General features: G+C 37.9%; 45 protein-coding genes (1 of these 45 running past the window's edge). 40 read left to right on the top strand and 5 right to left on the bottom strand.

All coding sequences use genetic code 11. The annotated features are described in order from the left end of the window. Nucleotides 1–754: 754 nt before the first annotated feature. On the bottom strand, nt 755–2,029 hold the full coding sequence (locus tag WKF66_RS19410) for an acyltransferase family protein (RefSeq protein WP_489676151.1): 1,275 nt from the start codon (nt 2,027–2,029) through the stop codon (nt 755–757). A gap of 585 nt (nt 2,030–2,614) precedes the next feature. Here WKF66_RS19410 and WKF66_RS19405 point away from each other — a divergent pair. The 38 genes from WKF66_RS19405 (at nt 2,615) to WKF66_RS19220 (ending at nt 44,027) form a co-directional block, all read left to right on the top strand. Further along, the gene (locus WKF66_RS19405) at nt 2,615–3,577 is read left to right on the top strand and encodes a hypothetical protein (RefSeq protein ID WP_489676150.1); all 963 of its coding nucleotides are present in this window, start codon (nt 2,615–2,617) and stop codon (nt 3,575–3,577) included. Between the two features lie 340 nt (nt 3,578–3,917). Beyond that, nucleotides 3,918–4,151, top strand: coding sequence for a hypothetical protein (locus WKF66_RS19400; protein ID WP_489676149.1), 234 nt, complete (start codon nt 3,918–3,920; stop codon nt 4,149–4,151). A 251-nt stretch (nt 4,152–4,402) separates the two neighbouring features. Next, nucleotides 4,403–5,701 (top strand): MATE family efflux transporter, encoded by a 1,299-nt coding sequence (locus tag WKF66_RS19395; protein ID WP_489676148.1) that lies wholly within the window; start codon nt 4,403–4,405, stop codon nt 5,699–5,701. 52 nt (nt 5,702–5,753) lie between these two features. After that, entirely contained in the window at nt 5,754–6,656 is a 903-nt protein-coding gene (locus tag WKF66_RS19390; RefSeq protein ID WP_489676147.1) for a hypothetical protein, read from the top strand. A 3-nt stretch (nt 6,657–6,659) separates the two neighbouring features. Further along, complete coding sequence (locus WKF66_RS19385) at nt 6,660–7,196, top strand: acyltransferase (protein ID WP_489676146.1); 537 nt, start codon at nt 6,660–6,662, stop codon at nt 7,194–7,196. Nucleotides 7,197–7,250: 54 nt separating this feature from the next. Further along, a complete protein-coding gene (locus tag WKF66_RS19380; RefSeq protein ID WP_489676145.1) occupies nt 7,251–7,784 on the top strand; it encodes an acyltransferase in 534 nt (177 codons plus the stop codon). Nucleotides 7,785–7,793: 9 nt separating this feature from the next. Continuing rightward, nucleotides 7,794–8,717 (top strand): glycosyltransferase family 2 protein, encoded by a 924-nt coding sequence (locus tag WKF66_RS19375; RefSeq protein WP_489676144.1) that lies wholly within the window; start codon nt 7,794–7,796, stop codon nt 8,715–8,717. An 8-nt stretch (nt 8,718–8,725) separates the two neighbouring features. Further along, the gene (locus WKF66_RS19370) at nt 8,726–9,838 is read left to right on the top strand and encodes a glycosyltransferase (RefSeq protein ID WP_489676143.1); all 1,113 of its coding nucleotides are present in this window, start codon (nt 8,726–8,728) and stop codon (nt 9,836–9,838) included. A gap of 2 nt (nt 9,839–9,840) precedes the next feature. Further along, on the top strand, nt 9,841–10,431 hold the full coding sequence (locus WKF66_RS19365) for a DUF4254 domain-containing protein (protein WP_489676142.1): 591 nt from the start codon (nt 9,841–9,843) through the stop codon (nt 10,429–10,431). A gap of 12 nt (nt 10,432–10,443) precedes the next feature. Next, on the top strand, nt 10,444–11,469 hold the full coding sequence (locus WKF66_RS19360) for a hypothetical protein (RefSeq protein WP_489676141.1): 1,026 nt from the start codon (nt 10,444–10,446) through the stop codon (nt 11,467–11,469). After that, nucleotides 11,462–12,613: an acyltransferase family protein gene (locus WKF66_RS19355; RefSeq protein WP_489676140.1), complete on the top strand. Its 1,152-nt coding sequence runs from the start codon at nt 11,462–11,464 to the stop codon at nt 12,611–12,613. The genes WKF66_RS19360 and WKF66_RS19355 overlap by 8 nt, the downstream gene beginning before the upstream one ends. Before the next feature lie 3 nt (nt 12,614–12,616). Beyond that, entirely contained in the window at nt 12,617–13,630 is a 1,014-nt protein-coding gene (locus WKF66_RS19350; protein ID WP_489676139.1) for a glycosyltransferase family 2 protein, read from the top strand. Beyond that, complete coding sequence (locus WKF66_RS19345) at nt 13,627–14,877, top strand: glycosyltransferase family 4 protein (RefSeq protein ID WP_489676138.1); 1,251 nt, start codon at nt 13,627–13,629, stop codon at nt 14,875–14,877. The genes WKF66_RS19350 and WKF66_RS19345 overlap by 4 nt, the downstream gene beginning before the upstream one ends. Then, nucleotides 14,874–16,247: a hypothetical protein gene (locus WKF66_RS19340; protein ID WP_489676137.1), complete on the top strand. Its 1,374-nt coding sequence runs from the start codon at nt 14,874–14,876 to the stop codon at nt 16,245–16,247. The genes WKF66_RS19345 and WKF66_RS19340 overlap by 4 nt, the downstream gene beginning before the upstream one ends. After that, a complete protein-coding gene (locus WKF66_RS19335; protein ID WP_489676136.1) occupies nt 16,244–17,410 on the top strand; it encodes a glycosyltransferase in 1,167 nt (388 codons plus the stop codon). The genes WKF66_RS19340 and WKF66_RS19335 overlap by 4 nt, the downstream gene beginning before the upstream one ends. Next, complete coding sequence (locus tag WKF66_RS19330; RefSeq protein ID WP_489676135.1) at nt 17,407–18,192, top strand: glycosyltransferase family 2 protein; 786 nt, start codon at nt 17,407–17,409, stop codon at nt 18,190–18,192. Before WKF66_RS19335 ends, WKF66_RS19330 begins: the two co-directional genes overlap by 4 nt. 2 nt (nt 18,193–18,194) lie before the next feature. Then, nucleotides 18,195–18,761: a WcaF family extracellular polysaccharide biosynthesis acetyltransferase gene (locus tag WKF66_RS19325; protein ID WP_489676134.1), complete on the top strand. Its 567-nt coding sequence runs from the start codon at nt 18,195–18,197 to the stop codon at nt 18,759–18,761. A 37-nt stretch (nt 18,762–18,798) separates the two neighbouring features. After that, nucleotides 18,799–19,689: a glycosyltransferase family 8 protein gene (locus WKF66_RS19320; RefSeq protein WP_489676133.1), complete on the top strand. Its 891-nt coding sequence runs from the start codon at nt 18,799–18,801 to the stop codon at nt 19,687–19,689. 57 nt (nt 19,690–19,746) lie between these two features. Then, entirely contained in the window at nt 19,747–20,619 is an 873-nt protein-coding gene (locus WKF66_RS19315) for a hypothetical protein (protein WP_489676132.1), read from the top strand. An 801-nt stretch (nt 20,620–21,420) separates the two neighbouring features. After that, complete coding sequence (locus WKF66_RS19310; protein ID WP_489676131.1) at nt 21,421–22,122, top strand: hypothetical protein; 702 nt, start codon at nt 21,421–21,423, stop codon at nt 22,120–22,122. A 5-nt stretch (nt 22,123–22,127) separates the two neighbouring features. After that, nucleotides 22,128–23,747, top strand: coding sequence for a hypothetical protein (locus WKF66_RS19305; protein WP_489676130.1), 1,620 nt, complete (start codon nt 22,128–22,130; stop codon nt 23,745–23,747). Nucleotides 23,748–24,423: 676 nt separating this feature from the next. Next, on the top strand, nt 24,424–25,182 hold the full coding sequence (locus WKF66_RS19300; RefSeq protein WP_489676129.1) for a tyrosine-protein phosphatase: 759 nt from the start codon (nt 24,424–24,426) through the stop codon (nt 25,180–25,182). Nucleotides 25,183–25,536: 354 nt separating this feature from the next. Continuing rightward, nucleotides 25,537–26,343, top strand: a complete 807-nt coding sequence (locus tag WKF66_RS19295; RefSeq protein WP_489676128.1) for a polysaccharide biosynthesis/export family protein — start codon at nt 25,537–25,539, stop codon at nt 26,341–26,343. A gap of 2 nt (nt 26,344–26,345) precedes the next feature. Beyond that, nucleotides 26,346–28,760 (top strand): GumC family protein, encoded by a 2,415-nt coding sequence (locus WKF66_RS19290; protein ID WP_489676127.1) that lies wholly within the window; start codon nt 26,346–26,348, stop codon nt 28,758–28,760. 47 nt (nt 28,761–28,807) lie between these two features. Next, on the top strand, nt 28,808–30,349 hold the full coding sequence (locus tag WKF66_RS19285; protein ID WP_489676126.1) for a lipopolysaccharide biosynthesis protein: 1,542 nt from the start codon (nt 28,808–28,810) through the stop codon (nt 30,347–30,349). A 226-nt stretch (nt 30,350–30,575) separates the two neighbouring features. Beyond that, nucleotides 30,576–31,586, top strand: a complete 1,011-nt coding sequence (locus WKF66_RS19280) for a hypothetical protein (protein WP_489676125.1) — start codon at nt 30,576–30,578, stop codon at nt 31,584–31,586. Continuing rightward, nucleotides 31,583–32,566 carry a hypothetical protein gene (locus WKF66_RS19275; RefSeq protein ID WP_489676124.1) on the top strand — a complete coding sequence of 328 codons (984 nt, stop codon included), beginning with the start codon at nt 31,583–31,585 and terminating at the stop codon, nt 32,564–32,566. The genes WKF66_RS19280 and WKF66_RS19275 overlap by 4 nt, the downstream gene beginning before the upstream one ends. After that, nucleotides 32,560–33,168 (top strand): acyltransferase, encoded by a 609-nt coding sequence (locus WKF66_RS19270; protein WP_489676123.1) that lies wholly within the window; start codon nt 32,560–32,562, stop codon nt 33,166–33,168. The genes WKF66_RS19275 and WKF66_RS19270 overlap by 7 nt, the downstream gene beginning before the upstream one ends. A 165-nt stretch (nt 33,169–33,333) precedes the next feature. Then, the gene (locus WKF66_RS19265) at nt 33,334–34,515 is read left to right on the top strand and encodes a glycosyltransferase (protein WP_489676122.1); all 1,182 of its coding nucleotides are present in this window, start codon (nt 33,334–33,336) and stop codon (nt 34,513–34,515) included. A gap of 433 nt (nt 34,516–34,948) precedes the next feature. Beyond that, the gene (locus tag WKF66_RS19260; RefSeq protein WP_489676121.1) at nt 34,949–36,196 is read left to right on the top strand and encodes a hypothetical protein; all 1,248 of its coding nucleotides are present in this window, start codon (nt 34,949–34,951) and stop codon (nt 36,194–36,196) included. 1 nt (nt 36,197) lies between these two features. After that, nucleotides 36,198–37,472, top strand: coding sequence for a glycosyltransferase family 4 protein (locus WKF66_RS19255; protein WP_489676120.1), 1,275 nt, complete (start codon nt 36,198–36,200; stop codon nt 37,470–37,472). Then, a complete protein-coding gene (locus tag WKF66_RS19250; RefSeq protein ID WP_489676119.1) occupies nt 37,441–38,055 on the top strand; it encodes an acyltransferase in 615 nt (204 codons plus the stop codon). The genes WKF66_RS19255 and WKF66_RS19250 overlap by 32 nt, the downstream gene beginning before the upstream one ends. Nucleotides 38,056–38,102: 47 nt before the next feature. Further along, nucleotides 38,103–38,930: a glycosyltransferase family 2 protein gene (locus WKF66_RS19245; protein WP_489676118.1), complete on the top strand. Its 828-nt coding sequence runs from the start codon at nt 38,103–38,105 to the stop codon at nt 38,928–38,930. Nucleotides 38,931–39,166: 236 nt separating this feature from the next. After that, nucleotides 39,167–39,796, top strand: coding sequence for a hypothetical protein (locus WKF66_RS19240; protein ID WP_489676117.1), 630 nt, complete (start codon nt 39,167–39,169; stop codon nt 39,794–39,796). A gap of 12 nt (nt 39,797–39,808) precedes the next feature. Beyond that, nucleotides 39,809–41,029 carry a glycosyltransferase family 4 protein gene (locus WKF66_RS19235; protein ID WP_489676116.1) on the top strand — a complete coding sequence of 407 codons (1,221 nt, stop codon included), beginning with the start codon at nt 39,809–39,811 and terminating at the stop codon, nt 41,027–41,029. A gap of 270 nt (nt 41,030–41,299) precedes the next feature. Further along, on the top strand, nt 41,300–42,352 hold the full coding sequence (locus WKF66_RS19230) for a glycosyltransferase (protein WP_489676115.1): 1,053 nt from the start codon (nt 41,300–41,302) through the stop codon (nt 42,350–42,352). A 287-nt stretch (nt 42,353–42,639) separates the two neighbouring features. Further along, complete coding sequence (locus tag WKF66_RS19225; protein WP_489676114.1) at nt 42,640–43,485, top strand: sugar transferase; 846 nt, start codon at nt 42,640–42,642, stop codon at nt 43,483–43,485. Next, the gene (locus WKF66_RS19220; RefSeq protein ID WP_489676113.1) at nt 43,482–44,027 is read left to right on the top strand and encodes a CatB-related O-acetyltransferase; all 546 of its coding nucleotides are present in this window, start codon (nt 43,482–43,484) and stop codon (nt 44,025–44,027) included. The genes WKF66_RS19225 and WKF66_RS19220 overlap by 4 nt, the downstream gene beginning before the upstream one ends. Nucleotides 44,028–44,055: 28 nt before the next feature. On the opposite strand, the gene WKF66_RS19215 is transcribed toward WKF66_RS19220, so the two are convergent. Further along, on the bottom strand, nt 44,056–45,594 hold the full coding sequence (locus WKF66_RS19215) for a capsule assembly Wzi family protein (RefSeq protein WP_489676112.1): 1,539 nt from the start codon (nt 45,592–45,594) through the stop codon (nt 44,056–44,058). 152 nt (nt 45,595–45,746) lie between these two features. Between WKF66_RS19215 and WKF66_RS19210 the strand changes: the two genes are divergently transcribed. Then, complete coding sequence (locus WKF66_RS19210; protein WP_489676111.1) at nt 45,747–46,760, top strand: acyltransferase family protein; 1,014 nt, start codon at nt 45,747–45,749, stop codon at nt 46,758–46,760. Between the two features lie 67 nt (nt 46,761–46,827). On the opposite strand, the gene fcl is transcribed toward WKF66_RS19210, so the two are convergent. The 3 genes from fcl to gmd are packed head-to-tail and all read right to left on the bottom strand — an operon-like array spanning nt 46,828 to nt 49,636. Further along, nucleotides 46,828–47,760, bottom strand: a complete 933-nt coding sequence (fcl, locus tag WKF66_RS19205; RefSeq protein WP_489676110.1) for a GDP-L-fucose synthase — start codon at nt 47,758–47,760, stop codon at nt 46,828–46,830. A gap of 9 nt (nt 47,761–47,769) precedes the next feature. Continuing rightward, on the bottom strand, nt 47,770–48,516 hold the full coding sequence (locus WKF66_RS19200; protein WP_489676109.1) for a WecB/TagA/CpsF family glycosyltransferase: 747 nt from the start codon (nt 48,514–48,516) through the stop codon (nt 47,770–47,772). 7 nt (nt 48,517–48,523) lie between these two features. Continuing rightward, the gene (gene gmd / locus WKF66_RS19195; RefSeq protein WP_489676108.1) at nt 48,524–49,636 is read right to left on the bottom strand and encodes a GDP-mannose 4,6-dehydratase; all 1,113 of its coding nucleotides are present in this window, start codon (nt 49,634–49,636) and stop codon (nt 48,524–48,526) included. Nucleotides 49,637–49,882: 246 nt separating this feature from the next. On the opposite strand from gmd, the gene WKF66_RS19190 reads away from it, so the two are divergent. After that, nucleotides 49,883–51,115: the 5' portion of a nucleotide sugar dehydrogenase gene (locus WKF66_RS19190; RefSeq protein WP_489676107.1), read on the top strand. Its footprint extends 165 nt past the window's final position; the window shows 1,233 of its 1,398 coding nt (coding positions 1–1,233); its start codon is at nt 49,883–49,885; the stop codon falls past the right edge of the window.

Here is a 51,115-nt window from a genome sequence, read left to right as displayed (position 1 = left end):
ATCAAAATACCCTTCAGATTTCTCTGAAGGGTATTCTTGTTTATAAGCAGTTTTCGTCCCGCAATTAGTGCTTTTGAATTTATAAGGTATTAATCACAATTTTAAAACCTCCGTCATGCTGCGATTCTAGTTTTCTAAAAAACTCAAAGAGGTGGTAATGACAACGTTCATTATCACATAGCTTATACTGATTTAAGATAGCTATTTTAACGCCCTATGCAGTTCCAGAGCAATATTGTGTAGGTTTTTCTTTTTGTTGGAGTAATATCGCCTCATACTTAGCTACTCCTTCTTGCACAAATGCTCTACCTTTCACTATCAGTCTCCAGGAAGCCTGATATTCATCTCAATTAGTGCCTTCTATATGTGATTAACATGCATTGCTGCACTGCGGATATGATGCTCTCGCTGGCGTTGATAGCTTCTTAATTGTTCATCATTCTCTCGGCTACAAAACAACGGCTTAATAACCCATAGCTATGAAGCTGTTGGATCCATTGGCAATCTTTCACGTCTGTTTTCCGTCCAGGAACCTGACGGGTCTGACGGCCCTCAACCAGCCAGAGATCAAAGCCATCGTCAATTTAGAATATCATACAAAACAATCCCATAAGGTCCAATGGACTCCATAACGACACTGGTCATCCCATTATGCTATACATATTGTCATTGGTGAATTAATTCAGCACCTCGGCATAAAGATGCCATCAGTCGAGGTGCCGGCATCCGCCGACAAGACTTGCTTGTCAGATATTTACGCTGCCGTATCACTTGTTGCATGCTTAACGATTACCTTCCCACTTCCTTTTTTACCAGCATTTAGGAACGGCCGCTCAAAGAATATGAAAAAGATATAAGATATGACTAATGAAGAAATTATACCTATGGCCGCCAATATACACGCTGATGTAAAACGATCAGTATGAAGTGGTATTACTATAAATTTGGATACCACCTGCAATACTACTGGATGTATTAGATACAAACTGTATGAAAATTTACCAATGAATGCTAGCGGTTTCCAGTTGAGTGTTGCTAGAAGAGCTGATTCTTTCTTTTCTTCGGTCGCCGAAAGAGTCACTACAAATAGGAATAGCGAACAAAGAATCCCTATTCCTATGTCTTTAAGATGTGAATAGACAACACCATACTCCAACCATCCCGGACTTTCTAATTTTGATAAAAAACCTCCGGATCCAAGCATTACTCCGGATAAAATCACGCATGGTACTAGTATAGCTAAAGGCTTATTCTTATAAAGTGACCTAAAACTCCCCTGGCTTTTACCAGCTTTAACAGACAAGTCTGCGGCCAGCATCCCCAAACTGAATAATATAATATAAGGACTTATTCCAGCTTGTCCGGTATTGATGTCTTGGGACCAAAATGCTTTGAGAATACCTAGCACCAAAAGTCCTATGATAGAAATTAATATAGAGAAAGAAATAGCAGTTAACGCGCCTTTCTTAAACCATAGTGATAATATAATTGGAAAAAACAAATAAATACGAAATTCGACACAGATTGACCAAAATACATGACTGATACTATACGCGGTCGATAGAAAGAAATCGCTGACAAGTAACAGATGTGTTATTATATCAAAAGTGTCAACTGGAATACTTATATCCCAATGCGTTTGTGTTTTATCCCCAATCAAGGTTGAGATCAATAGCATAGACAATAAAATTGCTGCGTAGTAAGTGGGTATAATTCTAATAATCCTACGTTTAAAAAATACCATAGCCCCACCTTTTAGCTTATAGTCAGTTTTTAAAACTGATAACATCAAGCTAAAACCAGACAGCACAATGAATAGGTCAACAGCAAAATGCCCACGTCTAAAGAATTCGAAAGCGACAAGTTTTAAGCCCTCAAAACGAAACTCAGCTTGACCTGCCGGGTCTTTAGGAACATATTCATAATAGTTAATTGCCGCGTGATGTATGACAACGAATAGCGCTGCTAGAGCTCTCAAGCTGTCTAGAAATCGTAAGCGGTGGAAAGCATTAGTTGTAACTAGAGGCATTGATTAGAAGTTGTATATTAATAGCTAAAGTAGCTTTTTTTCATTATAATCGTTAGAACAGACAATTATTATCTGTTTTAATATTATTAAGATAAAATTAATTCTGATCGCATTCATGAAGGGTTAATCTTTGGTACTAATTAAAGGTATGTTCGCCAGTTTGATATCAGGTGTGCAAAAAAATGGTTGTTTTGCATTTTAAGAATTAAATCGTATGTCAGTTTTACTCGCCCTAATAGGAGGCTATTGGATATTGATATCTCAATAACAACTAGCAGTTTTAAAATGAAATATCTTACTCTACAAAATTGGATACAAGCGCTCGGATTAATTACTTATTGCTAATGTTTTTATATTTTTGAGACGAATGCATGTAGAGCGATTTTTTCACTAACAAGCAGCGGGGGCTGGGTTGTCAATCCAGTAGTAGTCCTAATTGTTACAACGTGCTAGTGATCATTATTGGATTGTTGATGTTGGATCTGTCCTCTATTGAAGGAATTCTACTTGTGAATATCTTTATTGGTGGATCAGTAATTATCCTGCTTACTGTCTTTTTTGTTTAGAAATTAATTAAATTGAGCAATGAATTATAGTAATATGAGGTCGGCTATATGTACCCTTTTCGAGGGAAGTTACCATTTGGGTGTAGCTACATTAATTAATTCAGTGTCAAAGCGAGGCTTTCAGGGGAGCGTATTCGTGGGATATAAGGGCCAGTTACCATTATGGGCCAACCCCGCCACAAATGATTCGTCTTTAAGCTGGGAAGGTGCCAAAACACTTATTTTAAACCCCGGGTTAAAGATCCATTTTTTGCCGGTGACTGTAACTTATCAACTGGCTAACTATAAGCCCGATTTCATGCTTCAGTTATTTGAAATTTCTCCTGATATTGAAAGAATTGCTTACTTCGACCCCGATATTGTTGTTAAATGCGGCTGGGACTTTTTTGAGACCTGGATGTCTCATGGCGTAGCAATGGTTCATGAAATCATCAGTAGTGATATGCCTGCGAATCATCCAGTCAGAAGAGAATGGGAGAAAGTGATTGAACTGTGTGGTAGAACAGTTACACATGACATTCGTTCCTATATAAATTCCGGTTTTTTTGGCGTATCAAGGGAATACATGGATTTTTTAAAATTATTCAGGGATATCATAAATGTGGCAAGGTCTAATTATCATTTTGATGATTCGACATTCCAACATACCCTGGATAGGTCAGATATTTTTTATGCCAAGGATCAGGACGCCATGAATATCGCAGCAATGTGTTGCGTCTGTCCGATTAGCGAGATGGGCCCTGAGGCCATGGACTTCACCTATGGCGGCTTTACTATGTCACATGCAGTTGGAAGCCCTAAGCCCTGGTCCAAGAAATATATCTCTTCAGCATTAAAAGGAGTTCCACCGACTATGGCAGAGAAAGTGTTTTGGGAAAACGTTTCTGGTCCAATCTCTATTTATACTGCCTGGAAGATAAAGATGACATCGGTTTCATTGAAATTTGCGGGGTTTATCGGACGTTTTTACAAACGAAATTAAATATGCTATGAATCCATTCAGAGTTAAGGATATACATCTGTAACGAGTAGATCACCACTTTTCCTAGCCACGCTGTTCGTAATTGTTATTATAGTAGTATTATGAATTTCAATCTAGGGGAGGATAGCTGTCCATGCACTGCTTCTTTGACCGTGTCAAGAATTTTTTAAATGGCAAGAACACAGTTTTGAATGCGAACTTCAGATTGGACAATAGAGGGATGATTGTGATCGGGGAGAATCTATCTATTTCTCAAGAGGTTCTTATTTTACTGCTGATCATTAGGTAGATGCAGTCGAGTTCGCTGGTGGGAGTCTTCTGTATATATTGAAGACTATGTTTGGATAAGAACCACAGCAGTATTCTTCCTGGTATTACCATTGGAATGGGAGCTCTAATCGCAGCGGGTGCTGTGTTAACAGAAGACGTTATCTCCTTTTCAATTGTCGCCGGTGTACCTGTCCGGGTGATAAAAATGAGGAGAATGTTATGCTTTTGCTTAGTGACAGACAACCGGTGGGTTCTTGGTACAAAAGAATTGTTAATGGGTATTGATAATCTCGATTACAACTAGTAGTTTTAAGATTAAACATCTTACTCTACAAAATCACGTACAACCGTTCAGATTAATTAGTTATTGCAGAATGTTTTTATATTTTTGAGACGCATCTAGATTACTTTGCATTACAGAGGTAAAAGGATAGGGCTAACTAATTAGACGTCAGATCAATTTTAATGTTTTCATTCTCAAAAAAAAAACAAATTTGTGATAAAAATGGAGTTGATCTCCATAGCTATTCCTTTAATAAAATCCAACTTGCCTAAATGATTCGCTCTGTTCAAAGACTTCAAAATAATCCTAAATACGCGAAACTATATGAATGGGGTAAACTTATTTCCTTAACTGGTTCTGCTCAAATATTCATCCAGGCCATTGGCATGATCACCGGTATTTTGATCATTAGAATGTTAACTACCCAGGAATATGCATATTATACAATTGCAAACACCATGTTAGGAACAATGACAATCTTAGCAGATGGTGGCGTCAGTATTGGCGTCATGAATCAAGGTGGCAAGGTTTGGAACGACAAGCGTGAATTGGGTACTGTATTGTCTACCGGGATGGCGCTCCGAAAAATGTTTGGAGTTTATAGTTTGTTGATTTCAATACCAATTCTATCTTATCTCTTATGGCATCAGGGAGCTGGCCCATGGACGATTGTTTTAATTGTGCTGACCTTAATTCCTGCCTTCTTCGCGGCGATGTCAGATTCCTTGTTGGAAATTTTTCCGAAACTAAACCAGGATATCAAATCTTTGCAAGTTAATCAAATTACAGTCAGCATAGTTAGGCTCGTGCTGTCTTGTGTATCTGTTTTCTTTCTTCCCTTTACATTCATTGCAATCTTAGCCAGTGGTATCCCAAGGTTATATGGAAATTATAAATTAAAAGCAATCGCTCATAAATTTGCAGAAAGTGGGCATGCTCCAGATGAGCAGCGAAAGAAGGAAATGCTCAAAATTGTAAGGGCGACTCTTCCCGGTGCGATCTATTATTGCCTATCAGGCCAAATCACTATCTGGCTGATCACTCTTTTTGGAACCGCGTCCTCAATTGCCCAAGTCGGGGCCCTAGGAAGATTTTCAATGCTCTTGTCGATCTTCTCTGTGATGTTCTCTACACTAATTACTCCGAGATTTGCTCGATTTCCAAATAATATTGGGTTGCTTGCGTCACGCTTTTTACAATTTCTTATTCTGATCCTTGTCATTTCCCTTATAATTACCGGACTAACCTATCTGTTTCCTTCCCAGATTTTATGGGTTTTAGGAAAAGAATACTCTGGCCTATATGATGCCCTAATCTTAAGTATTATTGGTGGATGTATTGGTTTAGGATGTGGGGCTATTTATTCACTGACAAGCAGCCGGGGATGGGTAGTCAATCCTGTAATCCTCATCGTTTATAACGTACTAGTGATCATTATTGGTTTGTTGATATTGGACGTGTCAACCATTGAAGGAATATTACTTTTAAATATCTTTATTGGTTGTTCACAAATTGTAATGCTTATCATCCTTTTTGTTTACAAATTATTTAAAATGAAAAATGGCGCTTAACAGGACGACATCGGCTATATGCACCCTTTTTGAGGGGAGTTATCATGTTGGTGTGGCAACATTAATTAATTCTGTCTCAAAGCATGGCTTCAAAGGCAGCGTGTTCGTTGGATATAAAGGATCCTTGCCAGAGTGGTGCAGCGTGGCAACCAGTGATGCCTCGTTAGGATGGGTGGGTGCTAAAACACTTATTTTAAACGCAAATCTAAGTGTTCATTTTTTGCCAGTGACAGTGAGTTATCAATTAACTAACTATAAGCCTGTATTCATGCTTGAACTATTTGCAGGGCCTTGTTTGGATGTTGACCAAATCGCATACTTTGACCCAGATATCGTAGTTAAATCTCGCTGGGATTTTTTTAAGACCTGGATGACGCATGGGGTGGCATTAGTTCATGAAATCGTTAATAACGATATGCCTCCCACACATCCGATTAGGATGGAATGGGCTAAAGTCGCAAGCTTGTGTAACAGAACCGTGGAGCGTGACTTATCTTCTTATATTAATGCCGGATTCTTTGGTGTATCTAAAAACTGTATCGATTTTCTAGAATTATTTAGAGATATCATTGAGGTAGCAAAGAAGAATTATCATTTCGAGGATTCCGTTTTCCAAATGAATACTGATCGGTCAGACATTTTTTACGCTCATGATCAAGATGCCTTAAATATCGCAGCGATGTGTTGTCGCTGTCCGATTAGTGAGATGGGACCTGAAGCCATGGATTTTACAAATGGCGGCTTTACTATGGCTCATGCAGTTGGAAGTCCGAAACCATGGGCTAAAAAGTTTATCTCATCCGCATTAAAAGGTATTCCGCCAACTATGGCGGAGAAAGTGTTCTGGGAAAACGTGTCTGGTCCGATCACAATTTACACTGCTTCAAGAATTAGGATAACCTCAATTTCTATAAAAATTGCTGGATTTATTGGACGTTTTTACAAGAGAAATTAGAGTATGTTTAATTTAATTCTTTCCGAGTTAAGAATCTATATTTGTAATGAATGGATTGCAGGTTTCCCTAGCCATCTCATCAGAAATTTCTATTATCGAAAAATTATGAACTTTAACATTGGCGAGCATTGCTCGGTTCATATGCACTGTTCTTTTGATTGTGCAAAAAATCTGTCAATAGGTAAGAATTCAGTCGTCAATGCAAAATGCAGACTTGACAATAGAGGGAGGATTGTGATTGGGGAGAATGTTTCTATCTCTCAGGAAGTCCTTATTTTAACTGCTGATCATGATGTGGATGCCGCTGATTTCGCAGGGCGTAGCCTTACTGTCCATATTGAAGATTATGTTTGGATAGGAACCAGGGCGATTATTCTACCAGGTATTACGATTGGGAAAGGTGCTCTTATTGCAGCAGGAGCTGTAGTGACAAAAGATGTGATTCCGTATGCTATTGTTGCAGGAGTTCCGGCCCGGGTAATCAAAATGCGAAGAACAGACCTTAAATATGAAACGAAATATAGAAGGTTGTTCCAATAATAACTATTTAATCAAATGACTGGAATGTTTCAGCAAGCTTTTTTTTTATTGAAAATGAAATATATACCAATGTGTATTTCTGCATTTAGGATATTGTGGTATGGTCTTCAAGGAATGAAAGTTGGTAAAGGCACGTCTTTACCTTCGTTAAGAGCTAGCTGGCCGCATCAAGTGACAATAGGCCAGAATTGCCAGATAGAACGTGATGTGAGTTTCAAATTTGATGGAATTTGGGCTCCAGGCCCGTCGATAGTTATTGAAGACAATGTGTTTATAGGTGCAGGATGTGAATTTAATATCAATCTCGGTATTCACATCAGTAGAAACTCAAATATTGCTTCTGGTTGCAAGTTCATTGACCATGACCATGGAATCGTACTTGGCGAACGAATTGGTGCACAACCCTCAGTTTCTGCTGCTATTCTGATCGAGGAAGACGTGTGGCTTGGAGTGAATGTGATTGTGCTAAGGGGCGTTACCATAGGCACAGGAGCAGTTATTGCTGCCGGGGCAGTAGTTAATAAGAATATTCCTAAAAACCAGATATGGGGAGGGGTACCTGCAAGGTTTTTAAAAGTTAGAACTTAATTATTTAATATGCTAATCTCTGTTTGCATTCCTACCTACTCCAGACTTAATTATTTACAAATAGCTATTGAGTCAATTTTAAGACAGACTTATCAGGACTATGAGATCTGTGTTTCTCTGGATCCAAAGATGACTGGTCCCGACCCTGCTATCCATGTCTGGTGTACTCAGCTTGCTTTGGTAAACCCAAGAGTAAGGTATCATGTCAATGAACAAAATGTTGGATTAGCTGGGAATTGGAATGTACTGGCGCAGATAGCGAAAGGAGATTATGCCATTATAATTGGCGATGATGATACGCTTGAAATAGATTATCTAGAACGTGTGGTTGCAAATCTTGCCAATTCGAATGCGGACGTAGTCTTTACTGACCAGAACTTTATAGGTCCGGATGGGGAAATTTTGCCTGAATTGTCAACACAGATGAGCATAGAATACTATCGTTCGCAATTGCCAATAGGAATACTAGCGGATCCAATAGAATCGGTTCTAAAGAATTCTATTCCAATGTCTTCTTCGATAATCCGGCGGACTTTATTATTAAAACACCCTTTTGATCCAATATTAAACACTCCTGAGCTTGAAGTATTCCTAAAGATTGCTGTAAGTGGAGGAGTTTTTGAGTACATTGATTCAAGATGTGCAAATTATAGAGTTCATCCGGGTTCAGAGACATCTGGAGGCCTTAAATTGCATTATATGCTTAACAATATTATTCCAGTCCAAGTTCCTGAAAAATATGAAGCATTAAAGTTTGACTTAATTGCTCATAAAATAATACCAGCGATAAATAATTGTTTAAGAGAAGGAAATACTGAGTTGGCACAAAGTCTGCTTAACAGTCCATACTATCCGTCTAAAAAAGGACATATAAAAGTGATACAGAATTTGCTTCTTTATTTTCCAACCCGCCTAGTTAAAAGTTTGATATAGCAGCCTTTATGAAAAAAGTAATGTTTCTCTGTGGTTCGCTTGAGATCGGGAAAGATGGAGTTGGGGATTATACCCGGAAACTTGGCCTGGAGCTGGTTAATCAGGGACATGAAGTGAAAATCGTGGCGCTAAATGATCACATCACTGCCGAGCGCTTAGAATCTATAATTATAAATGCTAATCAGGAAATAGAAGTGGTACGCTTTCCTTCTACGTTAACTTGGGAGAATCGCATAGCGAAATTAGATAGACTCTTAAATATTTTCAATCCGGACTGGGTTAGTCTTCAATATGTAGCTTATTCATTTCAGCCTAAAGGAATTCCTTATCAATTTGCCAAAAGCTTAAAGCAGATCAGTAAGCGCTGGCGTTGGCACATTATGTTCCATGAAACCTGGTTGGGAATAAGCGGTCTTTCTCCTCTAAAACATAAGATAGTAGGGTTTTTTCAACGAAAGGTTATTCAACTGGTGTTTCAATCTGTGAACCCTGAAAAGGTCTCCACGTCTAATAGACTATACCAAATGGTATTGGCAAAGGCAGATATCCCAACTTCCGTTATACCCCTTTTTAGCAATATCCCAATAATCACTACCTGCCCGAACTTTGAGCAGGAATTATTTGATAAACTGTCTATTACTGCTCTCAACCGGAACGATTATACTATTTTGGGGATATTTGGAAGGCTACATAAAGGATTTGATTTCGAAAGTGTAATAAATGAAGAGCTTATTAAAGCCAAGTCGTTTAACAAGACGCTGATTTTCTTATCTTTTGGAAAGATAGAGGACGTAGGTGAGTTTAATAAGTTAAAATCTCTTTTCGAGTCGAAAATTGAGTTTCATTTACTGGGAGAGCTTCCTGAGGAGAAGATATCTTCTACCCTTCAACTTTTAGATACAGGAATTTCCTGCACTCCCCTGGAACATATTGGAAAAAGCGGAGTATATGCGGCAATGCGACTTCATAACGTAAAGGTGTTGTTGCCATTTTCTGATGAGATCCCGGAGTTCGAAAGTGAAATTATATCCTATAATAATTACCTGCATTCGCGGCCGCTGCATAAATGGGGAGTTGATTATATCGCCTTAAAATTTGTAAAGTTTTTAAAGACCAATTAGTGATGATAGACGTAAATAACATTCTCAGCCTTCAGAAGTCGGAAATTGCTGACTGGCACCTGGAATTAACAAACAAAGAAGAAAGCCTTCCATGGAAATTTATTGAAGAGAACAATCAATACAATTTCAAATTGTGGCATGAGGAAGATATTGCCAGGATACAGGATATTGAACCTATGCGGATCGTCCAGGCTAAAAGAAGCATTGACCAATACAACCAGGCTAGAAATAATGCAATGGAGAAAATCGATGAGTGGATCTTAAATTATCTGGAGTTAGCAGGTGTTCAAACTGCTAATACTTTGCATTCTGAAACTCCTGGTATGATGATCGACCGCTTGTCTATTATGCAGCTTAAAAGGTACCATATGGAGGAGGAGACTTTACGAGACGGCGCAAGTGCTGAACATAAATCAAAGTGCCTTTCCAGGGTAAATGTCTTGAATGAACAAATTACTGATTTATCAAATTGCCTGACAAATATTTTAAAGCAATTAGTCTCCGGAAAGTTAAAATTTAAGGTTTATCGTCAGTTTAAAATGTATAATGACCCGAGTCTTAATCCACAGCTGTACAAGAAAAGCAATAGCTAAGAATTAGTAACTATGATAACGATAGATTCAACAAAGGGTGGTAATGGTGATGTTTGGATGCGTCTGGTGAGCTTCTATGCATTTGCTAAATTATTACCCGGGCTAAAGTTCAGAATCTGTGTTCCGGCATTTTTACGCGACTTAGCAGAATTTACCTTTGGCGACCGGTTGACCATAGTAAGTGATTTTCAGGGGAAAGTTGATTTGACTTACACACATTTAGGCATTAAAGATCTCTTGAAGCCAATTTTAGGTGGACAACGTTTCATTTCCCCTTATCAAAGATCGGTCATCAAAGACAAAAAAAAGAAGGAACTAAAGGACAGGATTAACACCATTATATTTGATATTGCGGATTTCTTTGGTTTTGTACAGTTGCCAGATTCAAAGTACATTACTTTTTATCAGGGTTATCTGGATGTAATAGGGATAAAAAAACTTAGGTCAGTTAACTACGAGCGATACCTGGAACAACTGTTAGCAGATTACCCATTACTCGTTCAAAAGCAAATGGGTAATCTTCCTGTTTCAGAAGAGTTGACTATTCCTGACAATCTACCTCAAAGCATATTGGTGTATCCAACGGGTACAAGCAGACAATTTGTGCCTATGTGGTGGGCTGTTAAATATATGCCTGATGCCTATTATGCCTTTTTCTTCAAAGATCCGGATTTGTTGGAATTTGCAAACGCAGGCTTAAAGGTGATCGCTTTTTACAAAGAACCAGGAGACATCATTCGCTTGTCACAAGTGGCAAGATGGACAATGAGTACAGATAGTTTCCCCTCACATTTGTTGCAATACGCCACTGCCAATTGTACATTGGTACTTACGGAAGTTCTAAAATCCCGGATAGTCTCCCCAGTGTTTAAAGGAAAGGTTGTGAATTCACTAGCTCCTTGTCATCCCTGTTTACATATGGCCAGGAACCTTCATCCGCTTTGCGCTGCAGGATTCAAAGAGTGTTTAAACTGGAGAAACCCAGTATATACACATGATATTGTTAACTCCGTGAATACATTACAGCACAATGGATAAGGCCAGGTCGTTTTATATTGAAATCCTGCGCATTATTGCGGCTTCCTATGTATTCATCTATCATTTTGGATCAGAGACCTCAGGATATACACTGAGTTTTTCAACTACTGTTTTCAATGAAACCCTAGGCTTACATTATAATTCAGCACACTATTTCGTTATTGTTTTTTTTGTATTATCAGGGTTTTTAATAACGATGTCTGCCTCAAGGAAAAATCTGACCATGAAAGATTTTTTGATCATTAGACTTGGCCGGTTGTATTCGGTCCTGATTCCATCGTTAATATTTTCTTATTTGGTCATGTTTATTCTTTTAAATTATTGTCATGTGCCACCTCAAAATATTGCCAATACCACCAATTTACCTGCCCGATTTATATTAAATATCTTATTCCTCGCTCAATCCTGGACACTTTCGAGTACACCTCCCTTAAATGCGCCTTTTTGGTCTATTGACTACGAATTTATTTACTATCTGTTATTAGGAGGTGCATTGTTACTAAAAGCCAAACAGCGCATTATTGTTCTATTAATAGTTCTATTGGTCGCAGGACCAAAAGTGTTGTTGTTGTTTCCAGCCTGGCTGATCGGAAGTCTTTTATATTATATCTCAGCTAAGTACTTGCTTCCCTATAGAATTTCATTGACTATTTTTTTAGTCACTCTGGTCATTATTTGTTTGGCCATAGTAGACCCTTTTATCATTCCTTTCACTAAACTAAGTAGCGAAAAGTATGCTTTTGGCTACAATTTGTTCTATTCCTGGAATTACTTTGCAGATTATTGTTTTGCTTTGATCATTGGATTAAACCTGTATAGTGCGTTCGGAATTTCTGGTAGAATTTCGGCAGTGTTTGAGTGGCGTCTCGCTAAAAAAGCATACACCTTCACCAGGAAACTAGGCAATTGTACATTTACGCTGTATTTGTTCCATCTTCCGTTATTGTTCCTTTATTCATCAATTTTTCCGTACGATAAGGCGAGTGTCAACAATCAGTTATTTTTAATTGCTGGGGTTGCTTTAAGCGTATTTATGATTGCAAGATACACGGAATGGAAAGTGGAATTTTGGCGGTCATTGGTGTCGCATCAGTTCGACAGTGGCTCAGCATTAAAGAATTTTTTAATTAACAAATTGAAATAACTAATGGCAACCGTATCGGTCTGTATCCCTACATATAACCAATGTTCCTACGTGGAAGATTCCATTCGTAGTGCGTTTAATCAAACACTTAAACCGATGGAAATTATTGTTTGCGATGACTGTAGTACCGATGACACGAGGCTGGTTTTAGAAAAATTAAAGGCTGAGATCCCTATTCTTAAGGTAGTCTATCAACCGATAAATATGGGCATTTCTAAAAATGTCGACACCTGCTTGAGAATGGGCACTGGCGAGTTAATACTTCGACTCGATTCTGATGATAAAATTTTCCCTCAGTTTATCGAAAAGGTTTCAGCATTGCTAACGGAGTATCCGGAGGCCGGTTATGGGCACGTCGCCATTCAGGAGATAGATCAGTATGATAAAACAATGAGCGTAAGGCGGCTCTTTCGGAACTCAGTATATGTTGATTCGGTTGAAGCTTTGAAAGCTGCAACAAGAGGATATAGGGTAGCTGCAAATATCGTCATGTTCCGAAGATTGGCATTGGAGGAATTGGGTTATATGACTACCACGATTAATTTTGCTGAAGATTATTATTTGTCTGTAAAAATCGCCGACGCAAACTATGGAAATGTATATTTAGACGAAGTACTGGCATCCTACCGGGTTTGGACAGATGTTGGTAAAGTGAGACAGCGCAGGAAATTAGATGAGATCAAAGGAATTTACGGAGTTTTTAAAGATGCATTGGAACCTGCCTTTAAGGATAGAGGATGGAATACTGCTGAATTAGAAGAAAGAAAATCGGACAAGGCCTGTGCTCATGCTGATTGTTTAGGTTGGGATGTATATAGTGCAGCAGAAAAGAAAGAACTTGCAGACTTGTTGTTACAGCTTTCTTCATCAAATAGGGTTAAAGCCATGATTTGGTTATATGGTAACGGCTTTGGACAAGTGATTCAGTTTGTTTCGAAGCTAACTGGCATACCAAGGTCACTAGCTAAGAAATTGGCCATTGGATTCAATAGAACAATTAAAGTACGTAACAAATGAACATTGTAGTTCTCCATCCAACCGGCAACAAAAACGTCCGTGCAGTCCTTACTGGTTTGAGTAAGGCAGGAATGTTATCGGAGTTTAATACCACTTTGGCGGTTAGCCCTAAAAGCACCTGGCTAAGATATTTACCTGGAAATATTAGACAGGAATTGCTTCGCCGTACCTATCCTTCTATAGATAAGAGTCTAATTATTAGTCATCCTTTACGTGAATTAAGCCGCCTTCTGTTTACAAAATTAGGTTGGCATCGGTTAGTCAAGCCCGAAAGTGGGTGGTTGAGTATTGATGCTGTTTATCAAAGCCTTGACCGGGAAGTTTCAAAGCGTTTATCCTATAAAGGTAAAACCAGTGTTGATGGAATTTATGGTTATGAGGATGGAGCGCTCGAGTGTTTTACCGCTGCAAAAAAGTTAGGCATTAAATGTATCTATGAACTGCCGATTGCTTTTTGGGAGACTGGTCGTGATCTTATGCAAGGGGAAGCTTTACGGAAACCAGAATGGGAAGTTACCTTAGGGGGAGGGACAAGGGATTCAATTGCAAAACTGGAACGGAAAACAAAAGAGTTGCAATTGGCTGATGTAGTGATTGTAGCCAGTTCCTTTGTAAAAGATTCCCTACCCGAATGGGCGAAAAGTAAAACTATCATTATGTCACCGTTTGGTTCTCCTGCTTCAGCAGAATCCGCCGACCATACAGGATTAAGATCTTCCGGAAGTTCCAATCGCAAACTGCGGATACTTTTTGCGGGTTCAATGGGACAACGGAAAGGACTATGCGATTTGTTTGAAGCTGTTGATCTACTGAAACGAGACGATCTAGAGCTTGTTGTGATGGGTTCATTATTAGCGCCGATGGACTTTTACAGGTCAAAGTTGGCTAATTTTACCTATGAACCAGGACGTTCAAATGAACAAGTGCTTGAATTGATGCGGAGCTGCGATGTCTTTTGTCTTCCCTCTATAGTTGAAGGTAGGGCTTTAGTTATGCAGGAGGCAATGAGTCAGGGTCTACCAATAATCATTACACCTAATACAGGTGGTAGTGATTTGGTTATTGAGGGTAAAACAGGATTTTTAATCCCTATTAGGTCTCCTGAAAAGATCGCCGAAAGAATCGAGTGGTTTCTAAATAACCGGGAGAAAATACCGGAAATGGGAATGCATGCTCAAACGCATGCAGCGACCTATACCTGGGAAAATTATTCGTTAAATGTAGTTGAGGGAATTAGAAATATATGAGTGTGAGACCGAATCGAGTAGTTAGTACAATTGAAGACGGGGATGTAATTAATTCTCCTCGTTATATAACACCGGAGGTATCTTCTGACTCTAAAAGGCGTCTTAGAAACCTTAAGTTTGGGATATGGGCTTATTTCTTGCTGCTCATTTTTGAAGGTGCTTTAAGGAAATGGACATTCTCAGCGCTTGCTACACCACTGTTGATCGTAAGGGATCCTATAGCAATCTGGATATTATTTCAATCCATTCGGTATGGAATTTTTAAACCTGGGATTTATGTCTATGCATTATGGGTTTTAACTTCGATTGCTTTTGTAACTACCCTATTTTTTGGGCACGGTGACGCTGCAGTCGCCCTATTCGGAGCGAGAATCTTTGCTTTTCACTTTCCGCTCATTTTTGTTATTCCCCTTATTTTCGATCGTCAGGACGTAATAACTGTCGGTAAATGGCTGCTTTGGATCAGTATAGGAATGACTTTTTTGGTAGCTATACAGTTCTTTAGTCCTCAATCGGCCTGGGTAAACCGTGGAATTGCAGGAGATGTAACAGGTTCAGGATTTAGTGGTTCCAATGGATTTTATAGAGTGCCCGGGACTTTCTCTTTTACCAATGGACTTTCTCTTTTTTATGGGTTCACCGCGGCCTTCATCTTTTATTTTTGGATCGATAATAAAGATAGGAAGATACCTCCCTACTTATTGCTGATATCGACTATTAGTCTGCTCGCTGCCATTCCCTTAAGTATTAGCCGTACTATACTATTTGAAGTTGCGTTATCTGTATTTTTTCTTATTATTGTAGCGATCCGAAATCCTAAGTTTCTGGGCAGCTTAGTTGCAATCTTTGCGGTCACTACCCTGTTATTATTAGGTTTAAGTAACCTAAGCTTTTTTCAAACTGCCACTGAGGCTTTTACGGAGCGCTTCACCTCTGCCAATGAGATGGAGGGCGGCTTAGAAGGTGTATTTATAGACCGCTTTTTAGGTGGTATGGTAGGGGCACTATCTACAGACCAAGGTCTGCCTTTTTGGGGGTCAGGCTTAGGTATGGGTACTAATGCCGGGGCCAAGTTGCTTACAGGAAATACCGGCTACTTAATTACGGAAGGTGAGTGGGGTCGGCTGATTGGCGAAATGGGCTTGATATTAGGTCTCAGCTTTATTTTTTTAAGGCTCCTGCTCCTTTTTCAATTGTTAACTAAATCAGTTACTGAAATCAGTAAGAGAAACCCTCTGCCTTGGTTATTAATGAGTTTTGCAATATTTATGATCGCTCAATCCCAACTCGGTCAACCGACTTCATTAGGATTTACTGTATTGGTTAGTGGCTTTGTCCTTGCTTCATTCAAAACATCAAAGGGCTTATGAGAATTGTATTAGTAAGTCACCCCTTGTCTTTAGGATCGCAAAGTATGCCAAGATTCTCTGGAATGCTGGAAGCGGGGATGAGTGCTCGTGGTCATTCCGTAAAAGTATGGTTTCCAAAGCCATACTTGTTCCGGCTACCTTTCGGCCGGTTCAAAAAGTGGCTGGGTTATATCGACCAATACATCATATTTTCATTAGTTGCAAAATATAAGATCAGAAATTCACCTTCAGACACGCTATTTGTAGTCACAGACCATGCGTTGGGACCTTATGTTCCATTGATCGCTGCCAGACCGCATGTTATTCATTGCCATGACTTTCTTGCACAACGCTCCGCCTTAGGTGAAATAAATGAAAACCCAACATCATTCACTGGACGTAAATACCAATTATTTATCAGGAATGGATATTCGAAAGGAAAAAACTTCATATCTGTTTCTGAAAAAACGAGAACAGATCTGGAAGAATTCTTAGGTCGTAAACCTGAATTGTCAGAGATGGTTTATAATGGCATAAATGAGGCCTTTTTACCAATTTCGGTTTCTGAGTCTAGAGCTGCTTTTGGAAAGCTATGCAACCTGGACCTGAGTGCTGGATACCTCTTACACGTTGGAGGAAACCAGTGGTATAAAAACCGAGTTGGAATAATTACGCTTTATGACAAATGGAGGGATTTGTATGGTTCTTCCTTACCCTTATTACTGGTTGGCGAAGCGCCGTCGACAGAGATGCTGAATAAATCCAAGTTCTCTCCGTATCAGGATGATATCCATTGTTTAACCAATATCGGAGACAAAAGCATCTGTATGGCCTATGCGGGGGCTTCTACGTTTTTATTCCCCTCGTTGGCGGAAGGGTTTGGTTGGCCTATTGCAGAAGCGATGGCATCTGGCACATTGGTGTTGACTACGAATGAAGCTCCTATGACCGAGGTGGCCGGGGATGCCGCTTTTCTCATTGACCGGATGCCTATAGATAAAAACTCACAAGTGAAATGGGCGGTTAATGCAGCCGCTGTTCTTCAGCAGAGTCTAACGTTAAACCCAGAAGAACGACAAGAGTTCGTTGATAAAGGGCTCAGGAACGTTTCCAGATTTAATTTAGAAAGGTCACTTAATGAGATTGAGGATATATATAAAAGTATTATAATAAATAAATCATGATCAATTCATCGTTACTTCAGGTTTTAGTGCTGACTAAAAATGAGGAGCCTAACATCAAAAGGGTGCTCGAAAAGCTGACCTGGCTGGAAAAGGTACTTGTCCTCGATAGTTATAGTACAGATGCTACGCTTGAGATCGTCAGAGAGTTTGAAAATACAGTGATTGTTCAGCGTCCTTTTGACTCTTTTGCTTCGCAGTGTAATTATGGTCTTTCCTTAATGGACAGCAAATGGATTCTTAGTATTGATGCTGACTACGTCCTTACAGATGAATTTATAGAAGAAACGAAGCAGTATATTCTCAAAACAGATAAAGTTGCCTACCTGACAAGTTTCAAGTTTCTGGTTTTCGGCAAGCCTTTATCGAAAGACAATACGACCCCGAGACCTGTGTTATTCTTGAAAGAGTTCGGTTCCTATTATAATGATGGTCATGCACATCGCCTGGCAATTCAAGGAGAAAAGGGCAATTATAAATCAGTCATTTTACATGATGACCGCAAGTCTCTCGACATCTGGTTTAGCAATCAGGCAGGATATTCCATTAAAGAGACAAAAAAAATGATCACTACTCCTAATGAACTATTGCCATTCAGCGGTAAGATTCGGAAAAATATGATTATCGCCCCCTTTATCGTTTTCTTTTATTCCCTGTTTGTTCAGGGCTTGATTCTCAATGGCTGGAAGGGGTGGCACTATACTTTGCAGCGTACTATGGTTGAGATTATGATGGCAATTAGGTTAATCGAAGAGAAGAAACTTAAAAAAGATATGACTGATTAACCATGGCGAAACGTACCCTATCAAAAGTAAAACTTGCGGAGTTTAATTCGAGTATTGGATTAAACAGAGGCGTTAATAAACCTAAAGAAGTTCTTTGGTATTTTACCAAAATGATTTTCTTTCTGTCCAGTTTTCCGTTTCCAAACGCAATGAAAATGTTCTTGCTAAAGCGATTTGGAGCAAAGGTAGGTGTTGGGGTAGTCATTAAACCACGTGTAAATATCCACATGCCATGGAAGATTAGCATTGGAGACCATGTTTGGATTGGCGAAGAAGTCTTTATCTTGAACTTTGAGCCGGTTGCCATCGGGAATAATGTATGTATTTCGCAAAGGGCTTTCCTTTGTGGAGGCAATCATAATTATCTGGATCCTACGATGCCTTACAGAAACGGGCCCATTATTTTGGAAGATGGCTGTTGGGTTGGTGCCAATAGTTTTATAGCGCCTAACGTAACAATCGGGGTAGATACAATTGTGTCTGCAGGCTCGATAGTTACGAAAAGTCTGGCAGAAAACGGTATATATAGTGGAAATCCTTTAGCGTACATAAAAGCACGATGGCTTTAAAGTTTGAATTAATGAATTATCTAAAAAACTTGTCTAAATGAATATAGCATTTTGTATCAATCGTTTGGCACTTGCCGGGCTTGGAGTTACTGTCGTGTCGTTAATTAGAAATTGCTCAGACTCTAGTCAATTAACAATTCATTTTTTATGTTCAGGCTTGCTTGATGATGATAAAGACAAGATCTCCAGACTTCTAAAACTGGAAAATTATACAGGAGGCTGGGAATTTATTGATTTTGATTCCAGAAAGGAGTTCGGTGCATTTCGAAATCTTCATGGTGACTGGACCACGTATGGCAGATTGTTATTGCCTGAGCTTGTTAAAGCAGATCAGATTCTATATTTAGATGCCGATCTGGTGGTGGAGTTAGACGTCTTGTATGTCAAAGATTTTGATTTGAAGGGTCAGGCTTTAGGGGTAGTACACAGCGGTGCTGTAATTACGGCTCTTGATCATCGGTTTCTTATAGATCGCGCGGGGCTTGAGCCAGAGGCGCCTGCTTTTAATGCGGGAATTTTGTTAATGGACTTACACAAGTGGCGAAAAGATAATCTGAAGGGAAGGTGCCTTACCTTAGCCAGGAAATATCCGACGGAATTGGTGTCACATGACCAGACATTACTCAACTCTTTATTTTCTCACTATTCCGCCAGTCTGCCTGGATGTATGAATTGTGCATGGTATCCAGAAGGGCCAAGACCGATTGACGCTGAAAAGATGATTCTACATTACGTTGGCTCCCCAAAGCCATGGGATATTGGGGGGCGTTTCATTCATGATGGTTATAAAGTCTGGAAAAGCTATTTGAATCCCATGTGGGCTAAGGAATATGTTAGCACCACAGTTGGTGACATGCAGAGGGCCTGGAAAATCCGGCGATCGTATTTCCGGGTTATGAAAAATATCATCAACAGGCGCAGTGAATAATTAAAAATCTTAGTACTAATAAAAAACTAAACAGACAAACTATAAAAAACCGAGCATATGCGCAAACAAATACTAATACGAACCCTACTAGGATCTGGCAATCTTGATTTCTCTATTGAGTGCCTCAGCAGTTTTTTAACAAATTCATACGATGACCTGAGATTGGAAATATTTGAAGACGGCTCACTAAAAACTGAAGAAATTTTGCGATTAGAATCCAGTCTTAAAAAAACCACTGTAATTACTAGAAAAAGTAGGGAAGAGCGGGTACTTCAGGCTTTAAGCGGCTATCCAAAATGCCTTGAATTCAGAGCTTCGAACGTTATGACCTTTAAGTTATTTGATACTATGCTTCAGGATAAGGAGAAATTCATCTATTTAGATACCGATGTTTTCTTTCTACAAAAATTTATACTTCCCGATCTGGCTTCCTTCCCCATCTTTATGCAGGACAATCAGGTTGCTTTCAGCTTTAATCCAATAGATTTTCTGAAAGTAAAAATTAATGTTATGGCGAAGTTTAATGCGGGTTTTTATTACTTTCCTTTAGAACAATTTGACCTCCATTTCATTGAATCCACACTTAATGCAGTTTATCCAAAGCAGATGTTGTCTCATGTTTGGGCAGAGCAAACTATGTGGGCATTTTTAGCGGCAAGAACTACATCTAAAACCCATTACTTACATCCAAAACAGGTAGTGATATCGTCCCACGACCTTGTGCCGAATAAAGACCTTATCGCAGTTCATTTAGTTAGTGCTGCAAGACATCAATTCGTTAACGTAAAGAGTTACGCGAAGGATCTCGAAGGAAACGAAACCTTTACTCCTATCTTATTAACGGAGGGTACTTATCTTTCCAAAACGGGATTTATCCAAAACCGACTCGTGACCAAGTTCAAATCAGGATTACGACGGTTAAAGCAGTAGGTAGATTAAAGTAGGTCATTTAAATTGATACCATAGGTTTCCTTGAATGACTTGCTGTAATGTTTTCTTTCCCATCCTTCATGATTAAACTTCCGGTTTGATGTGCTTTGCTCGCGTTGCCATCAAGTTGGTGCGGCCATGTGCCATGGAAGTGTTCAGCTCTCTCTAAAAATTAACACTTTTTTAGGCGTTCAAAGCCTTCCTGAGGACGGATGAATTTTTGTTCTGTACCCATAAGGTTGACATCACACCAAGACCTACTGCTCCGGTAACAACAACATGCTGATTATTTGGGGGTAAGTATCGTCGCTGTGGTACCTTTCACGCGCAATATTTGCTGATTCAACATGAAGTCAGCACACTCATCAAATTATTTTATATTCCTTGTTGGAATAGTTTTAATGATTTATATTCGTAGAGGCAATGCCAATCTGAAAACTATTTTAATAATTGAAATGAATTTTATCTCAAAGATGTTATTCTGTCTAATTCTAATTCCACTTACTTTAAGCATGTTGCTCTCCGGATTAGTTGTAGCTGCATACATGCTTATTCATTCAGAAAGGCTGTCCAAGTCGATAGCCAAAGATAATGACTTGTTTTTAGAGGGTTAAGGTAGGTTATACCCACAACATTATCAGTAAGCCGCCCGCACGTAACGATTTTAACAAGGAAGATTTAAGGCTGATTCCAGCAATAATCCACTTTGGGATTTGCTTATCTCATTTACAACCATTAGTTTTACGTTGTTACAGTCTACTACCTAAAAAAAGGAATAGCCAGATTAATTTATTATTATCTATGAATAAACGCTTCCTATCAGTGGTGGTGATGCTGTGCAGCATTTCCTGGGCTCAGGCTCAAAATATTCCTGTGGATTCTACGCAAAAAAATGCGTTGAGAACGTTTTTGGGCGAGAATGCAAGCATCCAGCTTCATGGAGGTACGCAGGGTTTCGGGTTAGCAACACGTTATAGCTTCCTGCCGAAAGTTGCCGCGAGATTAGGTGGTTCTTATGGCTCAGTCCACATCAATGAAGGCTTCTCCTTTGATAACCTCGCTACGGATAATAAGATCGAAGGAACATTCAGTAACCTGCATCTCTTTGGAGAATACAGCGCACTGTCCTGGTTGCGCATTGTTGCCGGTGCCGCCTATCTGTTCAAAGCAGATGCGAATGTAGTGATGACTCCCAGTGAACCCATTACCCAAGACGGGATGACCTTGGAGCCTGAAGAAATCGGAGTATTGACTACAGAGATCACTTATAAAAAATTTGCTCCTTATTTAGGACTGGGTCTCGGCCGTGGTTTGCCTCAACACCGGTTCAACGTCAATCTAGACCTTGGATTTTATTATTTATCGGCTCCTACGGTTACTATGACTGGTACAGAATATCTTTCAGATAACGAACAAAACGGGCCGATTCTCACAGAAAACATGAAAAACTATCGGTTTCTACCTGTAGTACAACTGAACTTCAACTTCAAACTCTCAAAATAGCGGATATGAAACGTATAGACATCGCATTAACAATTGCCTCGATTCTACTTTTGATAACAGTATTGAATTCCTGTAAAAATCCCGGTGAAGGAGTTACCATTAACATTAATACAAACGTACTAAAATCGCCTACTGCCGTTCGGTTCGTGAATGCGGTAAAGAATGCGAGCAATCAGCCGGCAAGCTTTCCAATAACCATTGGCGGAAAGGATGCTGCTTTAATTGTAACTATAACAAACAAAACTACATTTGCAGCAACGGAAGGAAGGATCTTTCTTGCACTAAAGAAAGGAATTGTTCCTTCTGAAAGCAATCCCATAGTTTTTACGGTAGCTGCTGAGGTACCCGGATTTACTCCTGCAACCCATACTTTCAGAATTACCCAGGATCAACCACTTTCAGTAGTGGTTCCTATGATAGAATATGCTAACCCAGTTGTTGGAACGGCAGCAAAGGTACAAGAGAACCCACTGGTAGCTGGTGCTACGGCTACTGCAATATCTATTCAGACGCCGGCTAACCGAGGGATGGATGAACAAGCTACAATTGGCATCGCGGCAGGTACCCAGTTTTTGGATGCAGGAGGCAATGTAATTACTGCAACGAAATTAGAGACCAGGGTCGTTAATTATGGTACAGAAACACAAGAAGCCCTTGCTGCTTTTCCCGGAGGCTTTAATGCGACTAACGTAATAGGGGAGAACGGACAGTCGGTAGCTGGTGGTGTTGCTTTTACTACGGCCGGTTTCATCGCGATAGACATGTATGCTGGTGGAACGGAAGTAAAGCGTTTTTCTAAGCCACTGGATGTGAAAATGGGAATTAGTAAGCAACTACTTAACCCTGTTACTGGTACCAAGGTCAAAGCTGGCGATGTTATACCGATCTGGAGTTTGGATGATAAATCCGGACAATGGGCTTTCGAATCAAATGCAACTCTAGTTTCTAATGCTGCGGGCGATCTAACTGCAAGCTTTTCTGCAAGCCACCTGAGCTATTGGAACTTAGACTGGTACCAGGCATTTTGCCCGAATCAGTTGACGCTAGTGTTTAACGCTCCAAATTATACCAATGATAGCTATTCGGTGGTCTTTATGAATGATAAAGGTTACAGCTCTTCTGCAATGGTATCGATCGCAGACAAATTAAGCACGAGTGTTAGGGTTCCGACTGGACGAATCAAAGTCGTAGTAAAAGATCTGAATGGGAACATTGTTGCGGAAACCCAATATGTGGATGCATGCGCAGCAGGTACAATCACTGTAAATATGCCACAAGCTGCAGAAGTTGACGTGGTAAATGTAAACATGGTGTTGAAAGGAAGCTGTCCGAATAAGCCTGTTAATGCAAATGTAAGCACCTGGGTGAGGTTATATGAGCAAAGCAAAGGACTACAGAACTCCTATATCGTTTACATGGAAAATGGCAAGCTAGACATTAAGGTAAAAAATAACACTAAATACGTTGTAGAGGCTTACTACGGCGACCAATGGAAAAAAACGGAGATAGTGTTTACTAAGACAAACTTTACGTTCCCGGGCTTTATTACAGGAACTGCAGTGTTTATTGAAAGCACTAAAACTTTAAATGTAGATGCCCAGTTCCCATTACCAGATTGTAATTAGGTATCCTTTAATTGGAGTGTCGCTTGAATGATTATTGGTGGTAGCGGTAATCAACAACTAAGAGCCTTACGTACGAATCAGCCAGTTGTTACGTAAGGCTCAATTGAGTCAAAGTTTGCTCTGACTATTTAGGATTTGAACAAAATTATCTTGGACTCTTATTCCTCAGGTATATCTTTGCCTGGCAGTTATTGCATTTGTACCTTCTCACATCTAACCAGAAAAAGAGATACTTTACAATGAAACCTCTTGAGATTCGGGTGTCTAGATGACCAGAGGGACATCTTGGACACTTTTGGTAGGTGACTGTCTTGTCTATCCAGTTATTGTTTGGATCATTCGCCATAATAATTTAATAAGTTTTAGTTTTTTATCTTAATCCCTATTTAGGAGGTTGACGCTCATACTAATAGTTAAATTCGGCGATGTAAAAATGCAAAATAATTATGAACAGCAAGCAATATTATTTTGTAAAAAACATCTTACTTAGTGTATATTGTACACAATATTAATTTCGTGTTAATTTTGAGAAAATTTGTGCTAGAACTGTGATATAATGTGCAATTAAATTAGATATGCTATTTAATTTTTCTATTTTTGTGATGAAAGATAGAAGGCTTTATTTAACCGCAAGGTAGTCTAAGATCATATTTGAAACAAACCCTGATACTTGCCAATGTTTTCTATTTTTAAAAAGAAAAATCTAGTAACAGACATCGAGTGGCTCGGTGTAGATGTCCATTCTCACCTCTTGCCTGGGATTGACGATGGTTCACCTAACGTAGATCAATCTGTAAAGTTAATTAAGGGCTTAAATGACCTTGGGTTTTCAAAATTTATTTGTACACCACATATATTTAATGAACTCTACCCTAACACTGAACAAACTATTTTACCTGCGTTACAACTAACTAAGGAGGCATTAACGAGACTTGGTGTCGATGTGGATATTTCTGCTGCGGCAGAATACATGGTTGATGAAACTTTTGAAATTGGAGAAGGACTAATGTGTCTGCCAAAAGATCATATTTTAATCGAGATGTCTTACTTAAATGAAAGCCCTAATATAGAGCAAGTAATTTTCGACCTTCAATTGGAAGGCTATAAGGTGATAGTTGCACATCCAGAACGTTACGTGTTTTATCATAACGCGCGTCAGCGGTTCCATCGGCTGAAAGATATGGGCGTATTGTTTCAGATGAACCTTCTTTCTATTGTGGGCTATTATGGAAAAGAAGTTAAACAGGCTACGGAATACTTGATTTCAAAAGATTGCTACGATTTAGCAGGTTCAGATCTACACCATGATAAGCATCTACAAAGCTTGACCAAATTTGTGCGTGAAGGCGAAATGTATAAAAAAATTGGAACATATGCTTTCAAAAATCGTGAACTTTTTCACTCGAGATTGCCTGGGGACGTCGTGCGACTATGATGAAATGCGGCTTGATTCTAATAACGAACTATTAATTCTAGACATAAAATAAGTATGAATGTTGAAACCAGGCACAGGAGGAAGAGGAGGAAATCTACTGGCGTCGAAAGTAAAGCAAAAAAATATAGGACCACCGTGTTGGGACTGTTCCTTCTATTAGTTGGCTTTGGAAGTATTTTAATGACGTTAGACTTCAAGTTTGACACTGGGTCTGCCTTTAAGTTATCAAACTACAAAGATTTAGTCAGTATGTGGCCACTAATATTGACTGGGCTAGGGTTTCTTTTTGTTATATACGATTATATTAAAAATTCATCCAAACCGAAATATAAATAGTAACCTATGTTAAAATATATGCGCTACGCACATTTACTCATAATCCTTTACGGCTTGATTTGTTTAAGTTCATGTGGTGGGATTAAAAATTACAAATACTTTAAAGATATTTCTGATTCTTCCGCAGTGACCGATTTGACTACGGCAATTTATGTTGAGCCTAGAATACAGCCTGATGATATAATGTATATCGCTATTCAGACAATTGAGCCCTCCGCAGGATCAACTATTAATGCTTTGAATGCGCAAAGCGGAAGCTCAGCTCTACTGACAGGCGGCGGTACATCTTCTAGTGGACCAAGCCAAGGGACAACTTATGGCTTTCTTGTCGATAAACAGGGAGAAGTAGCGGTTCCTATCCTAGGAAGTGTTAAACTATCTGGACTGACTACACAAGAGGCAAGGATAGTTTTGACTGAAAAGGCTTCTAAATACTACAAAGATGCCACCATAATAGTTCGATTTGCGAACTTTAAGATTACTGTACTAGGAGAAGTAATGCGGCCTGGTTCATATTCGGTTCCCAATGAGCGTGTGAGTTTACTAGATGCTCTAGGATATGCTGGTGATCTCACTATTTTTGGCAAACGAGATAACATACTTTTACTGCGTAGAAATGCGAATGGGAAGACTCAAGCTGCCAGATTAGATCTTACTAAATCAAATATTTTTCAATCTCCCTACTTTTACTTGCAACAGAACGACCAAATTTATATAGAACCGAACAAATCGAAAGTGACCAGTAGCGATGGGACTTTAATTAGAAATATTTCAATTGGCTCTGCGGTCCTGGGTTTCCTTGTTGTAATTATTAGCCGTTTTTAGATATGTCAGCAAACTATACATCAAAACAAGTAGACTCGTTTTTAGAAGAAGAGGAAAAGGATAATGGTCAAACCCTTAAGTTTTATATCGATAAAGTTATCGCCAATTGGTTCTTGTTCTTGATTGGTATATCGCTTTGTTTATTTATATCAGTGATATATGCTAAAACAGCCGATATTTCTTATCTCATTGATGGCAAAATCTTAGTCAAAGACGAAAAGTCTGGAAACTCCGGAGCTAAAGGATTGATGGGAGATATGGACTTAAGTTCTCTGCTTGGAAGCTCGACCAGTGCTGAGAATGAAATTGAGATTTTGAAATCAAGGAGTCTTATGAATAAAGTCGTAAGTAACTTAAATCTGAATGTCATTCATGGGATTAAGTTAAAATTAAAGTCATTAGAGCTAGAAGATGACGAGGTTCCCTATTTGGTAAAGATAACTAGTAAGTCAGATAACTATCTTTCTGGAGGTTTTGAAGTAAGTGATATCACAGAACAAACTTTTCATATATCAAGTGAGGGACTTAACCTCGATAAGGTCCTAAAATATGGACAGACACTACCTTTGTCAGGATATACTATGGTGTTTGAAAGAAGAGCCGATGTCGGTATACCACCCGCTAATTCTGTATTCACACTGAGTATACAATCTGTGGAATCGAGGGCAAGACAACTTTCCAGGGCCTTCGGGGCTGAGATGACAAGTAAGCAAAGTACAGCTATAGGTCTTTCTTTAACCTATTCTGTTCCTAATAAAGGAGAACAGATTCTTCAGCAGTTAATGGATGTATATCTTCAGGATAACCTAGAGGATAAAAAAAGAATAGCGGATAGTACTTTACACTTTATTGACAGCCAACTGGCTGGAGTATCTGCTGACCTAAAAGGTATTGAAGGGCAGATTGAAAGCTTTAAAGAAGATAATAATTTAGCTGATATTACAACGCAATCCCAGGCCTTGGTTACTAGCGCATCAGACTATTATGAAAAGGTGAACGAGGCAGAACTGCAATTGACTGTGCTTAAAAGTATTTCTAGCTATGTCAACAATTCTACGAATAAACGTATAATTCCCAGTTCGTTGAATGTTCAAGACCCAGTATTCGCTACTTATATTGGTGCCTATAACACCTTGCTGATGCAACGCGATCGTGAGATGCTTGCTTATACAGACGATAACCCTCTGATCAAGAATTTGGATGAACAAATCGAAAATGCGAGACAGAACCTAGTAAAAAGTTTCAATGCTTATGAAAATAACATAAAAAATGTAAGAAATCAACTTGTTAAAGACAACAGCGGGATAACATCAGAAATAAGAAAAGTTCCAAAAAAAGAAAGAGTATTTCTTGATTATACTCGTCAACAAAATTTAAGACAGCAATTGTACATTTTCCTCTTGGAGAAAAGGGAAGAAACGGCAATAAGTAGAACTTCTACTTTTAGCAGTTCGCAAATTATTGATCGAGCGAAGAGTGCCCCTGCGCCTTTTGCTCCAAAAAAAGGAACTTTCTATCTAGTAGGACTATTGGCGGGTTTACTTCTCCCTATCGGCTACATCAGCTTAAAGGAATTACTTAACACGCGCCTTCAGACGAAAAATGATATCACTTCAGTTACCAATATCCCAATTGTTGGCGAAATTGGTCATACTGAAGACAGCGCCAGCTTAGTTATTGATAGTCAATCTCGGTCTGTCATTTCTGAACAATTTAGAGGCTTGCGTACAAATCTTCAGTTTTTATTACAAGGGGAAGAATCAAAGGTAATCATGATTACTTCAAGTATGAGCGGAGAAGGCAAATCTTTCATATCACTTAATCTGGCTAATGCCTTAGCTATAGGTAACAAGACTGTTGTTCTTATGGAGCTAGATTTAAGAAAGCCGAAGTTAACAAGTAATATCGGCATGGAAAATAGGAATGGTTTCTCAAATTACGTGGCTACCGAAAAACTGACTATTGATGATATTATTACTCAGACCACCATTCACAAGAATGTTTCGTTAATATCTGCCGGTCCGGTTCCCCCGAACCCTGCTGAATTATTGTTGAACCCGAAATTAGGGTTGCTAATATCAACGCTCAGAGAAAGATTTGACTTCGTTATTATTGACAGTGCTCCTGTTGGGTTAGTGTCCGACGCGCTTTTAATCGAAAAATATCTTGACTTGACACTTTATGTGACTAGGCAGGGAGTAACATTTAAGTCGCAGCTAAACATCATTACAGACCTCTTAGCAGCGAATAAAATCAAGAATGTTTCACTAGTGGTTAATGACATTAGCAGTGGTGGTAGTAATTATTATGGTTACGGATATGGTTACGGATATGGGTATGGTTACGGCTACGGTAGCTATGGACAGGAGGACACTCATTTGAAAAGATGGTGGTGGCCGTTTAAAAGGTCTGTTTAATTAAGCTAAAAATTGCTAAATGATGGAGGTATGGATCAGTTTCTGCAATGAGTTCAGCTAATAGAATAGTTAAAAATACCGGTATATTGTATGCCAAGATGGGCTTGACCGTCTTTATTTCACTTTATACGACCCGATTGATATTGGTGTCTTTAGGAGTAAATGATTTTGGGATTTTTAATTTGGTGGGAGGAGCTATTGCAATGCTTACCTTCTTGAATTCTGCCATGGCCGCAGCTACTCAACGTTTTATGTCTTTTAGCCAGGGTGCGCAAGACTTTGATAAGCAGAGAAGTATTTTCAACGTGTCAATAATTTTACATCTATCAATTGCGTTGATCATTGTGATAATTTTGGAAGTGGTTGGATATTTTCTTTTCCATGGAGTATTTAAAATTCCTCCTGATAGAATTGATAGTGCCAAATTGGTATTTCAGTTTATGGTTTTCAGCACTGCGTTTACTATCATTTCGGTTCCTTATGATGCTGTAATAAATGCCCATGAAAACATGCTGCTTTACTCAGTTTTAGGAGTTTTAGAGACTCTAATGAAAATGGGTATTGCAGTTTATTTATTGAGTAGTCCATTTGATAAATTAGTTACGTATGGTTTCTTGGTTGCGTTACTATCAGTGGTGTTACTTATCATACGACGTATCTACTGCCATAGAAAATATGAGGAGTGCAAAATCGATATTAGAAAATATTTTAGTAGGACTATATTTACAGAACTTACCGGTTTTGCGTCATGGTCATTACTAGGCGCCTCTACCAGTATGATAGCTAATTATGGGCAGGGTATCATGATGAACTTCTTTTTTGGGCCTATCGTTAACACAGCTCAAGGAATAGCTGGCCAAGTGAGCGGTCAACTGGGTGTTTTTGCGGTAACAATGCAAAAAGCACTCAATCCTGTAATCGATAAAAGTGAAGGTGCTGGAGACCGATCGGGTATGTTGCGTGCATCATTAATGGGTAGTAAAGTTTCTTTTTTTCTTTTGATGCTGTTTTATATACCGGTGCTTATTGAGATGCCATTTATATTTAACTTATGGTTAAAACAGGTTCCGGAATATACTATAGTATTTTGTCGGCTTTTGCTTATAAGAAATCTTGTAGAGCAGTTATTCATTAATTTAGGGGCAGCAATTGCTGCAGTTGGTAATATTAGGCGGTTTCAGATTTATAATTCGGTTTTAAATTTTGCCCCTCTAGTACTGAGCTTTATATTTTTTAAAATGGGCTTCCCACCATCTACACTATACTTAGTCTTTATTGTGTATTCAATCTGTTCTTCAATTATGCTTACATATTTTGCAAAGGTAAATTGTGGCTTATCTGTTAAGGATTACTTGACTAATGTTGTGTTGAGATCTCTTGGTGTATTACTTATTAGCCTAATACTTTCTTTTTGTCCGATTTTATTCTTTGGCCCCGGCGCATTACGCCTCTTTATTGTAATTGCGATTAGTGGTTTAGCTTTCTTGATACTGATTTGGACAATTGGATTTTCATCATCTGAAAAAATAGGGATAATAAACGTTTTTCATTCATTAACAAGCAAACTACTTTCAAAAAAATCGAATTGATAGTGGTTTCGGATTTTAGTGTAACAATTTAGGAATTGAAATAATATAAAAAAAGTGGTACATAAAAGAAGCAAGTACAGTTTAATTTCTTTTGATCGACTAGATTTTTACTTGGCTTTTCAGGCTATACTATTTATCTATTTTGAAATCTACAAAATACTAGTTGACACGCTGGTGAGAAATGTTAAGCCGCAGCAGTATCTTTTAAAATTCAGTGATGTTTAATATGGATGTATTTAAATTGGCATTAAAGATTAGAGCTCGAGCATGGAATGAGATAGTTAAGTTAACTAGTAATATTGCTTTTTACCCAGCGCTATACCGTTCATACTGGCATATGAGAATAAATAATAGTGAGAAACACATCGTAGATAATCACACCAATTTTTATACTGGTATCCCTAACCCTGGGGCCGGCATAGGTCACCAACTTTCCAATTGGATTTCTGGGTACTGGTGGGCAATGCAGTTCAATTTGAAGTATGCACATACAACATTTTCTACTGAAAAATGGGAAACTTTTTTTGGGTTTGGTGAGAATGAAACTTTAGCTTCTGACTTAATTTCTCATAACGGATATAGGAGGGTTTTGCTTCCATTATTTGATGAAAATAAGCAGGCTGCTATTAATTTGAACAAAAAGATTATTTCGTCATATGCTGGACAAAAAGTGGTTTTCGTAGCTGAACAGGATCAGTCTTATCAGAGTCTTTGCGGTGTAATTGAAGATTTACGCTTGAAATTCTTTTCTGCAGCAGCAAGAAAATGTGAAACACTGATTTTTTCAGAAAGTCATTTCAATATAGCCATACAAATCAGACGTGGAGATATTACCATCGGTCAGACGAATCAAGACCCTAATTTACAGATGCGTTGGCAAGATAATTTGTATTTCAAAAAGTTATTAACCGAGGTCATAGAAAACATTAAGCCTGGTAAGCCCCTTGCTATATATCTCTTTTCTCAAGGAACTCCTAGTGATTTTATAGAGTTCATTGATTTAGAGAATATAAATTTTTGTCTAGACATGGATGCTCAGCAATCTTTTTTGCATATGGTGTTCGCTGATTTATTAATAACTAGTAAAAGTTCCTTTTCCTATAAGCCAGCGCTCTTAAACAAAGGTATCAAAGTCTGCCCAAGAAACTTTTGGCATAATTATCCAAATTCTAATGATTGGGTATTGGTGGATGATGATGGAAATTTTGATGTTAAACAACTGTCGATTACCTTATGAGATATTTCTTTTTTCTTCTCAAAGCATTACGTAAGCTCTACTTAAAGCAGCATTTGGAGCATAAGATACTACTCGTAAGTGAGCAGAACCCAGAAAGTGTTTCTAAGCTTATATTTGAGACATTAATGGAAGATACGCCATGTATGATTGCACGATTTGGCGCAAATGAGCTGTCTGCTGTGGTCAACTTTGTAGGTATAAACAGTGGAGTTCCCAATTTGCTGTTGTACATAAAAGGGCTGCGCCCTGATTGGGTGTGGAATGATTCGATAATAAAAAACATGGCCAACAATGCGGGTTTTTTTCCCCCGACTTTTGATAAAGTTTCTCAATTTTGTGAGCTTATGCTTCGAGATATAAGCAAAGTCGATGTCTTAGGATCTTGGCTACAGAATGAATTGTATGTTGAAAAACAACTGGAGCATTCTAAGTTAATCAGACTTATGTACCTTGACCCATTTTGGGCAAAAAATCCTTGGACCAGAGCATTGAAAGGCAAAAGAATTCTAGTAGTTCATCCATTTGCTAATTCAATATCGAGCCAATATCGGAAACGGATACATTTGTTTGCGAACACAGATATTTTACCTGAGTTCAAATCGTTGGAAGTTATACAGGCAGTTCAAAGTTTGGGCAATGGAGATGATCGATTTAGTGATTGGTTTGAAGCTTTGGCTTACATGAAGAAGGAAATTGAAAAGCATGAATTTGATATTTGTCTAATAGGTTGCGGTGCGTACGGCTTTCCCCTAGCTGCGCACGTGAAACGAATCGGAAAGAAGGCAGTACATATGGGTGGTTCGCTCCAGCTTTTATTTGGTATTAGGGGTAAACGATGGGAAGATGATGAACCACATTATGTTATGCCCGAGAATGTCTTCGTTCATTATAGTGGTTTGCCTAATGAGCATTGGGTTCGTCCATCTGTTGATGAAAGGCCTAATAATCATTTAAGTGTTGAAAACTCTTGTTATTGGTAAGTTATATTATGAAAATTAAAAATTCACTTCTTAAAGTTAGAAGGCAACTTAATCGTGTAAGAGCAGGGGGAATAAGTTTAATTTTAAACCCTTCTCTCCTTCGCATAGTCTTAAAAAATCCGGATTCTAACTTTAGCGTAAATTGTGTTTTAAAGATACAAAAAGGAAGAAAATTTCTTATAGGTAGCAATTCGACGATTGGAGACTTCACGAAAGTGTGTGTAGATGACGAAGATGTTACGCGGCAATCAGTGTTAAAAATTGGTAGGTTTTCCTACATCGGTGACCACAACAACATTAGAGCATCGGGAGGAGATATAACAATAGGGGATTATTGCCTAATCTCTCAGCAAATCACAATAATTGCCTCGAATCATAGTTTTGCGAAGAGTTCATACATTTACTCCCAAGCATGGGATACCAATCGAACAGGTGTAGTAATTGAAGATGACGTATGGATTGGTGCTAATAGTGTAATACTTCCAGGTGTTACAATTTACAAGGGGGCTGTAGTAGCTTCGGGATCTGTAGTCACGAAGGATGTTCCATCCTATGCAATCGTAGCAGGTGTCCCGGCTAAGGTAATGAAGTATCGTGTTTAATCTCTCAATGTAACTGTTAAATGCATATAATAATTAAACACTTGGTAGATTATATTAAGTTTTGTCGAATAATCAGTCGATACGAGCCTTTTTTCAATAAAGTGTATAAATATAATTTTTAGGATTTAAAAGCCACGCGCAAAATGCCTTTCTCACCATACAAATATGAATATACTATTTATTTCATTCGACGCTGATCCCCCTTATATGGGTGGGACAGCCACTGTCGCAAATATATTAGCAAAATCCTTTCAGTCATTTGGTCATTTTTGCGCGTTGGCATATCCGGAAAGCTCCGAACATCCTTCAACATTTTTTGCTGATAAATTGGAGCTTAATCAGAAAAACAGAGTGGCAGCCGAACTTTTTTTTAAAAAGCACCAATTTGATATCATTCTTAATCAGCTTCCTACAAACATTGACTTTAAATTTCTTTTAAGCCTACCGTTAGGTAACTGCAAAATTATATCTGCTTATCATAACAGGCCAATGCTGCGACCCTTAACGATAGACAATTTAAAACTACTTTACTCGAAAAGCACAAATTTACTACACGGAATTTACACTTTAATTAAATTTCCTTTGTTGCCTCTTCTTAATATTAAGAATCGACGACAACAACTTCAAGCATTCGACGATGTATGCAATTATAGTGACAGAATACTTTTATTGTCTGAAAAGTTTTATCCACTTTGGAAAACACTAGCCCCTAATACTGACGTATCAAAGTTAGTGGCAATAGGAAACCCATTGGTTTTTGAAGAATCATTGCCTATTGAAGAGGTAAAAGTAAAAGAGAAGTTAGTTATAACGGTTTGCGCTATCACAGCTCAAAAAAGAGCTCATTTACTTTTAGAAATATGGAGATTAATTGAAAACGATCAGTCTTTTGACGAATGGAAGTTTGTTTTTGTAGGTGGTGGTGTTAGCCTTAGTGATTTAAAATTACAATCAAAAGAGATGGGTCTGAAACGTCTAGACTTTGTTGGATATCAAAGTCCATATTCGTATTATAAAAGGGCCGCTATAAGTTTAATGACATCTAAATATGAAGGGTGGCCAATGGTACTCATGGAAGGTCAGCAGATGGGCGTTGTACCGATATCATACGATAGCTTTGAGTCAATAACCGATATTATTGATAATGAGAAGAATGGCCTCATAATTCCAAATAATGACTTAGAGGGCTTTGTTGAAAAACTTAAAAAGCTAATGCGAGATAAGGTCTATAGGGAGGAAATGGCAACAAGTGCAATTTATTCCAGTGACCGGTTTTCCATAGATAAAGTTACATTTGAATACTTAAGATTATTTTATGATCTATTTGGAGACGATAAAAAAAAATGAATTTAAGATTTTGAATGGTTTTCAGCCATTTGACTCAACCGTTTTTATCGGTTAAGTCAAATGTATAATTGAACAGCGATTCCGTATGCAGCTGGTTTGTAACATTAGAGAGCTATAATAATAGGCTATTTAAATGTAAATAGAAGCTTTACGAATATTAAAGGCACGTTAATATAATAGTGAAGATGTTAAATATAGGGACTACTTTAATGCTAATTTCAAATAGAGGGGATATTTACCTAAGAGATCCAGGTCAATTAGAAGGCTTTTTGATTATTCCTGGTAGGTTTATTGATTATGAAGAAGTAACTTTCCCGAAATTCAGTCGGTGGATAAGATCCTTAAATTTTATTAACGAGATTGAGAGCTTTAATACTAAGATAGCCCAAAAAATATTAGTATTAAGTCTAGCACCGCATGCAGTATATGTAATATGATAGAGTTCGTAAAAAGATATAGTTTGGCTTCTTGGGCATTATTTTCTGTTATGGCGGGATTTATGGTTTATCAAATGCTCAAGCTACCTGAGCCTTTTATATGGGGCTTGAGGATAATAGTTCTGGTTGTTGTACTACGAAATACGAACAGAAAATTTGTTGATAAGACGGGCTTGAAGCTAACTTATTTATTTATAGCCTGGCTTTTTTTTGAAATCATACGTTCGTTATTTTTTGCGGAGGGTTATTGGATGTATAAGAACATTATAAACCAACTCTTACTCGTTTTTTTCTACTTTGTCATAGTTTTGAGTGCTAATATGAGGCTTGTTCAAGATTATTTGGCATTATATTGGAAGTTCTTCATTCCTATGGTGTTACTCTCACTAATAGTATATAGGACACCAGCCGGCTATGACTATGTGCCTTTTATGGTTTTGGCAATTTTCTATGGTCAAATACCAAAAAAACAGTCATTATTTCTGTTTTTGATTCTAACGCTTTTCTTCTTTAGTTTGACTCAAAGGAATGACCTGATCAAATTAACATTTTCATCCTTATTAGGACTTTCTTTAGCTTATCTATATATTCCTAAATGGATTTTTAAGTTTGGACAAGCAACATTCTTGCTGTTACCAGCGATTCTACTTTATCTGGCTTCTACAGGCACTTTCAATGTGTTTAAAATGGATGAATACATAAAAGGAGATTATTCCCAAGAAGTTAATACAGACGAAGGAATTGAACATGATGACTTAAAAGCAGATACAAGAACTTTTATTTACCAAAATGTCTTTTATACAATGACAAAGTATGATGCTTGGGTATTAGGACGGACTCCGGCATTTGGCGATGAAGGTGTTCAAGGTTTTTGGGGTAAGGATGTGGAAACAGGTTTAATCGGAAGGTACGGAAACGAGGTTGGCGTTATGGACATTTTACTTTGGTACGGCTTGATCGCTGTAGTGATGTATTTTATGTTGTATGCATGGGCTAGTTATTTAGCTATTTATAAGAGTAAAAGCAAATACGCAAGGGGAGTTGGTGTATACGTAGCGTTTCTTTGGATGTGGGCATTTATATGGGAGAAACCAATGGTCGAAACATTTTTTATGGTTGATTTAATACTTATTGGATTATGTTTCTCTAAGCAATTTCGTCAAATGAATGACATAGAGATCAGATTATGGATAAGAGGGATTTTTGCAGTTAGAAGAAAAAAAAAGAAACTAATTATTATATAGCATGAAAGTTTTATGGATATCAAATGTCCTTTTTCCCGACGTCTGCAACAGTTTGGGCATCGCTATTCCAGCTGTTGGAGGTTGGATGTATGCAAGTGCCTTGGGCTTAATGCAGACTAACCCAGAGATTAGATTAACTGTTGTAGCACTTTATGGGGGTAAAACAGTTGTTCAGATTACAGATTATGATATTAGCTATTATCTGGTTCCAAATAATGGAGAGAATCAGCACTACAATCCAATGCTTGAGGACTATTTCATTAACATCTATAATAGTGTTAAACCTGATATAGTTCATATCCATGGCTCTGAGTACCCGCATTCACTTGCATGGGTAAAGGCTTGTGGAAACCTAAATGTCGTCGTTTCTATACAAGGTTTAGTCAGTGTATATGCTGAATTTTTTCTAGGTGGTATTCCTGAAAAGATTATAAAGAAGCACATTACAATTCGCGATATTCTACGAAGTGATTCTCTCTTTCAACAACAAACCAGAATGAGAGAGCGAGGCCTTTATGAAAGACAACTTATCAAATCAAGTGGCTACATTATAGGTAGAACTTCATGGGACAAGTCTCATTCATTAGCTATAAATCCGAATATTTCGTACCATTTCTGTAATGAAACTTTACGCCCAATGTTCTACAAAAAAAAGTGGGATTTTGATGAATGCCTAGAATTCAGTATATTTCTGAGTCAAGCCCATTATCCTATCAAGGGAATACAACAGATTATTAAAGCTTTACCCATTATTTTGCGCCGATTCCCTAAGACAAAAATGTTTGTTGCCGGTGATGATTTTATGAAAAAACCTTCGTTCAAGAAAAACGGTTTTGCCAACTATATATCGTCCTTGATTCTAGCAAATGGTCTAACAAACAAAATTGAATTTGTAGGAATGTTAAACGAAGAGGAGATGGTTAAAATGTATTTAAGGTCACATATTTTTGTCTGCCCTTCATCCATAGAGAATAGTCCAAATTCAGTCGGTGAGGCACAATTACTTGGCATTCCAACCTTAGCCTCATATGTAGGAGGAACGATGGATATGATTGAGGAGGGCAATAGCGGATATTTATTTCGCTTTGAGGAAATCCAGCTAATGGCGATGAGGATTTGTGAAATATTTTCAAACCGCGACTTAGCCGAAAGATTAAGCAAGAATGCAATGAATGTAGCCTCAATACGCCATGATGCTAAAGCAAATGCTGAACAGTTGAACAATATTTATCAAAAGATCTCCAATGAAACTATTCTTAATTTACAAAATAACTAAAAGACTTTTAGCAGGGTTGCAAAATTCTTTTGACAGGGCAAGTTGCAAGCTTATGTTTTGGGGCAATAATGTTCATTATAGTACATTTCGCTCGACTGGAGTTCCTTTCATCTCTGTAGCCCGGGGTGCCGAATGCATTGTAGGATCGAATTTAAGTATGAACAATGGGGCTTCCGGAAATCCTGTAGGATCCTTTGACAAGTGCACCTTCTTTGTTGACACAGGCGGCTCACTAAAGGTTGGTGACAATTTTGGGATTTCACAGGCAGCTATCGTATGCCATATCAAGATTCAGATTGGTAACAATGTTAAGCTTGGGGGTGGTGCATGCATTTATGATACAGACTTTCATTCTCTAGACCCAGCTACTAGGGCAAACCCGGCCGCTGACCTTTTAAGTAAAATGAAAATGCCCGTAATACTTGGGAATAATGTATTTGTTGGTGCCAGAGCGATGATCCTTAAAGGAGTTAACATAGGGGATGGATCAATAATTGGCGCGGGCTCGATTGTTACCAAATCTATTCCCGCAGGACAAATTTGGGCAGGCAATCCGGCGAAGTTTATCAGAAATGTTAGTTAAATTTTTTATTAGGCTTAAGTTAATTTTTTTATTCACATAGTTTACTTATGAAAACAATTGCTGCTCTTTTAACCTGTCACAACCGGAAAGTTAAGACTTTGCGCTCTTTATCTGCCCTATTTAGTCAAACTGGGATTGATTCCGAGTTTAGTCTTGAAGTATTTTTAGTTGATGATGCTTCTAGTGATGGAACAGCTGAGGCTGTAAGAAGGCAGTTTCCTAGGGTGAAGATTATTGCAGGTAATGGCAACTTATTTTGGAATCGTGGCATGCATCTCGCATGGGATACAGCCGCCTCAACAGCTAAGTTTGACTATTATTTGTGGTTAAATGATGATACGACATTGACTGATCTTGCCATCAACGAAATGTTAGAATGTTCATTCTCTAGTGGAGACATGACTTTAATATGCGGTTCAACTTGTGGTGAACAGAGCGGTAAAGTTACCTATGGTGGTAAAAACAAATTAGGACAATATTTAATACCTAATAATGAGATTCAAGAATGTTCAATTATTAACGGAAATTCTGTTTTAGTGCCTAACAAGGTATTCCAAATGATAGGAAACCTAGATGTCATGTTTCCCCATGCGATTGGAGATCAGGACTACGGTTTAAGGCTTTTGCAAAAAGGCGGTAGGTGCGTAACTACTAAAAATTTTATAGGTTTCTGCGAGAGCAATCCTAAATTGCCAAATTGGTGTTATCAAGAAACACCAATTTTACAAAGGCTAAAATCGTTATACTCTCCCTTGGGATATAGTCATCCAAAGTATTTTTTCTTATACGAAAAACGGCATTTTGGGCTTTTTACGGCCATTAAGCATTTTTGTTCAATTCATCTACGCGTTTTTATTCCTTCCTTATGGAGATAAGTTACCCCTTTGTATTTCAAGTTGATTCAGACTTGGTAAGCGAACACTATGAAAATAGTCCAAATTATTTGATTGAGTATAATGATTTAGTAAAGAACGATTACTGCATTCTCTACTTTAGTAGTAATGATCTTTATTACCCCAATAACGAAGCTGCATTTCAAGAGAGCATACTAAATAAAAATAGATTCGAGTGGTATGGAAACAGGGTAAACTATGGTCATAAGCATATCTTTATGAGAGATATAAAAAAGCAATGGTATCTAACAGGGATCAATGGCCACTTAAATACGCCGGAAAAAGTACTGGAATTTTTAAAGGAGGAAACAGTCGGCTATAAGATAATAACTGTAGGAAGTTCAGCTGGCGGATTTAACGCTATTATAACTGGACAATTTTTAAACGCTGAAAAAATATTTTCTTTCAATGGCCAATTTGAAATCTTATCCCTATTAAGTAAATCTAGTGCAAATGTCGACCCTATTGTGTTTAGAAACCAAAAGAATAATAGGCTACTACCATATTATGATACTTTGAAATTCATCACTAACCCAAAATCGATTTATTATTTTCATTCCAATGGTAGTCAATGGGATATAGAGCAGTTCGATCATGCTAAAAACCAGGGAGTTCATAAAATAAGCTTTAAAACTAGCAACCATGGTGTTCCTTTCCTGAAGACAAACTTGTCTTATGTTATAAATATGACTTCTGCACAGCTAAAAGAATTATCAGGCAACACTTACCAGCCATTAATATTTTCCATTAAAACTGTCGGATTATCTAAAACAATAAAAGGACTCAATTCGATTGTAAAATTTGCTCTTAACAAAATTTACATTAGCACTCTACAAAGATGGAAATAGTGTATAGATAATATGAAAAACAAAATACTTCTTTCTGCATTTATGTGTGATCCTACCAAAGGATCAGAGCCAGGGTATGGCTGGAACTGGGCAATAGGTTTGGCCAAGTTAGATTATGAAGTACATTGTTTGACTAGAATAGTCAATAAGGAAATAATCGAACAAAGTTTAAAGCCTTCAAACTTATCTTTTCATTATGTTCGTCTGCCTCTTGGATTGGAACGGCTATATGCCAGTTCAACTATAGCTATGTATATATACTATGTTCTATGGCAATGGTTTGCGTATAGGTATGCTCGTAAAATAAATAAATTGATAAGGTTTGACGTAGCTCATCACGTGACTTGGGGAAGCATTCAATTGGGGTCCTTTATTTATAAATTGAATGTTCCCTTCGTCTTCGGCCCAGCTGGTGGGGGTCAAGCTGCTCCCTCAGCATTTAAGCATTACTTTTTAGATCATTGGCGTAATGAGGAACGACGGGAGTCAATTTCGAAGCTAATGTTAAGGTATAATCCTGCTTGTAGACACATGATAAAAAAGGCTGCGGTTATTCTGGTATCCAATGACGACACTTTTAAGATGGTTAAAGCAGCAGGTGCCAACAAAATAATCTTCCATTTAGACACCGCTCTGCCTGATGATTTCTATCCCAGTAGTCCTGTTATCAGAACGCCAGAGTCCGGCAATTTAAAATTACTTTGGGTAGGGCGGTTTTTACCTAGAAAGGGACTGCTGTTGCTTTTAGACATGATGAATTCTTTGAGAGAGTATGAAGGAATCACATTAACTGTTGTCGGAGATGGGGAGATGCGAGATGCATTTTTACAAACAATAGACGATCTAAAACTTCATGGAAGAGTCAATTGGATGGGGCTCGTAGAGTATAAACAAGTCAAAGAATTTTACATGTCTCATGATGTTTTCGTATTTACATCACTACGGGATTCTGTAGGATTACAGATGGTAGAGGCCATGGCATTTGGAATGCCGGTAATAACGATTAATTTACACGGACAAGCACTTGTGGTTAACGACGATAGAGGCTTTGTAGTTGAGTGTGATACGCCCGAAATAGCGGTTAAGTCTCTTAAAGAGGCAGTACTTAAGTTCTTGAATAATCCAGAGTTGATAAATATTAAAGGCAAAGCGGCTTATGATTTTGCGAAACAGAAGACCTGGAATAATACTATAAAAGATATATCAAAAAATCACTATCCATTAAAAAATTAGTGTAAATTTGAGTCTTAAATCTATGTCCCTGCATTGTTTTATACTATATTAAGAAAAGTTATTTACCAGCGTCAGAGACATTTTAGAGATAGAAGATCGTAGTTTAGATAATTAAAAAACAATGTTTTATATAAATCTATTCTTTGAACCAATGAAAGCCTAACGCCTCAAACTTCAGTAGTGGAACGTAAACGGAGACTGTTAATATTCCATCAGGCACTCGCTCCGTATAGAGTAGACCTATGGAATAGTTTAAATGAAAAGTATGATTTGAAATTATATTTCATATATGATAATCACTTAGACCAAAAGTTTGATCAAAATAAGCTAAAGAGCTTACTAAATTTTACACCTGGCTATCTAGATAAAGGGTTCAGCTTGGGAACCCGCGCCTTGAGGTGGGGATTTCGGTCACTGATTGAACAATTCAATCCCGATGTGGTTTTCAGCTATGAATATAGCCAGACAACTACCTCATTGTCTTTAATTAAAAAGATTTTTGGTTATAATTATCTTTTGTATTCAATATGTGACGACAGCCTTCATATCGCACAAAATTGCTCCGGCTTACGCAAACGTTTTCGAAATCTGCTCGTACCTCAATTGGATGGTTTAGTTCTGGTAAATAAAGAGGTCGCTGAGTGGTATTCTACTTACTTTACAAAGAAAATTTCGATAATCATTTTTCCAATTATTGCTAAAGAGAAAGAATTTAGGCGAGATCTGGAACTAGCAATTCCTATGTCTACTAAATTCCTTAAGGACTACGATTTAGTGCAGAAGAAATGTATTGTCTTTATAGGAAGACTCGTGCCAGTCAAAGGTATTGATCGTTTAATCACTGCATTTAAAGAAGTAGCAAATCATTTAGATGATGTTAGCTTGATAATCGTGGGTGAAGGCGAACAGAAGGACTCGTTAGTCAAATTGGTCTCGGATTACGATTTAAAACAACAAGTGATTTTTCCTGGTCGCTTCGAAGGAGAGGGTTTGAAGGCTTGGTATAATCTAGCACAAATCTTTGTTCTTCCAAGCCATTATGAACCATTTGGTGCTGTCGTTAATGAGGCATTGATGGCTGGGGCTTATGTTTTCTGTTCAAGTCTCGCTGGAGCTTCGACGCTTATCTCGCCTAATATAAACGGAAATGTTTTTATTCCATTTGATACTAAACATTTAACAGACCTACTCTTTGCTCAACTTCAACTTACTATTCCAATAACCGAGGTAACTAAAATTAGGCCTTCTAATATGCCGATATCCTACGAAGAGTTTTTTGCAAATTTTTCTAATGTTTTGGACCTGGAGTGCGCTAATGACTAACATAAATCTGCATTACGTTTACCAATCTTCTTAACCATTTTTTGCTATTACAACCCGTGGCCGAATTTATTTCAGGATGGCCAACATAAATTAGCTGCTCGTATTAACAACCTCTGCTACTATTTATTGGCTTTTTTGCTATATTTGTGTAAGTCATATCGAAAGCTGTGGTTTAACATGATGCTGCACTGAGCTTTTCGAATTAATTCACTCGCGAAATTAATTACATGTATTATTCCCCCATTTTACTGTTCACCTACAAGCGCCTATCAACCTTAAAAAAAACAGTGTCATCCCTTCAAGAAAATGAACATGCTCCGGAAAGCGAACTTTGGATCTTCTCCGATGGGGCCAAGTGCGAGGAAGACAAAAAAATAATTGATGACGTTAGGGCATATCTCAAAACAATAATAGGATTTAAGGTCATAAAGATTTTCATTGAAGAGTCCAATAAAGGATTAGCTAATTCTATAATTGATGGTGTTTCTTTAGCTTTTAAGTCTTTTGATAAAGTGATAGTTATGGAAGACGACATCGGTACAACACCGAATTTTCTTTCCTTTATGAACGCTTGCTTAGACAAATATAAAGACAAGAAGTCAGTTTATTCGGTATCAGGTTATTCCTTTGACCTTGGGTCTTGTGATAATGAAGATGCTTATTTCGTAACGAGAGGTTGGTCATGGGGCTGGGCCACGTGGAAAGACAGATGGTGCTCGATAGATTGGCAGGTGGAAGATTATGAAGCCTTCAAACAGGACTTAACTAAACGAAGGAGTTTTGCGAAAGGTGGCTCGGACCTTAATAAAATGCTTTACGATCAAATGAATGGGAAAATTGATTCTTGGGCAATCCGATGGTTCTATGATCAATACAAAGTAGGCGGTTTAACTATCTATCCTGTCTATTCAAAGGTATTTAATAATGGCTTTGACCAATTTGCGACTCATACAGCCGGCAGTTCTAGAAGGTATCTTCCAAGCTTGGATACTAGTAATAAGTCCGAATTTTGCCTTCCTGAAGAAATAGCAATTAATTTAACGTACCAGAAGAGGTTTCAACATAAAATGTCAATATATTCGAGGGTAATATCCAAACTCGAAAGTATCATGCAAAAAGTTTTGTTAAGATGATCGTCTCCTTGCTGAAGAAATATCGCGCCTTATTCTTAGTTCACGTAATTTGGAGGAAGTACGATATTGGTTCCGGGTTCCATTCAGGTACACGTGTTAGAATTTGGGGAAAGAATACAATTAAAATTGGACGCGCTTTTTATATTGGAAGAGATTCTTTCATTGAAACCGACTGTATTATTGGTAACCACGTTATTTTTGGCAATAAAGTAGGAATAGTAGGCAAATATGATCATCATTTTCAGCAAACTGGAGTACCGATTCGCCTTGCTTCTGCAATTAGGGACCGTGACTATGATTGGAAGGGCAAGGATTTAATAACGGAAATTGGTAATGATGTGTGGATTGGTTATGGTGCTATAGTTATGCAAGGTGTCAAGATAGGTGATGGCGCTATTATTGCTGCGGGATCAGTGGTAACTAAAGATGTAGAATCTTATGCAATTTACGGAGGAAATCCCGCAAAAAAATTAAGAGAAAGGTTTGAGACGCCTGAGGAGGAGTACCAGCATATTTCTCAATTAAAAGCATGTTATCCTTAGCTTTCTATTCCTATTAAAAGGTAATAAATTACAGAATTTCTTTTTTCAGCTTCAATATTACTCCGAAAGAATTTGGTAGTAAGTCTCCTACATCGGCACCTAGAGCAATTCCAAAGGATGTATTATTTTTCCACTGCTTTTCAGTTTCTAATTTTAGGGAGAACTGCTTCACGTTTTTAAATAAATTTTCGTTTTGAGTAACATACGTGTCCCCTGCTAGTTTGTAATAAGGGCTTGTATTAAAGGTCCCGTAATTATCGGAATAGGTTGCTCTAAACGCCACTGCCAGATCTTTAATTTTTCCGTCTGCACCAACGTGGTATGCAATTACTCTGTTGTTAATGAAATTAGCGTATGATCGGGATTCTTGTCCAGGTTTCGCGTATTTCCTTGAAGTAATCAGAGGATTTCCAAGGCCTTCTCCCTTATATGACCATCCTTCTTTATAGAAGTAGTTATTATAATAATCTTCTGGGCCTGATCTTGTATATGGTGATCCAGCTACTCCACCCTGATTGAAGCTATAGAAAAACTCAAATAGTAGTGTTTTCCAATTTATCCCATTTATTGCGTCTTCATTAAACTTCTTATTCTTGAAAGTTATACCGTTAAGACCATCACTGACATTAGCAAGTTTGGATAGACCACCAATATCGTAGAAAAATTGTCTGTATATTTTGATGTTTAGGTTAGTGAAGTCGTACTCTCCAGCCACATCTATTGATCCTAGTTGATTTCCCATCTTAGACCCCGCGATTCCAGGTGCAGTATACACTTTGCCTTGAGCCACGTAGAGGAAAGTTTGAAACTTTGAGAGGGTGTAGAGATTTCCGTAATATTTCTTTTCGTCCCCCCAGGTTGCTTGATGACTGAATCCCCCATAAAGTTTTAATTTCCAGTTTTCTCGACCGAGACGGCCGTAGAAAGATTTTTGATGTAAATATGAATCTAGCACGTCAAGTTTTGGATCAATCACTCCTTTCGTGTCTTCAACTGGGAAATTAGGTGTTAAATTTGCCATCCAACCATGGCTAAACGTTCCTTTAATTGCAAACAAGCCGTTAAAAAATGGTAGGCTCCAGTAATCAGGTATAGAAATTTCAATTTTAGGAATGCCAAGAGCATTACCGGATTGGGCAAAGCTTCCTGAACTCAAGGTCGTATCACCAACGAACCCCATTACATCTTTTGACCTGCCGACTTTCAACTGAAATATTTTCCATCTTGTCTTAATGTTAGCTTCAATTACTTGCAGATTCGAAGAATTACCCACATTTGCCCGCACTTCAAGCCCATATCCCCATTCTAAGATTCGTTTGCGATAGTCTTGGCTGTTGCTTTGTTTTATTGCATATTCTTTTCTGATTGCCGCCAAAAAACTAGCGGACTGACCTGGTAAAGGAATGGAACCATATCTGTTCGATCTCATCCAAAATGGAACGGCGTCCTTAGTAGTTGCAACGCCTTGGGCCTCAAAACTAGCGGTTGTATTCTGAGGTAATTGTGCACAGACCTTTGAGTACAAAACCGTTCCAATAAAAACTAACATTAGGCTGATTTTCTTCATAATACATTGGTATAGTGGCAAAAATAGGAAAGTTTATTCATGAACAATTCTTTTAATTTAATATTCCAAATTTGGGTATTAAACTGCCCTATTATCCAAAAAAAGGTGGGCGAAATCAGGTAAAATGTCTACCTTAGACATAAAAAGGTATCATGCAAGTTAAGGAACGAATAGTATACATAGATCAATTGAAAGGAGTCGCTATCTTTCTAGTTGTATTAGGTCACTTTCTTCAATACAATACAGTTGAATCTAAGAGCGGTAAACTATTCGAGATTATCTATTCTTTCCACATGCCATTGTTTATGTTCATCAGCGGATACGTAGCCTTTAAAACAATTAGACAAATGGATTTAGATAACTACTTTCTTTTTTTGAAGAAGAAGGCAATTGGAATTTTGATCCCTTTCTTTTCTTGGCCTCTACTTGTTAATCCATTGTTTTTTAATAATGACATTACTTATAACCCTAAAAGTGTTTTGTTAGGTATAATCACGAATCCAGCAGGTGGGTTGTGGTTTTTGTGGTATTTGTTTCTCTTTTATTTAATTTATACACTCTTCTTAAGGGCTTCAAATAAATTTAATAGGCAAAAAAAATTCTTCATAGACATCGTATTTTTACTAATCCTGACCTTACCACTATTGATGTTGAGACAATTCCAGGTTGTAAATTATGCTGATTCCCTACTCTTACACTACATATTCTTCTTTAGTGGTATATTTCTTTCGAAATATGATTTTATACAGGTTGTCGTGTTGAAGAACATTACCTTCTCGATAAGCATATTCATTTTTTCTACTTTATGCAGCTATTACGATTTTCTGAGTAGTTCCATAATTAATTTGTTATTGAAAATGGTTTTATCAACTGCGGCTATTATTTGCATATATTACATAGTAAGGAGCATTAAGTGGACTCTGTGGGCTGACAAGTATATACAAGCACTTGGAAAAAATTCCCTCGTAATATATGTTACTCAATTCTCGATCATCTACGTTCTGCCATCTACGCTTCTCTTAGATAAAATGAACTTTCTTTTGCTAATTTCAATTAGCATAGTTTTCTCAGTACTAATAATTGTAGTTTGTTTAATGATTATGAGGATCGCACAGTTAAGCAGGGTGTTGAATTTCACACTTTATGGAAGATTGAAGCCGGTTTAAATAGATGAACTTGATTTAATATAAAAATAGCCTTTATCGACGGTGCTCATCTGTTAGCTCTTCCTTATTAACTCCATTTTAAGTTTCTAACCTCTTCATAAACTTTTGTAATACCTTGTTCTAAAGAAATTTTGGCTTTCCAACCTTTAGCTGTAAGTTTCGTTACATCCATTAATTTCCTTGGGGTCCCATCAGGCTTTGTAGTATCAGTGACAATATAGCCATCAAAACCTACTATTTTGACTACCAATTCAGCTAATTCAAGAATAGAAACATCATTTCCTACACCAACATTCACTAAACCTGGTTCATCGTAGGTTTCCATCAAATAAAAACAAGCATCAGCCAAGTCATCTACATATAAGAATTCTCTCTTTGGTGTTCCTGTACCCCAGATGGTGACAGTCTTATCTCCATTGTTTTTCGCTGTGATTACTTTTCTAATCAATGCTGGTAGAACATGAGAGTTGTTCAAGTCATAATTGTCATTAGGGCCATACAGGTTTGTAGGCATTACCGAAATATAGTTGCACCCGTATTGAGCACGGTAAGCATCGCATAGTTTGATACCTGCAATCTTTGCAATAGCATAGGGCTCATTGGTTTGTTCGAGCTCACCAGTTAAAAGGTATTCTTCTTTCAAAGGCTGTGGAGCAAGCTTTGGGTAAATACAAGAAGAACCTAAAAACATCAATTTCTTAACTTTGTTGAGATATGCTGAATGTATCACATTGTTCTGAATCATCAGGTTCTCAAAAAGGAAGTCTGCACGATACATATTGTTTGCTAAGATCCCCCCAACTTTAGCTGCTGCAAGAAATACGTAATCGGGTTTTTCAGACGAAAAAAAGTCAGTTACCGCTTGCTGGTTGCGCAGATCCAATTCTTTAGAGGACCGGGTAATAATATTATCAAAACTTTCTGATCTCAATTTTCTGACGATAGCAGAACCAACCATACCGTTGTGACCTGCTACATATATCTTTGCTGTTTTTTCCATTAATAATTTCTAATTTATTCTGAGCTTTTCTTTTGCCATGAGGTACATAAACATGGTGTTTGTTTTAAAGTACCTTTTAAATAATCTGGAAGGTTCCTGCGCCAACCTATATAACCACTCCAGGCTATTTTTTTGCATCCATTCTGGAGCCCGTTTCTGCTGTCCTACCAGTACTGGCAATGCACCACCAATGCCCAGCATTATTGCTGGAATCTTTCCTTTCATACTTGCCATCCACATTTCCTGTTTTGGACAGCCCAAAACAACAAACACAATGTTAGCACCTGAGGCTGTAATTTTCTCCACAGTTTCTTGTTCTTCCGCAAACGTAAGTTTACGGAAGGGCGGAGAATACATTCCTGCTACTTGTAAATTTGGATAATTTTCTGCTAAATGCGTTGAAGTTAAATCGAGTGTTTCTTGTGAAGAACCGTAGAAATAAACTGACAGATTATTTTCTTCGCTTTCAGCAAGTAAGACAGGAAGCAGACTCATGCCATCTACTCTTTCCTGTTCTTCGTTATAAAGTGATTTGATAGCCTGTGTGAGCGGCATGCCGTCTGGAGTAACCAAATCTGCACCATTTACAATGTCTGCAAATTCAGGGTGTTCATAGGCCTCAATTACCATATGTACGTTTGCCAGGCAAACATAAGATGAAGTTTTGGCTTTTGCATAATTCAAAATGGCACCTACAAAGTCTTTGTAAGTGCCTCTTGAGATATCTATAGCTATTAGTCTTTTCTTTTCAAGCATGAAATGCTTATTCGAATTGGTTTTTAACGGTATAACCTGCAGCTTTTAACATTTTTTCTTTCTTGAAATATTCAACGTCAGAATTCATCATATCGTTTACTAATCCACCAAGATCATATTTTGGTGCCCAGTTCAATTTCTCTTTACATTTTGTTGGATCTCCGATCAATAATTCCACTTCTGTTGGCCGGAAGTATTTCTTATCAACAGCTACCACTTCTTTACCAATTTCTACCTGGAATTCAGGATTGCTGCAAGAAACAACTTTAGCCCTTTCTTCAGCGCCTTCTCCGTAAAACTCTAATGCGATTCCTACTTCTAAGAATGCCATTTTGATGAAATCCCGAACGGTTGTAGTAACTCCTGTAGCGATAACAAAATCTTCAGGCTTATCTTGTTGCAAGATTAGCCACATTGCCTCCACGTAATCTTTAGCATGACCCCAGTCTCTTCTTGCATCTAAATTACCAAGATACAATTTGTCTTGTAAGCCTAAAGCAATCTTAGCAGTACCACGGGTTATCTTTCTGGTTACAAACGTTTCTCCACGTAATGGGCTTTCGTGATTAAATAGAATACCATTACAAGCGAACATGCCATAAGCTTCGCGATAGTTTACGGTAATCCAGTAGGCATACATTTTTGCTACTGCATATGGTGAGCGTGGGTAGAAAGGAGTGGTTTCTGATTGTGGAACTGCCTGTACCAATCCATAAAGTTCGGAGGTAGAAGCCTGATACACTTTTGTTTTTTCAATTAAACCTAATATACGAATTGCTTCCAGGATTCTTAATGTTCCGATACCATCTGCATTAGCAGTATATTCAGGCGTTTCAAAACTAACTTGTACATGGCTCATTGCACCCAGATTGTAAATCTCATCTGGTTGTACAAGTTGTATGATTCTAATCAAGTTTGTAGAGTCACTCAAATCACCATAATGCAAAACGAATTTCACATTGCTTTCATGAGGATCCTGGTAAAGATGATCAATACGGTCTGTATTGAATAAGGAGCTACGGCGTTTGATGCCATGAACTTCATAACCCTTTTTTAACAATAGATCTGCAAGATAGGCTCCGTCTTGACCAGTAATGCCTGTAATAAGCGCTTTTTTCATTGATTTATAGGAATTTTAGGTGGTTTTATGGTTTACACTCTCTATTTATGAATTTTTGATATACTTTTATCTTTAAAAAGATTGCTGTATCACAAAGGTATTCATTTATAGTTAAATAACTTATATTTGTGTACTTTTTACACTAAGGTTTTTTGTATTGGTGTCTAGTAGCATTAGTTGTAAAAAAAAGCCTAATTTGCTTTTAGCTGTTTAATTATTATCGCATATAAATTTGAAAACTCTTAAATGAAAAACATCACTAGTATTTGCTGCATCGGTGCAGGGTATGTAGGAGGACCAACTATGGCTGTGGTAGCCAAACAATGTCCCCATATTAAAGTAACAATAGTCGATTTGAATGAAGCCAGAATTGCTGCATGGAATGACGAGGATGTAAACAATATTCCGGTTTATGAACCGGGACTAAGTGATGTGGTTGCAGAAGCAAGGGGAAGGAACTTATTCTTCTCAACTGACGTAGATAAGGCTATAGAAGAGGCTGAAATGATTTTTATTTCCGTAAACACGCCAACCAAAACTTATGGTGCTGGTAAAGGGATGGGAGCAGACCTAAAGTGGATAGAATTGTGTGCCCGTCAGATTGCGAGGGTTTCCAAAACGGATAAAATTATTGTAGAGAAATCCACCTTACCAGTAAGAACGGCAGAGGCAGTTCGTGATATCTTGCATAATACTGGAAGTGGAGTGAAATTCGAAGTGCTTTCAAATCCGGAGTTTTTAGCAGAAGGTACTGCTGTTGAGGATCTTTTAGCACCAGACCGTGTATTGATCGGTGGCGATTCCACACCTGAAGGTCAGGAAGCTGTTCAGGCCTTGGTTGACGTTTATGCAAACTGGATTCCTGCTGAGCGAATCTTGACTACAAATGTTTGGTCATCAGAACTCTCTAAATTAGTAGCTAATGCTTATTTAGCTCAAAGAATATCTTCAATCAACTCTATTTCTGAATTGTGTGAGAAAACTGAAGCGAATATTAATGAAGTTGCAAGGGCAATTGGAACCGATAGTCGTATCGGCCCTAAGTTCTTGAAAGCTTCGGTAGGATTTGGTGGTTCTTGTTTTCAGAAAGATATATTAAACCTTGTGTACATATCACGCTCTTTCGGTTTACAGGAAGTAGCAGATTATTGGGAACAAGTGATTATCATGAATGATCATCAGAAGAAACGTTTCGCTTTAAATATAGTTCGTAATCTATACAATACGGTTTCAGGTAAAAAAATAACCTTCCTGGGATGGGCATTTAAAAAAGACACTAATGATACTCGTGAGTCTGCCGCAATTTATGTTGCAGATGAGTTGTTAAATGAGCAGGCTAAAATTAGGGTCTATGATCCAAAGGTAAATGCAACACAGGTATATGGAGATTTGGATTATTTAGCTACAAGAAAGCCGGAAGAGAATGCAGACTATGTTAAGGTATTTGATGATCCATATCGTGCCTGTGAAAACTCGCAT

This window comes from Pedobacter sp. (assembly GCF_037719805.1).
GTDB lineage: Bacteria > Bacteroidota > Bacteroidia > Sphingobacteriales > Sphingobacteriaceae > Pedobacter.
This window is presented reverse-complemented; position numbering and strand designations above follow the sequence as displayed.

Bases quoted from the DNA above. Each gene is read 5' to 3' on its own strand.
- WKF66_RS19295 (WP_489676128.1), top strand. From the start codon at position 25,537: ATGCGCTACGCACATTTACTCATAATCCTTTACGGCTTGATTTGTTTA.
- WKF66_RS19255 (WP_489676120.1), top strand. From the start codon at position 36,198: ATGAAAGTTTTATGGATATCAAATGTCCTTTTTCCCGACGTCTGCAAC.
- WKF66_RS19375 (WP_489676144.1), top strand. From the start codon at position 7,794: ATGCTAATCTCTGTTTGCATTCCTACCTACTCCAGACTTAATTATTTA.
- WKF66_RS19335 (WP_489676136.1), top strand. From the start codon at position 16,244: ATGAGAATTGTATTAGTAAGTCACCCCTTGTCTTTAGGATCGCAAAGT.
- WKF66_RS19275 (WP_489676124.1), top strand. From the start codon at position 31,583: ATGAGATATTTCTTTTTTCTTCTCAAAGCATTACGTAAGCTCTACTTA.
- WKF66_RS19310 (WP_489676131.1), top strand. From the start codon at position 21,421: ATGAATAAACGCTTCCTATCAGTGGTGGTGATGCTGTGCAGCATTTCC.
- WKF66_RS19380 (WP_489676145.1), top strand. From the start codon at position 7,251: ATGAAATATATACCAATGTGTATTTCTGCATTTAGGATATTGTGGTAT.
- WKF66_RS19410 (WP_489676151.1), bottom strand. From the start codon at position 2,029: ATGCCTCTAGTTACAACTAATGCTTTCCACCGCTTACGATTTCTAGAC.
- WKF66_RS19395 (WP_489676148.1), top strand. From the start codon at position 4,403: ATGATTCGCTCTGTTCAAAGACTTCAAAATAATCCTAAATACGCGAAA.
- WKF66_RS19260 (WP_489676121.1), top strand. From the start codon at position 34,949: ATGATAGAGTTCGTAAAAAGATATAGTTTGGCTTCTTGGGCATTATTT.
- WKF66_RS19385 (WP_489676146.1), top strand. From the start codon at position 6,660: ATGTTTAATTTAATTCTTTCCGAGTTAAGAATCTATATTTGTAATGAA.
- WKF66_RS19330 (WP_489676135.1), top strand. From the start codon at position 17,407: ATGATCAATTCATCGTTACTTCAGGTTTTAGTGCTGACTAAAAATGAG.
- WKF66_RS19340 (WP_489676137.1), top strand. From the start codon at position 14,874: ATGAGTGTGAGACCGAATCGAGTAGTTAGTACAATTGAAGACGGGGAT.
- WKF66_RS19240 (WP_489676117.1), top strand. From the start codon at position 39,167: ATGAGAGATATAAAAAAGCAATGGTATCTAACAGGGATCAATGGCCAC.
- WKF66_RS19325 (WP_489676134.1), top strand. From the start codon at position 18,195: ATGGCGAAACGTACCCTATCAAAAGTAAAACTTGCGGAGTTTAATTCG.
- WKF66_RS19290 (WP_489676127.1), top strand. From the start codon at position 26,346: ATGTCAGCAAACTATACATCAAAACAAGTAGACTCGTTTTTAGAAGAA.
- WKF66_RS19280 (WP_489676125.1), top strand. From the start codon at position 30,576: ATGGATGTATTTAAATTGGCATTAAAGATTAGAGCTCGAGCATGGAAT.
- WKF66_RS19300 (WP_489676129.1), top strand. From the start codon at position 24,424: ATGTTTTCTATTTTTAAAAAGAAAAATCTAGTAACAGACATCGAGTGG.
- fcl (WP_489676110.1), bottom strand. From the start codon at position 47,760: ATGGAAAAAACAGCAAAGATATATGTAGCAGGTCACAACGGTATGGTT.
- WKF66_RS19405 (WP_489676150.1), top strand. From the start codon at position 2,615: ATGAATTATAGTAATATGAGGTCGGCTATATGTACCCTTTTCGAGGGA.
- WKF66_RS19355 (WP_489676140.1), top strand. From the start codon at position 11,462: ATGGATAAGGCCAGGTCGTTTTATATTGAAATCCTGCGCATTATTGCG.
- WKF66_RS19265 (WP_489676122.1), top strand. From the start codon at position 33,334: ATGAATATACTATTTATTTCATTCGACGCTGATCCCCCTTATATGGGT.
- WKF66_RS19200 (WP_489676109.1), bottom strand. From the start codon at position 48,516: ATGCTTGAAAAGAAAAGACTAATAGCTATAGATATCTCAAGAGGCACT.
- WKF66_RS19350 (WP_489676139.1), top strand. From the start codon at position 12,617: ATGGCAACCGTATCGGTCTGTATCCCTACATATAACCAATGTTCCTAC.
- WKF66_RS19210 (WP_489676111.1), top strand. From the start codon at position 45,747: ATGCAAGTTAAGGAACGAATAGTATACATAGATCAATTGAAAGGAGTC.
- WKF66_RS19370 (WP_489676143.1), top strand. From the start codon at position 8,726: ATGAAAAAAGTAATGTTTCTCTGTGGTTCGCTTGAGATCGGGAAAGAT.
- WKF66_RS19285 (WP_489676126.1), top strand. From the start codon at position 28,808: ATGAGTTCAGCTAATAGAATAGTTAAAAATACCGGTATATTGTATGCC.
- WKF66_RS19305 (WP_489676130.1), top strand. From the start codon at position 22,128: ATGAAACGTATAGACATCGCATTAACAATTGCCTCGATTCTACTTTTG.
- WKF66_RS19365 (WP_489676142.1), top strand. From the start codon at position 9,841: ATGATAGACGTAAATAACATTCTCAGCCTTCAGAAGTCGGAAATTGCT.
- WKF66_RS19345 (WP_489676138.1), top strand. From the start codon at position 13,627: ATGAACATTGTAGTTCTCCATCCAACCGGCAACAAAAACGTCCGTGCA.
- WKF66_RS19360 (WP_489676141.1), top strand. From the start codon at position 10,444: ATGATAACGATAGATTCAACAAAGGGTGGTAATGGTGATGTTTGGATG.
- WKF66_RS19250 (WP_489676119.1), top strand. From the start codon at position 37,441: ATGAAACTATTCTTAATTTACAAAATAACTAAAAGACTTTTAGCAGGG.
- WKF66_RS19245 (WP_489676118.1), top strand. From the start codon at position 38,103: ATGAAAACAATTGCTGCTCTTTTAACCTGTCACAACCGGAAAGTTAAG.
- WKF66_RS19220 (WP_489676113.1), top strand. From the start codon at position 43,482: ATGATCGTCTCCTTGCTGAAGAAATATCGCGCCTTATTCTTAGTTCAC.
- gmd (WP_489676108.1), bottom strand. From the start codon at position 49,636: ATGAAAAAAGCGCTTATTACAGGCATTACTGGTCAAGACGGAGCCTAT.
- WKF66_RS19320 (WP_489676133.1), top strand. From the start codon at position 18,799: ATGAATATAGCATTTTGTATCAATCGTTTGGCACTTGCCGGGCTTGGA.
- WKF66_RS19235 (WP_489676116.1), top strand. From the start codon at position 39,809: ATGAAAAACAAAATACTTCTTTCTGCATTTATGTGTGATCCTACCAAA.
- WKF66_RS19315 (WP_489676132.1), top strand. From the start codon at position 19,747: ATGCGCAAACAAATACTAATACGAACCCTACTAGGATCTGGCAATCTT.
- WKF66_RS19215 (WP_489676112.1), bottom strand. From the start codon at position 45,594: ATGAAGAAAATCAGCCTAATGTTAGTTTTTATTGGAACGGTTTTGTAC.